General features: G+C 48.5%; 62 protein-coding genes and 1 other RNA gene (2 of these 63 only partly in view). 40 read left to right on the top strand and 23 right to left on the bottom strand.

All coding sequences use genetic code 11. The features are described 5' to 3' along the window. Both K6J72_RS01575 and K6J72_RS01570 read right to left on the bottom strand, forming a co-directional pair. Window positions 1-917 carry the beginning of a fumarate reductase flavoprotein subunit gene (locus K6J72_RS01575; RefSeq protein ID WP_221280038.1) on the bottom strand. The gene continues 1147 nt to the left of window position 1, outside the view, so the window shows 917 of its 2064 coding nt (coding positions 1-917); it begins with the start codon at window positions 915-917; the stop codon falls past the left edge of the window. Window positions 918-930: 13 nt separating this feature from the next. Next, on the bottom strand, window positions 931-1689 hold the full coding sequence (locus tag K6J72_RS01570) for a fumarate reductase cytochrome b subunit (RefSeq protein WP_221280035.1): 759 nt from the start codon (window positions 1687-1689) through the stop codon (window positions 931-933). 108 nt (window positions 1690-1797) lie between these two features. Between K6J72_RS01570 and K6J72_RS01565 the strand changes: the two genes are divergently transcribed. From K6J72_RS01565 to K6J72_RS01550, 4 genes are read left to right on the top strand one after another with little or no spacing between them, the layout of a single operon-like run. Continuing rightward, window positions 1798-2511, top strand: coding sequence for a triose-phosphate isomerase (locus tag K6J72_RS01565; protein ID WP_221281031.1), 714 nt, complete (start codon window positions 1798-1800; stop codon window positions 2509-2511). Beyond that, complete coding sequence (gene lpxD, locus K6J72_RS01560; RefSeq protein WP_260320626.1) at window positions 2508-3524, top strand: UDP-3-O-(3-hydroxymyristoyl)glucosamine N-acyltransferase; 1017 nt, start codon at window positions 2508-2510, stop codon at window positions 3522-3524. The genes K6J72_RS01565 and lpxD overlap by 4 nt, the downstream gene beginning before the upstream one ends. After that, window positions 3524-4771: an MFS transporter gene (locus tag K6J72_RS01555; RefSeq protein WP_221280033.1), complete on the top strand. Its 1248-nt coding sequence runs from the start codon at window positions 3524-3526 to the stop codon at window positions 4769-4771. Before lpxD ends, K6J72_RS01555 begins: the two co-directional genes overlap by 1 nt. A gap of 12 nt (window positions 4772-4783) precedes the next feature. Continuing rightward, window positions 4784-6340, top strand: a complete 1557-nt coding sequence (locus K6J72_RS01550) for a phospholipase D family protein (protein WP_221280031.1) — start codon at window positions 4784-4786, stop codon at window positions 6338-6340. Between the two features lie 13 nt (window positions 6341-6353). Here K6J72_RS01550 and K6J72_RS08210 read toward each other — a convergent pair whose 3' ends face one another. Together K6J72_RS08210 and K6J72_RS08205 are read right to left on the bottom strand one after the other, a co-directional pair. Beyond that, window positions 6354-6551, bottom strand: a complete 198-nt coding sequence (locus K6J72_RS08210; RefSeq protein ID WP_260320625.1) for a zinc-binding dehydrogenase — start codon at window positions 6549-6551, stop codon at window positions 6354-6356. Window positions 6552-6577: 26 nt separating this feature from the next. Next, window positions 6578-7156: a zinc-binding dehydrogenase gene (locus K6J72_RS08205; RefSeq protein ID WP_260320624.1), complete on the bottom strand. Its 579-nt coding sequence runs from the start codon at window positions 7154-7156 to the stop codon at window positions 6578-6580. 312 nt (window positions 7157-7468) lie between these two features. Between K6J72_RS08205 and K6J72_RS01540 the strand changes: the two genes are divergently transcribed. The 4 genes from K6J72_RS01540 to K6J72_RS01525 all read left to right on the top strand — a co-directional run bounded on the left by K6J72_RS01540 (window position 7469) and on the right by K6J72_RS01525 (window position 9382). Further along, entirely contained in the window at window positions 7469-7831 is a 363-nt protein-coding gene (locus tag K6J72_RS01540; RefSeq protein ID WP_260320623.1) for a winged helix-turn-helix transcriptional regulator, read from the top strand. 31 nt (window positions 7832-7862) lie between these two features. Then, window positions 7863-8183: RNase P RNA component class A (rnpB, locus tag K6J72_RS01535), an RNA gene on the top strand. A gap of 6 nt (window positions 8184-8189) precedes the next feature. Then, window positions 8190-9059, top strand: a complete 870-nt coding sequence (gene rsmH, locus K6J72_RS01530) for a 16S rRNA (cytosine(1402)-N(4))-methyltransferase RsmH (RefSeq protein ID WP_221280029.1) — start codon at window positions 8190-8192, stop codon at window positions 9057-9059. Next, window positions 9059-9382 carry a hypothetical protein gene (locus tag K6J72_RS01525; protein WP_221280027.1) on the top strand — a complete coding sequence of 108 codons (324 nt, stop codon included), beginning with the start codon at window positions 9059-9061 and terminating at the stop codon, window positions 9380-9382. Before rsmH ends, K6J72_RS01525 begins: the two co-directional genes overlap by 1 nt. 3 nt (window positions 9383-9385) lie before the next feature. Here K6J72_RS01525 and K6J72_RS01520 read toward each other — a convergent pair whose 3' ends face one another. From K6J72_RS01520 to sppA, 5 genes are all read right to left on the bottom strand, one after another. Then, window positions 9386-11251, bottom strand: a complete 1866-nt coding sequence (locus K6J72_RS01520; protein ID WP_221280025.1) for a motility associated factor glycosyltransferase family protein — start codon at window positions 11249-11251, stop codon at window positions 9386-9388. Window positions 11252-11256: 5 nt separating this feature from the next. After that, window positions 11257-12684 carry a Do family serine endopeptidase gene (locus K6J72_RS01515; RefSeq protein ID WP_221280023.1) on the bottom strand — a complete coding sequence of 476 codons (1428 nt, stop codon included), beginning with the start codon at window positions 12682-12684 and terminating at the stop codon, window positions 11257-11259. A 48-nt stretch (window positions 12685-12732) separates the two neighbouring features. Continuing rightward, entirely contained in the window at window positions 12733-14097 is a 1365-nt protein-coding gene (locus K6J72_RS01510; protein ID WP_260320683.1) for an amino acid permease, read from the bottom strand. 166 nt (window positions 14098-14263) lie between these two features. Beyond that, window positions 14264-14701: a CopD family copper resistance protein gene (locus K6J72_RS01505; RefSeq protein WP_221280018.1), complete on the bottom strand. Its 438-nt coding sequence runs from the start codon at window positions 14699-14701 to the stop codon at window positions 14264-14266. 50 nt (window positions 14702-14751) lie between these two features. Further along, window positions 14752-15612, bottom strand: a complete 861-nt coding sequence (gene sppA / locus K6J72_RS01500) for a signal peptide peptidase SppA (RefSeq protein WP_221280016.1) — start codon at window positions 15610-15612, stop codon at window positions 14752-14754. A gap of 136 nt (window positions 15613-15748) precedes the next feature. On the opposite strand from sppA, the gene K6J72_RS01495 reads away from it, so the two are divergent. The 3 genes from K6J72_RS01495 (at window position 15749) to K6J72_RS01485 (ending at window position 18842) form a co-directional block, all read left to right on the top strand. Continuing rightward, the gene (locus K6J72_RS01495; protein ID WP_221280014.1) at window positions 15749-15979 is read left to right on the top strand and encodes a hypothetical protein; all 231 of its coding nucleotides are present in this window, start codon (window positions 15749-15751) and stop codon (window positions 15977-15979) included. A 3-nt stretch (window positions 15980-15982) separates the two neighbouring features. After that, window positions 15983-17335 carry an MFS transporter gene (locus K6J72_RS01490; RefSeq protein WP_221280012.1) on the top strand — a complete coding sequence of 451 codons (1353 nt, stop codon included), beginning with the start codon at window positions 15983-15985 and terminating at the stop codon, window positions 17333-17335. Between the two features lie 94 nt (window positions 17336-17429). Then, on the top strand, window positions 17430-18842 hold the full coding sequence (locus tag K6J72_RS01485; protein WP_221280010.1) for a COG3014 family protein: 1413 nt from the start codon (window positions 17430-17432) through the stop codon (window positions 18840-18842). A 122-nt stretch (window positions 18843-18964) separates the two neighbouring features. Here K6J72_RS01485 and K6J72_RS01480 read toward each other — a convergent pair whose 3' ends face one another. The 6 genes from K6J72_RS01480 to K6J72_RS01455 all read right to left on the bottom strand — a co-directional run bounded on the left by K6J72_RS01480 (window position 18965) and on the right by K6J72_RS01455 (window position 23776). After that, entirely contained in the window at window positions 18965-19636 is a 672-nt protein-coding gene (locus K6J72_RS01480; protein ID WP_221280008.1) for a 16S rRNA (uracil(1498)-N(3))-methyltransferase, read from the bottom strand. Then, a complete protein-coding gene (locus K6J72_RS01475; protein ID WP_260320622.1) occupies window positions 19636-20028 on the bottom strand; it encodes a hypothetical protein in 393 nt (130 codons plus the stop codon). The genes K6J72_RS01480 and K6J72_RS01475 overlap by 1 nt, the downstream gene beginning before the upstream one ends. Continuing rightward, window positions 20028-20981: a catalase family peroxidase gene (locus K6J72_RS01470; RefSeq protein ID WP_221281024.1), complete on the bottom strand. Its 954-nt coding sequence runs from the start codon at window positions 20979-20981 to the stop codon at window positions 20028-20030. Before K6J72_RS01470 ends, K6J72_RS01475 begins: the two co-directional genes overlap by 1 nt. A gap of 11 nt (window positions 20982-20992) precedes the next feature. Beyond that, entirely contained in the window at window positions 20993-21736 is a 744-nt protein-coding gene (locus K6J72_RS01465; protein ID WP_260320621.1) for an outer membrane protein, read from the bottom strand. A gap of 105 nt (window positions 21737-21841) precedes the next feature. Further along, entirely contained in the window at window positions 21842-23008 is a 1167-nt protein-coding gene (locus tag K6J72_RS01460) for a TerC/Alx family metal homeostasis membrane protein (RefSeq protein WP_221280004.1), read from the bottom strand. Continuing rightward, window positions 23009-23776, bottom strand: coding sequence for a PP-loop family protein (locus K6J72_RS01455; protein WP_221280002.1), 768 nt, complete (start codon window positions 23774-23776; stop codon window positions 23009-23011). 180 nt (window positions 23777-23956) lie between these two features. Between K6J72_RS01455 and K6J72_RS01450 the strand changes: the two genes are divergently transcribed. Genes K6J72_RS01450 through K6J72_RS01335 form a run of 25 tightly spaced genes read left to right on the top strand, consistent with a single transcriptional unit; the run spans window position 23957 to window position 47288 of the window. After that, entirely contained in the window at window positions 23957-24349 is a 393-nt protein-coding gene (locus K6J72_RS01450) for an NAD(P)H-quinone oxidoreductase subunit 3 (RefSeq protein WP_221280000.1), read from the top strand. Beyond that, window positions 24331-24840 carry a NuoB/complex I 20 kDa subunit family protein gene (locus K6J72_RS01445; protein WP_053940615.1) on the top strand — a complete coding sequence of 170 codons (510 nt, stop codon included), beginning with the start codon at window positions 24331-24333 and terminating at the stop codon, window positions 24838-24840. The genes K6J72_RS01450 and K6J72_RS01445 overlap by 19 nt, the downstream gene beginning before the upstream one ends. Window positions 24841-24849: 9 nt before the next feature. After that, window positions 24850-25647, top strand: a complete 798-nt coding sequence (locus tag K6J72_RS01440; RefSeq protein ID WP_221279997.1) for an NADH-quinone oxidoreductase subunit C — start codon at window positions 24850-24852, stop codon at window positions 25645-25647. Continuing rightward, complete coding sequence (gene nuoD / locus K6J72_RS01435) at window positions 25647-26876, top strand: NADH dehydrogenase (quinone) subunit D (RefSeq protein ID WP_221279996.1); 1230 nt, start codon at window positions 25647-25649, stop codon at window positions 26874-26876. Before K6J72_RS01440 ends, nuoD begins: the two co-directional genes overlap by 1 nt. Continuing rightward, entirely contained in the window at window positions 26873-27112 is a 240-nt protein-coding gene (locus tag K6J72_RS01430) for an NADH-ubiquinone oxidoreductase subunit E family protein (RefSeq protein ID WP_221279994.1), read from the top strand. The genes nuoD and K6J72_RS01430 overlap by 4 nt, the downstream gene beginning before the upstream one ends. Before the next feature lie 3 nt (window positions 27113-27115). After that, window positions 27116-29509, top strand: coding sequence for an NADH-quinone oxidoreductase subunit G (locus K6J72_RS01425; RefSeq protein ID WP_221279992.1), 2394 nt, complete (start codon window positions 27116-27118; stop codon window positions 29507-29509). Further along, window positions 29506-30498: an NADH-quinone oxidoreductase subunit NuoH gene (gene nuoH / locus K6J72_RS01420; protein ID WP_221279990.1), complete on the top strand. Its 993-nt coding sequence runs from the start codon at window positions 29506-29508 to the stop codon at window positions 30496-30498. The genes K6J72_RS01425 and nuoH overlap by 4 nt, the downstream gene beginning before the upstream one ends. Window positions 30499-30507: 9 nt before the next feature. Continuing rightward, on the top strand, window positions 30508-31164 hold the full coding sequence (nuoI, locus tag K6J72_RS01415) for an NADH-quinone oxidoreductase subunit NuoI (protein ID WP_221279988.1): 657 nt from the start codon (window positions 30508-30510) through the stop codon (window positions 31162-31164). Then, a complete protein-coding gene (locus tag K6J72_RS01410) occupies window positions 31157-31669 on the top strand; it encodes an NADH-quinone oxidoreductase subunit J (RefSeq protein ID WP_221279986.1) in 513 nt (170 codons plus the stop codon). The genes nuoI and K6J72_RS01410 overlap by 8 nt, the downstream gene beginning before the upstream one ends. Continuing rightward, on the top strand, window positions 31669-31971 hold the full coding sequence (gene nuoK, locus K6J72_RS01405; protein WP_221279984.1) for an NADH-quinone oxidoreductase subunit NuoK: 303 nt from the start codon (window positions 31669-31671) through the stop codon (window positions 31969-31971). The genes K6J72_RS01410 and nuoK overlap by 1 nt, the downstream gene beginning before the upstream one ends. Before the next feature lie 13 nt (window positions 31972-31984). Then, entirely contained in the window at window positions 31985-33829 is a 1845-nt protein-coding gene (nuoL, locus tag K6J72_RS01400; protein WP_221281019.1) for an NADH-quinone oxidoreductase subunit L, read from the top strand. Window position 33830: 1 nt separating this feature from the next. Further along, a complete protein-coding gene (locus K6J72_RS01395; protein WP_221279982.1) occupies window positions 33831-35333 on the top strand; it encodes a complex I subunit 4 family protein in 1503 nt (500 codons plus the stop codon). Between the two features lie 9 nt (window positions 35334-35342). Next, window positions 35343-36797, top strand: a complete 1455-nt coding sequence (locus tag K6J72_RS01390) for an NADH-quinone oxidoreductase subunit N (RefSeq protein WP_221279981.1) — start codon at window positions 35343-35345, stop codon at window positions 36795-36797. After that, window positions 36797-39145, top strand: coding sequence for a DUF7494 domain-containing protein (locus tag K6J72_RS01385; RefSeq protein ID WP_260320620.1), 2349 nt, complete (start codon window positions 36797-36799; stop codon window positions 39143-39145). The genes K6J72_RS01390 and K6J72_RS01385 overlap by 1 nt, the downstream gene beginning before the upstream one ends. A 15-nt stretch (window positions 39146-39160) precedes the next feature. Next, on the top strand, window positions 39161-40675 hold the full coding sequence (dnaB, locus tag K6J72_RS01380; protein WP_221279977.1) for a replicative DNA helicase: 1515 nt from the start codon (window positions 39161-39163) through the stop codon (window positions 40673-40675). Continuing rightward, window positions 40659-41915: a ComEC/Rec2 family competence protein gene (locus tag K6J72_RS01375; RefSeq protein WP_221279975.1), complete on the top strand. Its 1257-nt coding sequence runs from the start codon at window positions 40659-40661 to the stop codon at window positions 41913-41915. The genes dnaB and K6J72_RS01375 overlap by 17 nt, the downstream gene beginning before the upstream one ends. Window positions 41916-41952: 37 nt before the next feature. After that, complete coding sequence (locus K6J72_RS01370; RefSeq protein ID WP_221279973.1) at window positions 41953-42573, top strand: UbiA family prenyltransferase; 621 nt, start codon at window positions 41953-41955, stop codon at window positions 42571-42573. A gap of 8 nt (window positions 42574-42581) precedes the next feature. Next, on the top strand, window positions 42582-42752 hold the full coding sequence (locus K6J72_RS01365; RefSeq protein WP_221279971.1) for a hypothetical protein: 171 nt from the start codon (window positions 42582-42584) through the stop codon (window positions 42750-42752). Window positions 42753-42763: 11 nt separating this feature from the next. Beyond that, a complete protein-coding gene (locus K6J72_RS01360; protein WP_260320619.1) occupies window positions 42764-43243 on the top strand; it encodes a hypothetical protein in 480 nt (159 codons plus the stop codon). Beyond that, window positions 43213-43353 carry a hypothetical protein gene (locus K6J72_RS08200; protein ID WP_260320618.1) on the top strand — a complete coding sequence of 47 codons (141 nt, stop codon included), beginning with the start codon at window positions 43213-43215 and terminating at the stop codon, window positions 43351-43353. The genes K6J72_RS01360 and K6J72_RS08200 overlap by 31 nt, the downstream gene beginning before the upstream one ends. Next, the gene (locus tag K6J72_RS01355; protein WP_221279970.1) at window positions 43337-43858 is read left to right on the top strand and encodes a helix-turn-helix domain-containing protein; all 522 of its coding nucleotides are present in this window, start codon (window positions 43337-43339) and stop codon (window positions 43856-43858) included. Before K6J72_RS08200 ends, K6J72_RS01355 begins: the two co-directional genes overlap by 17 nt. After that, on the top strand, window positions 43858-44652 hold the full coding sequence (locus K6J72_RS01350; protein WP_260320617.1) for a phosphatidylserine decarboxylase: 795 nt from the start codon (window positions 43858-43860) through the stop codon (window positions 44650-44652). The genes K6J72_RS01355 and K6J72_RS01350 overlap by 1 nt, the downstream gene beginning before the upstream one ends. Next, entirely contained in the window at window positions 44645-45628 is a 984-nt protein-coding gene (gene nadA, locus K6J72_RS01345; protein WP_221279968.1) for a quinolinate synthase NadA, read from the top strand. Before K6J72_RS01350 ends, nadA begins: the two co-directional genes overlap by 8 nt. Window positions 45629-45633: 5 nt before the next feature. Then, window positions 45634-46449, top strand: coding sequence for a carboxylating nicotinate-nucleotide diphosphorylase (nadC, locus tag K6J72_RS01340; RefSeq protein WP_221281017.1), 816 nt, complete (start codon window positions 45634-45636; stop codon window positions 46447-46449). Then, window positions 46449-47288 (top strand): thiamine-phosphate kinase, encoded by an 840-nt coding sequence (locus K6J72_RS01335; protein WP_221279966.1) that lies wholly within the window; start codon window positions 46449-46451, stop codon window positions 47286-47288. The genes nadC and K6J72_RS01335 overlap by 1 nt, the downstream gene beginning before the upstream one ends. Here the strand turns inward: K6J72_RS01335 and K6J72_RS01330 are convergent. The 5 genes from K6J72_RS01330 to K6J72_RS01310 form a co-directional block, all read right to left on the bottom strand. Next, window positions 47269-47655: a hypothetical protein gene (locus K6J72_RS01330; RefSeq protein WP_221279964.1), complete on the bottom strand. Its 387-nt coding sequence runs from the start codon at window positions 47653-47655 to the stop codon at window positions 47269-47271. The two genes, K6J72_RS01335 and K6J72_RS01330, sit on opposite strands and share 20 nt — an antisense overlap. Beyond that, the gene (locus tag K6J72_RS01325) at window positions 47655-47927 is read right to left on the bottom strand and encodes an AtpZ/AtpI family protein (protein ID WP_260320616.1); all 273 of its coding nucleotides are present in this window, start codon (window positions 47925-47927) and stop codon (window positions 47655-47657) included. Before K6J72_RS01325 ends, K6J72_RS01330 begins: the two co-directional genes overlap by 1 nt. After that, a complete protein-coding gene (gene hemL / locus K6J72_RS01320; RefSeq protein ID WP_221279962.1) occupies window positions 47905-49218 on the bottom strand; it encodes a glutamate-1-semialdehyde 2,1-aminomutase in 1314 nt (437 codons plus the stop codon). Before hemL ends, K6J72_RS01325 begins: the two co-directional genes overlap by 23 nt. 6 nt (window positions 49219-49224) lie before the next feature. Further along, on the bottom strand, window positions 49225-49779 hold the full coding sequence (locus K6J72_RS01315; protein WP_221279960.1) for a YceI family protein: 555 nt from the start codon (window positions 49777-49779) through the stop codon (window positions 49225-49227). 337 nt (window positions 49780-50116) lie between these two features. Next, window positions 50117-50425 carry a hypothetical protein gene (locus K6J72_RS01310; RefSeq protein WP_221281237.1) on the bottom strand — a complete coding sequence of 103 codons (309 nt, stop codon included), beginning with the start codon at window positions 50423-50425 and terminating at the stop codon, window positions 50117-50119. Window positions 50426-50678: 253 nt separating this feature from the next. On the opposite strand from K6J72_RS01310, the gene K6J72_RS01305 reads away from it, so the two are divergent. Then, window positions 50679-51101 carry a hypothetical protein gene (locus tag K6J72_RS01305; RefSeq protein WP_221279958.1) on the top strand — a complete coding sequence of 141 codons (423 nt, stop codon included), beginning with the start codon at window positions 50679-50681 and terminating at the stop codon, window positions 51099-51101. Window positions 51102-51136: 35 nt separating this feature from the next. Here the strand turns inward: K6J72_RS01305 and K6J72_RS01300 are convergent, their stop codons facing one another. From K6J72_RS01300 to K6J72_RS01290, 3 genes are all read right to left on the bottom strand, one after another. After that, window positions 51137-52186 (bottom strand): NAD(P)-dependent alcohol dehydrogenase, encoded by a 1050-nt coding sequence (locus K6J72_RS01300; RefSeq protein ID WP_221279956.1) that lies wholly within the window; start codon window positions 52184-52186, stop codon window positions 51137-51139. Between the two features lie 171 nt (window positions 52187-52357). Further along, window positions 52358-53233 carry an alpha/beta hydrolase gene (locus K6J72_RS01295; protein WP_260320615.1) on the bottom strand — a complete coding sequence of 292 codons (876 nt, stop codon included), beginning with the start codon at window positions 53231-53233 and terminating at the stop codon, window positions 52358-52360. A gap of 418 nt (window positions 53234-53651) precedes the next feature. Beyond that, on the bottom strand, window positions 53652-54182 hold the full coding sequence (locus tag K6J72_RS01290) for a hypothetical protein (RefSeq protein WP_221279954.1): 531 nt from the start codon (window positions 54180-54182) through the stop codon (window positions 53652-53654). Between the two features lie 427 nt (window positions 54183-54609). Between K6J72_RS01290 and K6J72_RS08195 the strand changes: the two genes are divergently transcribed. The 3 genes in view from K6J72_RS08195 to K6J72_RS08185 are tightly spaced (at most 7 nt apart) and all read left to right on the top strand, a layout consistent with a single transcriptional unit that may run on beyond the window. Then, the gene (locus tag K6J72_RS08195) at window positions 54610-55236 is read left to right on the top strand and encodes a tetratricopeptide repeat protein (RefSeq protein ID WP_260320614.1); all 627 of its coding nucleotides are present in this window, start codon (window positions 54610-54612) and stop codon (window positions 55234-55236) included. Window positions 55237-55243: 7 nt separating this feature from the next. After that, window positions 55244-55612: a tetratricopeptide repeat protein gene (locus tag K6J72_RS08190; protein ID WP_260320613.1), complete on the top strand. Its 369-nt coding sequence runs from the start codon at window positions 55244-55246 to the stop codon at window positions 55610-55612. Next, window positions 55609-55720, top strand: partial view of a hypothetical protein gene (locus K6J72_RS08185; RefSeq protein ID WP_260320612.1) — the start only. The gene runs 386 nt beyond the window's last position; only the first 112 of its 498 coding nucleotides appear in the window; its start codon is at window positions 55609-55611; its stop codon lies off the right edge, out of view. The genes K6J72_RS08190 and K6J72_RS08185 overlap by 4 nt, the downstream gene beginning before the upstream one ends.

Genomic DNA, 55720 nt, shown 5'->3' with positions numbered 1-55720 from the left:
CGACTCACCACATCGCGGCTGGCAAGCTCCTTTTTCTCAGGCTCGTAAGCGGGCATGAAACGCCGGCCGAATTTATCCCTTAAAATCCCCCCATCGCCTCTGCACCCCTCGGTCATCAAAATCCCGCTAGGCACTAAAGCAGTGGGGTGGAATTGCACCGCCTCCATGTTGCCTAGTTTTGCCACACCCGTTTCTAAAGCGGTGGCGATGCCCACACCATCGCAAATCACGGCGTTGGTGGTGTGCTTATACACCCGCCCATAACCGCCCGTGGCTAAGAGTGTACCTTTAGAAACATACCCCACAATCTCGCCGGTGATTAAATCGCGCACCACCGCTCCATAGCACTTGCCCCCGTGGTGGATCAGGGCGATCATCTCTTTGCGATCCTCGATTTTAACCTTGTGGTGCAGGGCTTCATTCGCCACGGCATAAAGCATGGTGTGCCCTGTCGCGTCTGCCGTAAAGCAAGTGCGCCATTTTTTTGTCCCCCCAAAGTCGCGGCTTAGGATATAGCCATGCCGATCCTCTCTCTCGGTGATTGTTACATGCTCGCCATTGATCACCGCAGGCCTGTCGCCCTTTTTAATGCGGGTCCAGGGCACGCCCCAGTTGGCAAGCTCTCTAATTGCTTTGGGGGCGGTTGTAACAAACATGCGCGCCACTTGTTGATCGCACCCCCAGTCGCTCCCTTTGACTGTGTCTAAAAAGTGCAAATCCTCATTGTCGCCCTCGCTCATTTTGGCATTGCCAAGGCTGGCTTGCATCCCCCCCTGGGCGGCTGCCGAGTGGCTGCGCCTGACGGGCACTAAAGAGAGCACAATCACATCCAAACCCACTTGGCGGCAGGCAATGCTGGCTCTTAGTCCGGCCAACCCCCCGCCCACAACCAATGCATCGCAATAAACTACTTTCATTGTTATCCTTCTATTAGTGGAGTTGTTCGTCCGCGTTCACGGCTTGCTGCATGCTAGAAATCTGCGCTTTTTGCATGATCCCGTGTTTGACATAAGAGCCATAGGTGAGCAGACCCAACACAATGAAAAACACGCTCATGCCCCATTTGATTTTGCGTAGTTGATCGATCCCCATGTCTTTAAACCACCCCCATTTAATGGCGAGGCGGTAAAGCCCGATCGAGCCGTGCAACTCCACCGCGATCAACAAGAAAATATAGAGCAACCAAAAATGCTGGCTCACAAAGCGGTAGGACGAAGCGTGTGGCCCTATGCTGTGCGGAGCAGTGAGCATCACAAACAAGTGGATGCTGGCTAAAAAGAACATCGCAAAACCTGTACCCACTTGCACCATCCATAGGCTGGTGTCGCCATGTTTCATCAAGTGTTTATGGGTTTGGAAGATTTTATACTGCCTGTAATTGATGGGGAATTTGCGCAGGGCTAAAAAGGCGTGGGCGACCAAAATGATGATGACCGCTGCCGCCACCGCGCTCACAATCGCTGGCTCGCCCGCTTTGATGAACAAACTGCCCTCAAAGAATTTTGTTACAGCATACATCGCCTTGTCGCTGATCAAAATGCTACTGACAAAAAACATGTGCGCGATCATAAATAAGGCTAAAATAAGCCCTGTTGCGCTCTGTAAAAAGTCCAGCTTAGCGTACATCCCGCTCTTTTTGCGCTCCGCTCCCACGCCATAATAGCCCTCAATGATTTCCTCATTTTGCATCCAAAACTCCTAAGTTTAGTCCGATTCAAAAATGATAGCAAAATTATGGTAACTTTTTAGCGATTTTTGCCATGTTTTGCTAAGATATGGGAAATTTTGGAGTACCTCGTGAAATTCGTGTTGGCTAATTTTAAATCCTACGCGCTTCATCTATTGCCCTATTTGGAGCATTTGCAAAAAAATCTGTCCCAAGAATTAGTCCCCTACCTCACTCTTTTTGTCCCCTTGCTTGAGCTTGGGGTGTGTAAATCCGCTGGTGTGGCTTTGGGCGCGCAAAATGCCTACCCTGCCAAGCAAGGGGCTTTCACAGGAGAGATCACCTTGCACGCCCTGCAAGAGCTAGGGATTAGCTCCATTCTCATCGGGCATAGTGAAAGGCGTTTGTTGCTGGGCGAAGAGCCTAAGTTTTGCCTAGAGAAGTTTAACTTCTTTAAAGAGCATGGCTTTCAAATTGTCTTTTGTATCGGCGAGTCTTTAGCCACGCGTAATTTGGGGCAAAATGCCGTGTTAGATTACTTGCTCGGGCAACTTGAAGGGCTGGATTTAAGCTACCCTAAGCTCATTTTAGCCTACGAGCCGATTTGGGCAATCGGCACGGGAGTGAGCGCACAAATGGATGAGATCGCCAGCACCATCGGGGGGCTAAAGCAAGCCCTGAAATCCCGTGTAAAAATCGTCTATGGGGGGAGTGTGCAAGTGAGTAACGCCGATTCCATTTTAAGCCTACAAGAAGTCGATGGCGTGTTGGTGGGCAAAGCGTGCCTAGAACCACGAGCCTTATTAGACATCATCAACATCAGCCACACAAAGGAGTTTTCATGACCTTTAATGCCTTGAAGGAAACCTACTCAATAGATGCCGCGTTGCCGCCTAATTTTAAGGATTTTGAGATTGTCGGGGTCGCCCCCTTAGAGCTAGCCACGCCTAACCACTTGAGTTATGTGGATCAAAAGTCCTATTTAAAGAAACTCAAAGACACCAAAGCAGGGGGCGTGTTTATCCGTGCCGAATATGCCAGCAAGGTCCCCACCCATAGCCAAGCCATCATCACGCCAAACCCCCATTTAGCCTTTGCCAAAATCTCGCAGGCCTTTAAGGTGGATATGTTCAAAACCCCCAGCACCAAGACCCCCCCAAATTTGGGCGCAAATGTAACCCTAATGCCCCATGTCGTGGTGGGTGAGGGGGTGGAGATTGGGGACAACAGCATCATCATGGCCAATGTAGTGCTAGGCGATGGGGTGAAAATTGGCAAGAATTGCAAAATTTACCCCAATGTTACCATTTATCAAAACACGCAAATTGGCAATGAGGTGATCATCCACGCCAATAGCGTGATCGGCAGCGATGGCTTTGGTTATGCGCACACCGAGCTGGGGGCACACATCAAAATCGAGCACACGGGCATCGTGCAGATCGATGACTTTGTGGAGATCGGGGCAAACACCACGATCGATCGGGCGGTCTTTGGCATCACCCACATCAAACAGGGCGTGAAAATCGATAACCTCGTGCAAGTGGGGCATAACTGTGTGCTGGGTGAGCATTCGATCATTGTGTCGCAAGTGGGGCTGTCTGGCTCTACGACCATGGGGCGCAATGTGGTTTTGGGCGGACAGGTGGGTACAGGGGGGCATATGCACATTGGGGAATTTACCCAAATCGGGGGCAAAGGGGCGGTGGGTAAGGACTTGCCCCCGCACACCAACTATGCAGGGGCGATCCCGGCAATGGAAATCCACGAGTGGCACCACTTCTTAGCCACGCTTAGGCGTTTTGCCAAAAAGCAAAAACCGAGTTTGATCGACAAAGCTAAGGGTTTGTGGAAACGCTAATGGCACAGAGCAAAAAAATCCGCTCCGTCATTGCGGCGGCAAGTGGCAATCTAGTAGAATGGTTTGACTTTTATATCTACGCCTTCAGCGCAACCTACTTCGCCCACTCTTTCAGCGAGTCAAACAACCCCATCATCCAACAAATCCAAGTCTTTGGGATTTTTGCAGTCGGCTTTTTCATGCGCCCTTTGGGTTCGTGGATTTTTGGCTCTCTGGCCGATAAAGTTGGGCGTAAAAAGTCCATGATCATGTCCGTGGTCTTGATGTCCATCGGCTCTTTTATGATCGCCGCACTGCCGACTAAAGAAACCGTGGGAGATATGGCAATTTTGTTTTTATTGCTTGCGCGCATGGTGCAGGGGCTTAGTGTGGGCGGGGAGTATGGCATCGTGGCGACCTATTTATCCGAGCTTAGCTCTAAAGGCAATCGGGGCTTTTACAGCTCTTTTCAATACAGTACCCTGATTGGGGGGCAGTTTTTGGCGGTGGCGAGTATTGGCATCTTGATGATGTTTTTTAGCCTAGAGCAGGTGAGTGCCTTTGCATGGCGGATTTTATTTGTGCTAGGGGGGCTTTTGGCTCTAGGCTCTTTGGTGGCACGGCGTTTAATGGATGAGAGTTCTAGCGAGTTAGAAGAGCATCAAGATCGGGGGACTTTAAAGGCACTCTTGCCCCACTTTAAAACTTGTTTCATTGTGTTTGTCATCAGTGCGGGCGGATCGCTTGCCTTTTATACGATCACTACCTACGCCAAAACCTACCTAGAAAATGCGGGCATGGCAAAAGTGGTGGTTAATGATGTTTTTGTCTTTGCGCTTTTAATCCTCATGCTCATCCAGCCCCTCTTTGGCTATATCGGGGATAAAATCAGCCATAGGCGGGCGGTCATCACCTTTACAATCCTTGCCTTCTTTGGCATTGCTCCGCTCTTTAGGGTCATGTCCATGCATGCCCACAACACCACCATTGCTTTCTTAGCCGTGCTCGCCCTCTTTTTGATCCTTAGTTTTTACACTTCGGTTTCGGGGATTTTTAAGGCCGCGCTCTTCCCCGAGCATGTGCGTGCGCTTGGTACGGGTTTTAGCTTTGCACTGGGCAATGCAATTTTTGGCGGATCTACCCCCTATGTGGCGTTGCAATTCAAGCACGCCAACCTTGAAAACGGCTTCTTTGTCTATGTTGCCGTGATGATGGCGTGTATGTTCGTTGCCGCCATGTGCTTGCCTAAAAAACCTGTGTTGGATTGATTAAGGGCTTTGTTGCAACGCTTTTTTTGCATTTGTTTGCTTTTATGCCCGCTGTTTTTCAGCGGTTGCCTTGCCACCATCGCCAAGAAACGCCCCGATCACATCCACATTTTAGAAAGCTACCAACCCCTAAGCACCCCGCTAGGGCGGGTTTATGCCCCCACACTCGCAAAAGACCTCAAGCGGAGTTTGGGCTTTATTTTACAAGATGGGGATAAAGCTTTGTTGCAACGAATCGCCTTAATCCGTCTAGCCACGCACAACATAGACATCCAAACCTACCTATACAAAAACGACATCTCTGCACGGGTGATGATGTTTGAGCTTTACAAGGCGGCCAATCGGGGGGTGAAGGTGCGCCTTTTGATCGACGACAATGGGCTAGACTCGGACATGTCCGACATCATCATGCTAAACACCCACCCCAACATTGATGTCAAAATTTTTAATCCCTATCGAGTCCGCAACAAGGGCTTGCGCTACCTAGAGATGATGGCTAGTTATGATCGCATTAAAAAGCGCATGCACAATAAATTGTTCATTGTAGATAATGTGGCTTTAGTGATTGGGGGGCGCAACATCGCGGATGTCTATTTTGACAACGATTTAGACGAGAACTTTTTGGACACAGATGCGCTGTTTTTAGGGGCGGTGAGCTTGAAAGCCAAACAAAGTTTTTTAGAGTATTGGAACTTCAAGGGCGCGATCCCCGCTAATTTACTGCCCAGCCATAGAAAACTAAAAAGATACGCCAAAACCTATGAAAAAAGCCTGTCAAAACTCTTGCTAAACGACCAAAGCACCTACGATAAAGAAGTACAAGCCTTTATCCAAAAATTCTTAAACAGACAAAACAAGGCTTACTTAGGACACGCCGTTTTCATCGCCGATCGCCCCGAAAAAATCTACGCCCTAAACCCCAAATCCCCTATCAACCACGCCCTACAAGAGATTTTAAAGCGCACCACAAACTCGCTCTACATTGCTTCATCTTATTTGATCCCCGGTCCTGCCCTGCTAAAAACTTTTATCCAAAAAATGGACGAAGGGCTAGAGCTCAGCATTTTGACAAATTCGCTCGCCTCCACCGATGCGATTGTGGTGTATGGAGCGTGGGAGCGCTACGCTAAAAAATTAGTCAAGGCGGGGGCGAATGTCTATGAAACCAAAAGCGACTTGTCCCGCTACATCAAATACACCCGCAAGGGGGTACGCTTTAAAATCAAGGGGCGGTTTAAAAACTCATTGCATAGCAAAACCTTGATTTTTGACAGCCAAAAAACTTGGATCGGCAGCTTTAATTTAGATGCCCGTTCGGCGCAAATCAACACCGAGTCTGTGGTGGTCTTTGACAACCCCGCCTTTGCACTCTACTTGCAACACCGTATGCAAGAGCAAATGCACGATAGCTGGCATTTGATCTTAGAAAAACACGCCTTGCATTCTAAATTGATATGGGAGGGGGTGGAGGATGGACAGGTGGTACGCTATAACAAGCCCCCGGACACTTCACCTTTTTTGCGTTTCATTAAGAATTGGTCTAAGATTCTGCCCGAGAGTGAACTTTAAAGGCGCAAACCTCTTAAATCCTAACCAGCACCTTGCCAATTTGTGTGCCCTGCTCCATGTAGTCGTGGGCTTTGGCAATGTCTTTAAAATCAAAAATGCAATCAATCTCGGGGCGCAATTTACGGCTGGCTAGGGCTTCATAAACATAAGATTTTGCCCTCTCTAATCTCGTGGGGTTTGTGGTGAGCTCAAACAACTGATATCCCCGCAATGTGAGCCTTTTAAAAAGCATGTCGGCTACAGGGACGGGCTGTCGTCTGGCTTGAGCGCGCCGTAAAGATTGTAATAGGCATCATCAGCCATCGCTTTAACAAGGGTGTTTGCCACTGGACCACCCACAGGGTCAAATACAAGATTGACACCCCGTCCGTTTGTGATCTCCTTTAAACGGGCGCTTAGATCATCTTCTTGTGTGGCGAGCACAAAATCCGCGCCTTTCTCCACTAAAATATCCCCTTTGGTGTGTGAGCGTGTGAGGGTGATGGTGCTTGCCCCGAGCATTTTGGCAAATTGGATCGCCGCCAAGCCCACACTGCTCGTGGCAGCTCCTAAGACCACAAAATCCCCCGCCTTGACTTGGTACAACTCAACGAACGCACCATAGACCGTAACAAACGCCATCCAGCTTGCCGCCGCCTCTTCAAAAGAAAGATTTTTGGGGTGTTTGACAACTGAGTGGGCGGGCAAATTTGCCACCTCAGCGTAAGTGCCATACTGGGTGAGCAAAAAGCTGGGGATCACACTCACCACATCGCCCACTTGAATGCCTACAACATCTGCACCTACGGCACGCACCACGCCCGCCCGCCCCCTCATAACCTAATTTGGAGGGGAATTGTGGCTTGTAAATATAACGCCCCCGCCGATACATGATTTCAGCGCGGTTTAAACCCAGCACCTTAAAGGCAATTTGTACCTCGTTTGCGCTGGGAGCGGGTACATCTACATCGACGATTTCCAACACATCCGAATCGCCCACGCGGTTAATTTGGACTTGTTTACTCATTTAAAACTCCTAAAATTTTTATGGGTTGCGGATTGTACCCGAATTACAATATTTTTACAAGTATAAAGTTTTTCTTCTTAGTTAGTATATTTTTGCTATAATTACGCTATTTAGGAGTGTCTATGCAAGATTTAAATTTACCAAAAGACCAAAACATCTACCAGACAGAGTGTCCCATTTTGCGTGCCATGCAAATTCTAGGGCAAAAATGGAAGCTACCCATTTTGTGGTACATCGCCGATGCCCCCAACCAAACACTCCGTTACAATGAATTGCAAAGAAAGGTCGTGGGCATCACGGCAACGATGTTGACAAAGTGTTTGCGTGAGCTAGAAGCCGATAAGATCATCATTAGAAAACACACCCCCACAATCCCCCCAACAGTGGAGTACTCGCTGCATGAAAATGGCAAAACCTTACTCCCTGCGCTCAACGCGCTGTATCAGTGGGCAGTAACGCTCGAACAAGAACCGCCACTTTCATAAACATTAAGCTAATTTTAGCTACAATGCCAGCTTGCATGGGCGGTGGTTGCTTTGGGTCAAACCAAAGAGGAAAGTCCGAGCTACTTAAGACGAGATTCCATTTAACGGATGGCTAGCGCAAGCTAAGGGAAAGTGCCACAGAAAATAACCGCTCTTTAGGAGTAAGGGTGAAAAGGTGGGGTAAGAGCCCACCGCGCCCCAAGCAATTGGGGTCGGCCTAGGCAAACCCAATCTGTAGCAAGAAGTGTATGGTAAAGTCTTTGATGAGGCACTTCGCAAGAGGTGGGTTGTAAAACCCATCCAAGATAAATAACCACCCTCGACAGAACTCGGCTTATGCCCATGCTTAAAGGATTACATGCACCAAAGCGTTTTATTAGAAGAGGTTGTCGCTCTTTTTCAGCCTTTAAGTCAAAAGCCCCAACCTGTTTTAATCGATTGCACTTTGGGTTTGGGCGGACACAGCCTGGCCCTGTTGCAAGCCTACCCCAACTTACACATTGTGGGCATTGATAGGGACAAGAGTGCCCAGGCCCTAGCCCTTGACAAACTCGCCCCCTATGTCAAGCGTTTCACCCATAAGCAGGGCAACTTCGCCCAAGTTTTACCCACCTTGCCCCCCCCCGATGGGATTTTGGCGGATTTGGGGGTGAGCTCTTTACAACTTGACAACCCCCATCGGGGCTTTGGGTTTCACTCGCTGTGTTTAGACATGCGTATGGACTTAGAGCAAAATTTGGATGCTTTTAAGGTGGTGAATGGCTATAGCTTGTATGAGCTCGAGCGGGTGTTGCAGGCGGGCGAAGTGCGTGAGTGTAAAAAGATCGCTTCTCTCATCGTGCAGCAACGCCACAAACAGCCCTTTAGTAGTGCCCAAGATTTGGCAAATTTTTTAGCCAAACACACCCATAGGGGCAAGTTACACCCCGCCACTCTAATTTTTCAGGCGATTCGCATGGAAGTGAATGGCGAAATGCAAAACCTGCAAGCCTTTTTAGAGTATGCGAAAACCCTGTCAGACACGCTTGTTTGTGTCATCTCATTCCACTCTTTAGAAGACAGGCAAGTCAAGCACGCTTTTAAAGAATGCGCCACAAGCAGCGCGCTTGGCAAAACTTACGGGGAGTTGCTGACTAAAAAGCCCATCACCCCCAGCCAGCAAGAAGTGCGCCAAAACCCCCGTGCAAGGAGCGCAAAAATGCGGGCTTTCCACTTCAAGGCTTTGTGATGGTGTCCTCCAAACCCCTAGAACCTGAGAGCGAAGAACGCCGGCTACGCGCCACAGACAAAGAGAGAGAAGCCCTATTTGCTGACAATAAAGAGGAGCAACAAGGTTTGTCCCCCCTCAACTTAGGCGGTGTGTTCATCATCTTTTTGATCACCTTGTTTGTCTTTGCGCCTAAAATCTATCTCAGCAACAACATTTACTACCTCAGCCGTTCGATCCAAAAACTCCAAAGCCAAGAAGAGCTCTTGCAAGAAGAAAAACACCGCTTGGGCTTAGAGCTAGAAAAACAACGCTACAAATACAACATTGAAAACATGCCCTAGGTTTTAACACCCCAAATTCTCTTCATAAGCGGTGTGCATGGACTCCAAAGTGTCTAAAATGATCCCTTTGGCTTTGGCGCAAAAGACAGGCAAGTCGGCTTGCTTTAAAGGCAAGCACGCGACGAGCAGGTGCAAGCACAGATGGGCGAGCGAGCCTTCAAACAAAATCCCCACAAAGGGGTTTTCTTGTGTAGTTGTTACACTCAAAGCGTTGATTTGATCCACTAAGGCGTAAAGCTCTTTTTTGGTAACAATGGGTGTGTTTAAAAGCTCTGTTAACGCCCTTTTAAAGGCGTTTAAACCCTCCTTTTGTGGGCTGATTTTAAGGGGCTTGAAGGCACTCTTGATGCGCCTAATCGCCCTGTCCTTCTTGCCCCCTGTCAGTTTTAAATCTTGCGCTTGTAAGGGCATGGTGTTCTCTATAAACGCCCCGCTAGAGAGGTTATAGACTTGGTTTTGTCGGTGTTTAAACAACTGCCCCATTTGCTCTGCTGAGAGCAAAAACAAGCCATCGCTAAAGACCTTTGTGTCGCCAAAATTCGCGCGCACTTCTAGGCTGTCCGTGGGGATTTGTGGACTTTCGTCGCCATAGTAAGAGCCCTTAGCGTGCTTTGTCTGCCCCTCAATGTAGCCACAATCCAGCCCACATAAGATCAAAGTGTGGCTAAATAGGCTTGCCAAAGCGACCCCGGCATTGCCGACAAAGGGCGCGCTAAACTCCACGCTTAAATGGGGGGCAAGGCATCCGCTACAACTGCCTCCACGCATAAACACATAGGCTTCTTTGGCGCAAGCTAAAGCCCTAGGGTTTAGCATATTGCCACAGATTAGAGGCGTGTCGCCCAGCGGTGCATTGACCAAAACTTCCCTTAAGTAGTCGATGCGCTCAATCTCAATTTGAAAATCCACAGCCACCCCAGCCTTTTTCAGCACCCCTAAAGCCGTACCACAACTAAAGACGACCATTTTATCGGCGTTTTCTTTTAAAAAGGGGAGCAAACCATCTAAACTAGGGCCATTGCCGACCACGCAAATGGGTAAGTCTATGGCTTTTAGGTATTTGGGCTGAAAAATGGGAGGGTTTGTTTTGAGATTTTCTAAAGTGTTGGCTAAGCCTAGCATTTCGTCTTCAAAACTCCCCCAGCCTCTAAGTGCCCTTCTTTTAACTCTGCGGAAATTTTGGGCTTGGGCTTTGGTGCTGTCGTTTTTATAGGGGTCAAATTCTAAATGCAAGAAACTATGGGTGATTTTCTTAGCTAAAAAGACATGTTGCCATAAAGTGGAGGGTATTGCGCCTAAGCTTAGCACACACGCACTCGGAGGGGTGGCTTTAAACAACCGGGCATAATCCACAAAATAACAGCTGATGCGCCACAAGTCGGGGTGTTCTTCGTACAGATACAGAGCGTGGAAAAACGCCCCCTGCTCTAAAAGCAATGCCAAGCACAGCCCCCCAGCTAAACCATAAAAAAGCGTGGGGGGGTAGAAGTTTAAGCCCAAACGGTAAGTGTTAGAAGTGGAGCTTAAGGCTAACAGAGCTTGGCAACCTTCATTAGTGAGGGGCAAGGACTCAAGGGGGCTTAGGGGGGTGATTTGGTTATCATCTAAGTGCCATTTAGGGTTAGTCAGTGGGGACTTCGCCCACTCTTTGGCAGCGTTAAACATTTGGTGTTGCCCCTCAACACAAGCAAAGAGCAAAGAGCCATCGCTAAGATTGATGACATTGACCCCACCCGTGTCGCTGAGTAAGTTATAAAGCGTGGGGGGGGCAAGGAGTTTAGCGTGTAACTTAGGCAGACGGGCTTTAAAAAACTCTAGGTTTTTTGCAAAACACGCCCCCATCCGTTCCTCTGCGATCAACCCCTCCATTGGGGCTATTTCGCCACGATTTGTTTATATCCTCGGTTGGGGTCAAAGACCAAAAAGCGTTTGGGGACATTTCTGTAACGACTCAAAGCGTGGTTAAAGTCCTCAATGCTTTTCACACTGATATTTTCAATTTGCATGATGACATCGCCCGCTCTAAAGCCCAAATCTTGCGCTTTGGAGTTGTCTTTCACCTCTTGCACCAAAACCCCATGGATTTCTTCGGGGATACGGGCTTCTTTGCGTAGTTTGGGGGTTAGGGTTTCTACTTTAAGGCCGCTCAGTTGTCCGTGTGCACCCTCGTGTGCTGTGCTGGTTTCTTTTCTATTGGGGTTTTTGCGTTCGGTCAAAACTAGACTTGTGGTGTATTCTTTTTTGTTGCGCATATACTTAATAGTAACCCGTTGGTTGGGCGACATAGATCCGATCAGATTACGCAACTCGGCAGAGTTTTTTACCTTTTTGCCATTGACTTGCATGATCAAGTCCCAAATCATCAAGCCCGCTTTTTTGGCAGGGGAATCTTTTTCAATGCTGATCACCACCGCCCCCTCTTGCCCGTTGTAGCTGGATTGCAACTCGGAGCTCACATCTTGGATGCCCACGCCCAGATAACCTCTGTGGATGGTACCGGTTTTGATGAGCTGGACGGCGATGTGTTGCACGGTATTAGAGGGGATCGCAAAGCCCACGCCGTGGTTGCCCCCTGTGCGCGATAGAATTGCCGTGTTGATCCCCACAAGGCCGCCTCTGCTATCGATCAAAGCCCCCCCCGAGTTGCCCGGGTTGATGGCGGCATCTGTTTGGATGAAGTTTTCGTAGTTGTTGATCCCAATGCTTGTTTTGTTGAGTGCTGAGACGATCCCTTGAGTCACGGTTTCGCCCACACCAAAGGGGTTTCCGATCGCAAAGACCAAATCCCCGACCATTAAATCCCCGCTGTCGGCAAATTGGATGGTGGGTAGATTGTCTTTATTGATTTTAATCACCGCCAAATCGCTGTCTGCGTCTTTGCCCACTAAGGTCGCCACGAATTCTTTATTGCTCCCGGGGATCGTTACAGAGATTTTATCCGCCCCGTCAATGACATGGTTATTCGTAACAATGTAACCATCTTTAGAGATGATGACCCCACTGCCCAATGCCCGCTCAACCCTGTCTTTGGGCACAGAATTATACAGATCACCAAAGAATTGCTGGAAAAAGGGGTCGTTGAACAGCCCCCCACCCATAAAATTACTTTTGATTTTCTTTTGGGTGGAGATGTTTACCACCGCCTTGGTCGCCTCTTTCACAGAGTTGTGGAAAGAGTAGATCGTGCTACTCCCGTTGTGATCCGCTCCCACACGGTTTTTCACTGCGGGCATGGTCTGTATGTTGATCGACCCTGCCCCTAGACTCACGGCTAAAGCCACACTTAATGCTATAAACCTCATCGCTGTCCTTTAAAACAAGTATTTCTGTTTAGTATAGCTAAACTTTGTTTAAGCCCCCCATTTGCCCTTAGTGAGGTAGTAGCCCAAATAACATAAAAGGGTGTAGCCAATGGTTAAATACGCCCCAATGCGCTGCTCTGGGTCCATATACGCCCCCACAATCCCCACAAGCGACCCGCTGATGCCAACCAGCTGGATCAAGGGCAAGAAGGGGGCGCGGTAGGGCAAGTCGTCTAAAGATTTGCCCGAGGCCACAAACTGCTTTCTAAAATTGTACTGCGCCACGCTCACACTGATCCACACAATGATCACACTAAAACTGATGATGTTGATGAGCGATTCGATGATTTTCTCAGGGGCGTAGGCTTGGGTGAGCATGCCAAGAAGCGTAAAACCCATGGACAGATACATCGCGTAAACGGGGGTGCCTCGTTTGTTGAGCTTGGCAAAAATGGGGGGGAACATCTTTTTTTGTGCCAAACCATAGACCATGCGGCTGGAAGCATAGACTCCCGAGTTGGCGGTGGATAAAATTGCCGTGATGATCACAAAGTTCATCACATCGGCGGCATAGGGGATGCCCGTGCCCACAAAGGGCAGGGGAATGCGCTCTAAAGTCGCCACAAAGGGGCTTTGGGCGATGCTAGAGTCTGTCATGGGCAAAAACACAGAGATCACGATCACCGAGCCTAAAAAGAAAAACACAATGCGCCACAAGGTTGCCTTGATGGCTTTGGGCATCGCCACACTTGGGTTTGTTGCTTCCCCTGCTGCCACGCCCACAATCTCCGTGCCCGTGTAGGCAAAGATCACCGCCAAGATCACCCCAAAAACCCCCATCGCCCCCTTGGGGAAAAACCCTGTCTCTAGCCCCAATTTTGGGTTTGCGTGCACCATGTAAAAATTCGCCCACACCGAGCTAAAGCCGTGTAGGTGGATTTGGTAAACAATCCCCACCACGCCTAAAATGATGAAGATAAACACAGCAAACACTTTAATGGAGGCAAGGAAAAACTCCCCTTCGGCAAAAATTTTCACCGAAAAAGCATTGAGCAAGAAAATCAACACAATACAGCCCATCACAAAGTAATAGACAGGCACATGGGGAAACCATCTTTGCATTAAAAGCCCCACGGCGATGTACTCCACTGCGACCGTGATGACCCAGCCCACCCAGTACATCCAAAAGACCATATACCCCGTGGCTGGCCCGATGAAGCGGCTGGCGTAATCGCCAAAGCTGCCCGTAGTGGGGTACACACTTGCCAACTCGCCCAAAGACAAAATGATCGCATACACGATCACCCCGCCCACCATGTAGGCGATTAAAGTCCCTAAAGGCCCGGCGTTGGCGATGTTACCTCCCGTGCCCACAAACAACCCCGTGCCGATCGTCCCCCCTAGGGCGATCATCAACAACTGGCGTAACTTAATGCCCCGTTCTAAATGTCCGTTTTCCACAAGCTTCCTTTCGCCCCCTCTTTAAACGCCGCCCACGCCGTTTAAAGCCGCCTCAAGAAGGAATGCCACACCTCAAGTTTTAAATAATGCGGGGGTAGAGCCGTGTAAAGAGGGCACATCAGGCGTACCACATCAGTTTGGCACATATAATGATGAGCGCACCTAGAATCAACGCTGTGGGGTGGATGATATTTCCAATGGGATTTCTTTTGTTTAAAAATTTGCAAGTTAAAGCAATCCCCACCATGGCAAAAATCCCACACGCAAAGCAAATTTTTAACATCAAAACCTTTTGAAAGGGGGTTTCAAAGTAGCCCTTATCTCCCCCGATGTATTGACTCACCATCATCCCCCCCGTGATCAAAAGCAACAACACACAAATGGGCATGATTTTCACTGCCCGCTGGCCGATTCCCTGCTCTGCCTTGTTGGCGATCTCATCTCCATAAAGCTTTTTGACATTGGGCAAAATCAGAACATCAAAGAACAAATAGCCGATGAAAATCACGGCACAGCACAAATGGACAACGAGAGCATAAGGGTAAAGCGCAGCCATAGGCAACCTTTGGACATGTATTCAAAACCCCCATTATAGCCTAAGTTTGGCTAATGTAGCCATGCACCCAAATACCGCCCCAAAACCTGCGTGCTGGATTGCAAGAGTTTATCCATTAACCGATCCAAGCGGTCTTTTTGGAGCCAAATGGGGGTTTTAACATGGCTTAGGGTTTGCAGGGCTTTAATGGCTTGGTTGTAAGTGCCTATGTGGTCGATCAAGTGCAAATCTAGGGCTTCTTTGGCGTTAAAAATTTTGCCCTCGGCAAAATCGGGGGCGTGGGTGGGGTCTAGCTTGCGGGCTTTGGCCACATCGCCCACAAACATTTTATATTCTTGATCGAGCAGGCGGTCTAGGTATTGCTTTTCTTTATCCGTCCACGCCCGTGTGAAAGTCCCCACCTCTTTATACGCCCCCTTGGCTAATCCTTGAGATTTAATGCCCACTTTATCCATGAGGGCTTGGATATCCACACCGCTAAAGATCACCCCGATCGAGCCCACCAGCGCGCCCCGATTGGTATAAATCGCATCCGCTGCCATGCCAGCGTAGTAGCTCCCACTTGCCATCACACCTTGCACATAAGCCACTACAGGCATTTTCTTTCTAAGCTCGGCAATGGTGTCGTTTAGCTCCACACTTGCACTGATGCTCCCCCCGGGCGAGTCGATGAGTAAAAGCACGCCCTTAATGCTCGGGTTTGCCAGCACTTGTTGCACTTGTGCGCGCAAGGTTTCGCTTTCAAAAATGGGTCCATAGAGGTAGACTTTGGCTAAATTGGGTGTAGGGCCTTGTGTGCCCTCTTTGCCCACCAACACAAACAGCACGATTAAAAGCAACACAATCGCTTTAAAATAACGGGTGATGAAATCTAAAGGGGTGGTGAAAACCTTTGCCAACTTGGCAAGCATGACAAACTCCAAAAAAGGGATCGAAAGGCTTATTATGTTGAAAAAACCTTAAGCCCGTTTAAAAAAGGGGTTTTTGGCGTTTGCATCATGCTTACTTAAATGAAAATGTGTTATAAACCTAGCAAAAAGAAAAGCGATGGCGTGCAAGTTTTGCCCCAAAGTGAAGCGGGGTGATTTATTGTTTATTGTCGTAGCGGGTTTAGCGTTTTATGGAGTTTACACCTACCAAATGCGTCAAGTCCAACAAGCGCAAGAAGAAAAGCGCGCACAAGATTTTAAGAAATTGCAAGAGTCTTGCGTGTTGCACCACGACAAACAGGCATGCCGCGAAGTTTTTAAGCCCGGCTCTGTCCAGCCGCAAAGGTAGCCCATGTTGCAAAAAATTCTTCCCCTTGTGTTTGTGTCTTCCTTGCGTTTTTTAGGGCTATTCATCGTTTTGCCCGTGATCTCTTTGTATGCCGTGAGTTTCAAGGCCTCAGCGGCGATGATGGGCCTGGCGGTGGGGGGGGCGTATCTCACCCAAATTTTATGCCAAACCCCGATCGGGATTTTGAGCGACAAATACAGCCGTAAAAAGGTCGTGCTGTGGTCTTTAGGAGTCTTCACGGCGGGCTCGTTTTTGTGCTTTTTTGCCCACAACATCCACACCCTTGTGGTGGGGCGCTTGGTGCAGGGCATGGGGGCGATGGGGGGGGTGCTTAGCGCGATGATCGCCGACCTTGTGGAGGAAGAAAAACGCACACATGCGATGGCGATGATGGGGGCGGGGATATTCTTTAGCTTTACGGCGGCGATGGTGATCGGCCCTAGTATAGGCATGCACTTTGGGGTGCAATGGCTCTTTATGCTCACCGCCCTCTTAAGCTTAGCCTCCATGTTCTTGATGGTGTTTAAAGTCCCCGAAGCGCCTAAGATTGTCTATACCCTTAAAGAAAAGCCCAGACTGCTAGATGCGCTCAAAAACAAGGATATTTTCATCATCAATAGTTGCTCTTTCTTTGAAAAATGCCTGATGACTTTGATTTTTGTGCTCATCCCCCTAGCCCTTGTGCATGAGTTTAAAATGGATAAGGGGGTGCTTTGGAAAATCTACACAGCGGGGGCGTTCTTAGGCATGGTGAGCATGGCCCCTGCGGCGATCATTGCCGAGAAGTTCCACAAGGCCAAGGGCGTGCTTTTAAGTGGGGTGTTCTTGTTCTTGCTCGCTTATGCGTGTTTGGCATATGCCGATCGGCATTTAGATTCGCCCACCACTTGGCTTTTTATCGGTGGGGTCATGTGCTTTTTTGCCGGCTTTGGCACGCTTGAGCCGATCATGCAATCTTTGGCGAGCAAGTTTGCCAAAGTGCACCAACGGGGATTGGTGCTTGGCATGTTTGTAACTTATGGCTATGTGGGTTCATTTGTGGGGGGGATGCTAGGGGGTATGGGTTACACTTATCTTGGCGTGGAGAAAGTGGCGATCCTCGTGGTCGTGGTCTGTGTGCTCTGGCTAGGGCTTGTGAGCCTGCTTAGCAATCCTAGCCGCCAAAAAAATGTCTATTTCCCCCTAGATGCCTTCGATCGCCAGAAGTTTAAAGCCATTGAGGCGCAAGTGGGGATTTTAGAGTGGTACATCAATGAGAGCCAAAACACAATCATCGTGAAATACGATGCTTCGCAAATCCAAGAAGAGCAGATCATAGAAATGTCTGTAGCGTTTAGAAAAGCCATGGAGGATTAATATTTTACAGATAGGGGCGTGTCCATTTTTAAAGTTTTGTCAAGTTTCATTGAAGTAAAATCAAGCCTCATTTTGCGTTAAAAGGTTGCATGGCATGCGTGAAAGTCATTTGCCCAAGTTAGTCGGTCTTTGCAGTGTTTCTGTGGCAGGGTTGATCTTAGCCGGGTGTGCGCACACCACAAGCCGCACAGAGCTCAATCAGTTCCAACACGCCTATTATTCCAAAAACCACCAACGAGCCGACCAAGTGTCTAAGAGCGCTCTAGCCGAGGATAAAAAACAAAAAGACGCGCCCTTGTGGAATCTGGAAAATGGGGTGAACGCCTTCATGATGGACAAATATAAAGATTCTTTAGTCACTTTAGACAAGGCGAACAAGACCTTCGACACCAATTTTAAAAACATGGAAAAAGCTGTAGATAAAGTCGGGGCAGCCACTTATGGTTCAGCGATGAATGTCCCCTATGAAGGGCATATGTACGAGTGGGTTCTCACCAACTACTACATGGCCCTAGATTATGCTTTCTTAGGCGACAAACAAGATGCAAGGGTGGAGTTTAACCGCACCATCGACAGAGAGCGCCGCATTAAAGATGTCTACAATAAGGAGCTCGCTAAAGCTGAGGCTGAGTTCCAAAAAGCCAAACAAAAAAACGCCTCTATGGCAAACAAGATGGTTGCTGGCATGTCGAGTTTGGATAGCGAGCTTAAAAGCAAGTTTTCAAATTTAGAGCAATTTAGCGCGTATAATGGTTTTGTCAATCCCCTTGTCAATTATGTGGGTGGCTTGTTCTTTGCCAACAACGGGGACAAGGGCAAGGCTATGGATGAATTGAAGGAAGTCTATGGGGTGAGCCACAATGAAATCGTGGGCGAGGATTTAAAAAACCTCATGCACCACAGCCACGAAAAGTACACATGGGTGATTGTAGAAGATGGCATGCAGCCCACTTTGCAAGAATATAAAATCCCCTCCATCAACTTTGCCCTCCCCACCATCCAAGACGGGCGGTCTTTCCACGATAGCTTTAAAATCGTGGCAAATGGCAAGAGTGAAAACATGGGCGTGTTGTCTAACTTTGCCATCATTTTCCAAAAAGAATACCAAGCCACCCTTCCCGCCATTAAAAACAGAGCCATCGCTTCTGCAATCTTAAAAACCGGCACCGAGGCGGCTCTTAAAACAGCCGGTGAGTATGCACCCGGATACGGAGGGTTGGCTGCCAGTCTAGGGGGCTCTATTTTGCATGCAACCAACAAAGCCAGCACCGCCGCAGACACTAGAAGTTCTAATGTGTTCCCCAACACCGTGTATTTAGGGCGGGTGGACAACAAAAGCCACAAATTCAGCATCCAAATTGACAACTTGCATAAAGACTTCACCCTTGCGCCTTGTAATGGCAAAGCCGCCGCGCCCGGGCAAATTTGCAGCGACACCAACAACATTGTCTTTGTCCGCACTTTCCCTAGTCCCAAAGAGTTGAATGTAAGAGCACTTTCCCTCTAGGCTTTAGGTCCGTGGCTCGTTTTGGGCCACAAACCTCTCTAATCTTTAGTTTGTCTGTTTTTTAGCTTACGGCTTCTCGTGGGCTTTAGCTTAAGGCTTAATGCTTAAGGCTTAAGGTAGCGCTAAACAGTGCCCAAAGCAGCGCTAAAAAGCGCTGCTCCCTCACTCGTCAACACCAAGTGAGAAGGGCTAAAGATTTTTCTATTTTTAAACAGCTCCCGTTCACTGGGGCTAAAGCCCCCTTCAGGCCCGATGAGGATTCCTTGTTGGGCGTTTAAGCCTCCAGCCTCTCCGTTTAAGTCTAAAACCCCCGCCTCTGGGTAACTCTCTAGCGCGCTTTTTAAATCTTTGAGCACCTCCAGGGGCATTAAGTCGCTGCGCCCGCACTGCTCACAAGAGGCGATTAAAATTCTTGTAAATCTCTCTAGCTTGTTTTTGTCTAGCCGCTCGTTTCTTTGGCTAAACTCTGCCATAAAAAAGCTGATCTTAAGCACCCCCATTTGGTTTAAATAGGGCAACACTTTTTCAATGTTTTTTGCGTTGATGTGCGCCCAAATTAAATGCGCGCCTTTTTGAGAGCAGCTTGGCTTTTCTTGTGTGGCAGCCAACTCCAAAGTGGCGCGGTGCTTTTGCACGCTTAGGGGTTTGTAAAAATACAAATTGTCGTCTTTGAGATTGCGCAAAGGCAGGGGCTCTGTGGCTTGGGTGCGGCGGCTAAGATAAATATGCTTATAAGCTTGATCCTCTAAATTAAGAGTGGGCGCGCCCGCCTGTGGATGGTAAAGGAAGCGCATTAAAGAAATAAAGCAAGGCACAAGAGCAAGTTTAACCCATACAAACCCTTACACCATTTAATGTAAGCAAGCATTAAAGGTTCTTTAGTGCGGGCAATTTTGAGCTTACGCACCCGCCACACCTCGCCCCCACACACAACCGCCAACACAAACCCCATCAGCCCCACTTTCCAAGAGAAGTCAAAGTGTTGCATCGCTAAGAGAAACACCCCGCTGAAAAACGCCATCGCTGCCCACATGAACACCATAGGCATCATAAAATAGAGCTTTTTGTTTAAGGAAGCGTAGTTTTTAGCCAGCCACAAAAAGGCAAGGTTTAAGAGAAACAGCACGGGACCTAGCGCCATTAAAAAGACATGGAAGCTAAGCGCATTTTGCCAAGCCAATCCCATCATTGCCGCTTAGAAAAGGTGATCGAATACACTTCGTTGCGCAGGTTAAAGAGCGGGTCTTTGGGCGGTTCTACTCCACTGGGCAACATACTTGGCATAAACACTTCGCCATTGCACCCATGCCCCTTGTAGGTTTCCACCTTAAGTTGCCCGATGGTGATTTCCTCGTGCTTGCCATACCATAACTTGGTCGTGTCGTTGGTGGGGTCGTTTTTATTGGCGAGCTCTAAAACCATGTTGTAGACAATGGGAGCTTGGGCGACTTTTTCTTTAAAATCCTTTTCTAAAAAGTCGTTACCCACGCGCTTGAGTTCAGCGTGGGTTAGGTTATGCACCCCTGCCACAGGCACAAAGCTAAAGCGAGCGGGCAAGAAACGCTGCGTGTTTTTGTCCTTGAAGTAAAAAGTGTGCGTGGAGTAGTAGCGGGTGTTGGCAACACTCTTGCTCACCCCCATGCTTGCCATATAGTGGGCAAAGTTCCTAAAGCTTTCCACTCCTTCAGTAACTTTTTTAATTTTGGCTTGATCGACATGCCCGTTTTTGGGGATTTGCATTTCTAAGAATTTGCCAAACTCTTCGGGCGTACGGGCGAAGTTAATCGCTGCATTTGTCATCACGATCACCCAATCGCTGTCTTTACCAATCCTAAGTGCCATGCCCCGCGATTTGGACTTATCGCTGGCGTGTGGGTTGCCCCCGCCAAGAGAGTAGCGTACTTCTGTGGGGATGCTTTTTTGTTCTAAAAGGGGGATGTCTAGCCTAGAGTCCTCATTAGGCACAAAGACCCCGCTTGCGCAAAAGCCCTTGGTGTGGTTGATTTTCTTATGCGGATTTTTAGCATCGCCATTGAGTTGGTAAAACAAGTCGGCGATCTTTTGCGCATCGTAGACTTCCCTAGCGTGGGTGAAAGAGAACAAGATCAAGGGTAAGAACAGCGAGCGGACAAGTTTCAACACCACTCCCCTTAAAAGTTGTAAACATAGTTGGCGTATAAGTCAATCACCCGTCTAAAAGAGTAGGTTTCATTGTAGCCCCTGAAAGCCTCTGTGTAGTAGGGGGTGTTGACAGCGGGAACTCTAAAGCCCACCTCTACGCCATTGTGCGCCCCGAAGTTTGCCCTCACCCCAAAGTTAAACATCCACTGCACAAAAGTAGGGGAATAGGTCGCATTGGGGTTACCGATGGATTGTTTGAGGTAATAATTGTTCGTGCTCACACAAATACCCCCCGCCCCCACTTCCGTGAGGCACACATCATTAGCCTTGCCCGCACCTACAGCCCAGCTGGCCCCCACAGCCATGCCCACAAACGCCCCAATCTCCGTGCCCTTGTTGTGGAAGAATGTCCAAAGCGCATCGATGCCCACGCCATAAAAGAAATTGCCCACGGGCCCTTGCATGGGATATCTATACCCTGCTTTTTGCGAAAAGCCCCCACCTTGCAAACTGATGAGCCCATAGTAGCGCACGCCCCAATGCCTTTTTTTGCCAAAGAATTGCTTGTAACCGCCCACGAAATCCACCCCACCCATGTTGGCAGAAAAGGGACTCTTCGCGGTCCAATTAGGGGTGCGTTGCGCCCAAGACCCTGCTGCGTGGGCGTAATCCACTCCCGCTTGCACATACCAACCATCCTTGGCTGCCTCTAAGGGCAAACAACTAAAAAGAGCCCCCAAACCCAGCATTTGATAAACCATTTTTCTAAACACGCAAACCCCTTATTCGTGGAATAGAAACACTATTTTAGCAAAATTTAGCCCCATTGGCTCTACTTTATGCCACTAAGCCCCCATTTTCTAGTTCTAGGGGTATGGCTATTTTTGCGCCCCCTCGAGTCTGCTGACTCGATCCTCTAGCTCTTGGAGTTTATGCTCGCAGTTGTCTAGCCTTGCGTTTGTGAAGTCTGCCACCCTTTGTTTGGGTGTTCCTGTGCTTGGCTCTTTAAACTCTTTAGGGTTGTTTGACTCACCCTCTTCCTTGCCTTTAAGCAAGCTTAACACCACGCCCCCACCTAAAACGCCCAACACAATGTAAAGGCTAATGGTGGGGCTGATGTCTACGCCCACGCCAAACAGGTGGTCGGTGGCGGCCAAAATGAGCTTTAAGCTGATGAACGCCAAAACGAGAATCACGCTTTTTTCTAGGTGGATCAAATGCCCTTTAAGCACCTCGAGCACGAAGTATAAACTCCTAAGTCCCAAAATGGCAAACATCATGGCACTATAGATGATTAGGGGTTCTTTACTCACGGCGATCACGGCAGGCACGCTGTCAAAGGCAAACATCACATCGCTCAGTTCAATCACTGCTAGGCATAAAAATAAAGGTGTGGCGATCAGCTTTGCCTTAGCAAAGGCTTGTTGGTGGTGCAGTGCGCTTGCCTCTTGCCCCTTTAAATCGCGCTCTAAACCGCTCAATTGCTCTTTTTTGATGAAAAAGTCATGCCCAACTAGCCTAGGGTAGACGGGGAAGAATTTATAAACAAGGCGGTAGGCTAAATGCTTGGAGTAGTCCTCTTCCCCCTCCTCCTCTTCCCTCTCTTGGTTTTTCACCATCACCACACAGCTATAGCCCACCAGCAAGCCAAAGATGATTTCTACATAGGCGGACAGGTGCATCAACCCACTGCCGACCAACACAAAAATGAGCCTAAAGACGATCGCCCCGATGATCCCATAGTAAAGCACTCTATGGCGGTAAATCTCAGGCACTTTAAACCACGCAAAAATCGCCATCATGACAAAAAGATTATCCACGGATAGGGCTTTTTCAAGCACATACCCCGTCAAGAAAAGCGACATGCTCACCGCACCGTCATGCCAATACAAATAACCGGCAAAGAGCAAAGCCATGGCGACCCAAAAGAGCGACCAGCCCACCGCACTTTTTAGCCCCATCACAGAATCGTGGCTATGCGCCTTAAAGTCAATGAAAAGAGCCAGTGCCATGAAAAGCAAGAAAACGATTAAATCTAGTCCCATTCACGCCCCCTGTGCATCTAAAAAGTTGTGATCGCTAAAGCTGCTCGCGTGCAGATTGCAAAAGGCGTTTTTGAGTGAAGTGAAAAGGCGTGGGTTGTTTTGCTCCATTTCTCTTAAAAAGTTTTTGGTGGCAAGCCTTGCAATGGGGGGCTTGTCGGAGTCTGGTTGTTTAGCCGGGCAGTTACAATCAGGAGCGGTGGGGATGTTTTGAGATTTGACAAAATCGATGCTTTGGCGCTCTCTTATATGGATCAAAGGACGGATCACAAATAACCCATTTTCGGCTTTGTAAATGGGGGGCATGCTACGCAAACTCCCGTTGTAGGTGAAGTTCATAAAAAAGCTCTCGGCTGCATCGTCTAAATGGTGGGCGATGGCAAGTTTATTAAAGCCATTTTCTAAAGCGTGGTTATAAAGCACGCCACGGCGCATGCGCGAGCAAAAACTGCAATAAGAGCTTTGCTCCCGGCGTTTCTCTCTAATCGTTTGGGCGATGTTGGTGTGTAGGATTTCATGGGGGATGTTTTGCTCTTGGCAGAGTTTAGTTAGCCACGCCAAATCTTCATTCAGCCCATAATGCACGGTGGCGGCTTTGAAACTGAATTTAAAAGGGGCGTGGGCTTGCATGCGCGCTAAGATGCAAGAGAGCAGAATCGAATCCTTGCCCCCACTCAGGCCCACAAGGACTCTATCGCCTTCGCCTATGAGATTGTAAGCGGCGTTTGTGCGCCCCACGACATTTAAGATTTTTTTGCTGATTTCATACATGGTCTGTCCCTAGCAATGGTTTGCACCGCAATAATAATAATATGGGGCAAGAAAGGGGCATTATAGCACAAAACGACACACTTACCTACCTTTACAACCTTGCCAAAAGTTAGGATTAATGAAATTATGCTTTAATACTTTGTCATCTATACTTTGTCATCTTGTTGGATTGGAGCGAGCGTGGGCGTAGAGAGTGTAGCAGAACACCCCTACTTCGGGGTGTTTATTTTGTTGGTCTTTAGTTTTCTCGTCTTTAATTGGACTTTGCGGATACAAAGGTTTATCAGCCGCAAATTGGCACGCAAGCAAAACGAGAAGTTAAAGCTCGCCGCCTATGAGTGTGGCCCGCTCGCCTTAAAGCAACAAAACCGCTTGAGCCACCAGTTTTATGCGATGGCGGTGCTCTTCATTCTCTTTGATGTGGAGATCGTCTTCATGTTCCCTTGGGCTTTGGATTTTAAAGAGTTGGGCCTTTTTGGCTTTTTTGAAATGGCAAGCTTTATTGGCTTGCTGGTCGTGGGCTTTGTCTATGCCCTAAAAAGAGGAGCGTTAGAATGGCACAGCATGCAGTGAGTTATTTAAAAAATGGGGGGTTGCCCATTGCCTTGACGACTTTAGACCGCCTATTAAACTGGGGGCGCAGCAACTCGCTATGGCCCCTCACTTATGGGCTGGCGTGTTGCGCGATTGAGATGATGGCAACGGGCGGCTCGCGTTTTGACTTTGACCGCTTTGGCACGATCTTTAGAGCATCGCCTAGACAATCGGATGTGATGATCATCGCCGGCACGCTCACCAAAAAGCACGCCGAATTTACCCGCCGTCTTTACGACCAAATGCCCGAGCCTAAATGGGTGATCTCGATGGGCTCTTGTGCCAACACGGGGGGGATGTTTAACACTTACGCCACGGTGCAGGGGGTGGATCGGGTGATCCCTGTGGATATTTACTTGCCCGGGTGTGCGCCCCGCCCTGAAACCTTGCAATACGCTTTAATGGTGCTGCAAGATAAAATCCGCCGCCAAAAAGCCCTGCCCGAAAACAACCAAAAACGCTTGATTTAGAGGCCCAACATGGTTAGAAAACAACGCCCCAATGCCAATGTCCAAAAGCAAGTCCACTACTCCGATCGCTTCTATGTCGTGCCCCAAACGCCTAAAACCCCCATTGTGGGCTCGCCCTATGAGGTGATTTACAACCATTTAAGCTACCACCACAAGGTGTTAGAGAGCTTCATTGAGCTAGGCACAGCGGTGTTTGTGATTGAAGTTAGCGAAGTGGCAAAGGTGGCCCAAAGGCTAAAGAATCTAGGCTATGAAACTTTGAGCGAAATGAGCGCGATCGACTTTTTAGAAAAAAGAGGGGAGTTTGAGCTGTTTTATCAGTTTCTAGCCTACTTGCCCGGGTATGCCACTAAACGCCGGGTGCGTTTAAAAGCGGTGCTCAAAAAGGGCGACAACCCCCCCACTTTAAGCCACCTTTTTAAGTCCGCCCTATGGAGCGAGAGGGAGGCTTACGACATGCTTGGCATTGTCTTTGAGGGGCATCAACACCTCAAGCGGATTTTAATGCCCGATGATTGGGTGGGACATCCGCTTTTAAAATCCTATCCGCTCAAAGGCGATGAACACGCCGCGTGGTATGAGGTGGATAAGATTTTTGGCAAAGAGTATCGCGAAATCATAGGCCCCGAGCAAAGGGATAGTGCAAGGGTGGATGAAAAAGACACCTTTAATTTCTCTAAGATCGGGCATGAACAGGCTAAGGGCTTGCCCCTAGAGGACAACGCCCAAAAATACAGCTTTGAAAAATCCCTTTTTGTCAAGGATTTACACAGCAAAGATCCCACCGAGTTAAAAGAGCGTCCCTAATGGCACAGATTTTTACCAAACTCAAACCACAATTTGAAAATGTCCTGTTTGAAAGGGACGACAAACAAATGGTGATCAATTTTGGACCACAACACCCCTCTTCACACGGGCAGTTGCGTTTGATTTTAGAGCTCGATGGGGAGAAAATCACCAAAGCCACACCTGAGATCGGCTACTTGCATCGAGGCTGTGAAAAGCTGGGCGAAAACATGACCTACAACGAATACATGCCCACCACAGACCGCCTAGACTACACTTCTTCCACGAGCAACAACTACGCCTTCGCCCACGCGGTAGAAACTTTATTAGGCGTGCAAATTCCCAGACGCGCTCAGGTGATCCGCACTTTGCTTTTAGAGCTCAATAGAGTCATTTCCCATGTCTTCTTTTTAAGTGTGCATGCGCTGGATGTGGGGGCGATGTCGGTGTTCTTGTATTGCTTTAAAACCCGGGAGTATGGGCTAGATTTGATGGAGGATTATTGCGGGGCAAGGCTCACACACAACGCCATCCGCATCGGGGGCGTGCCTTTAGACTTGCCCCCTAACTGGCTCGAGGGGCTAAAAGCCTTCATTAAAGAAGTGAGGGGAATGCATAAACTCATAAGTGGGCTGCTGGATAGCAACCGCATTTGGAAAGCCCGTTTGGAGAATGTCGGCACAATTACACAAGAGCAAGCCAAATCGTGGGGAGCAAGTGGGATCATGCTAAGAGGCACTGGGATCGCCTATGATGTCCGCAAGGAAGAGCCTTATGAGCTTTACCCTGAGTTAGATTTTGATATACCCGTAGGCAATTACGGCGACAGCTACGACCGCTACCAACTCTACATGCTAGAGATTGAAGAGTCCTTGCGTATTTTAGAGCAGTTAATCCCCATGCATGCCCCCACAGACCCCGCCATTATGGCACACGCCCCGCAGTATTTCAGTGCCCCCAAAGAGGACATCATGACCCAAAACTACGCTTTGATGCAACATTTCGTGTTGGTGACTCAAGGCATGCGTCCGCCAAGGGGCGAGGTGTATGCCCCCACAGAGTCGCCCAAGGGCGAGTTGGGCTTTTTTATCCACTCACAGGGCGAGCCCTACCCTTATCGCTTAAAAATCCGTGCCCCGAGCTTTTTTCATATAGGCTCGATGCAAGACATTTTAGTGGGGCAGTATTTGGCAGATGCCGTAACAATCATCGGCTCAAGCAATGCGGTTTTTGGGGAGGTGGATCGGTGAAACGCTTTGATTTGAGGCATTTAAGAGATGAGCCTAATGAGGCGGTGATTAGCCGCATGGGGGCGATTTTAGATGAGAGTGTGCGCCCCGGGGAGGTGGCAATTTTCATGTTTGAAGTGGTGGATTTTGACATTGTGGAGCAGAGCGCAGAGGCGATCAAAGAGAGGGGGGATATTTTGATGAACTCTTTGCGTTTTAATCGGGTGGATTGGACTTTAGTGGTGAAAAGGGCTTAACGCATGCCAAGCATAGAGATAGATGGGCAAAAGGTAGAATTTAGCGAGGGGCAGACCATTTTAGAAGCGGCAAGAAGTGCCGGGGTGTATATCCCCGCCATTTGCTATTTAAGTGGTTGCTCCCCCACGGTGGCTTGCAAAATGTGTATGGTGGAGGTGGAGGGCAAGAGGGTGTATGCGTGCAACACCAAACCCAAAGCCAACACCAAAGTCGCCACGAAGACCGCTGCCTTAGTAGCTGAGAGGCAAATGATCATGCAGACCTATGATGTCAATCACCCCCTAGAGTGTGGGGTGTGCGATAAAAGCGGGGAGTGTGAGTTGCAAGACATGACACACCGCACTTTAGTTGATCGGCAACCTTTCAGCGTCAGAGACAATCTCAAGCCCTTCGCCTTTTGGGCGCAAGCGTCCTATGACCCGAATTTATGCATCATGTGCGAGCGGTGCGTAACGACTTGCAGCGACAATATCGGCGATAGCAATTTGAAGGCGAGCAAGGCAAGCCTACACGCCCCCGACAAATTCAAAGAGAGCATGCCCAAAGACCCCTTTAGCGTTTGGAGTCGCAAACAAAAGGGCATGATCGCCTTTGTGGGCGACACCCCTTGTTATGATTGTGGGGAGTGCATCGCTGTGTGCCCGGTGGGCGCGATTGTCTATAAGGACTTTAGCTATAAAGCCAATGCGTGGGAGCTAAAACACATCGATTCGACTTGCATGCATTGTGCGGCAGGGTGTTTATTAGATTATCAAGTGCGCCACTTTGACACACTAGGCGAAGAGCAAAAAATCTTTAGAGTCGGCAACGACTTTTACCACAACCCCATTTGTGGGGCGGGGCGTTTTGCCTTTGATTTAAAAGCATCCACAAAGGGCAGCAGCAACATAGAGCAAGCCGTGCAAAAGCTCAAAGAGGCAAAGGCGGTGTATGTCGGGGGAGATTTAAGCAATGAAGAGGCTTATTTGCTCGAGCAAATGCGTCAAACTTGTGGCTTCAAACTCCATAACAGCAAACTTTACGCCTACCAAGAGTTTTTAAAGACTTTTAGCCCCACGCCCCACGATTTAAAGGATTTAAAAAGCTCTAGCTGTGTGCTAAGTTTGGGCTCAAGGCTAAAAAATGAAAACCCCCTACTCAAATACGCCCTAGCCAATGTTTTAAAGGTGAATAAAGGCACGAGTTTGATCTACGCCCACCCCCTAGAGGACATGGCGATAGAAAAAATGAGCCGTAGCGTGGTGCCCGTGTGCCATGCTGTAGGGGCTGAAGAGATCATTTTAGGGGCGTTTTTGATGGCTTTGGGCGTGGAGAGCCCGAGTTTAGAGAGTTTAAAGGCAAGTGCCCTTGTCGAGCCTGAGCCTGAGCCTGCAGAAAGTGCAGAGGGTGCAGAAAACGCAGAGGGCGAGGCAACAGCAGAGCCTAAAAAAGCCGAGCAAAAGCCCCCCGTCTATGCCATGCTAGAAAATGCCAAATGTGATAGCCCCACTTTTGAGAAAATTAAAGGTTTGGTTGAAAAAGCCCCTAGCATCGCTCTTTTAATCGGGCCCGAGATTTACACCCACCCAAAAGCCCACAACATTGCCTTAATGTTGCAAGAGGCAAGCAAGCTAGACAAACTCAAAATCTTTTTAATCCCCCCAAGTGCCAATGCTTTAGGCATTGTGTCGCTTTGCACTTTAGAAAAAGACAGCCACGCAAGCCCCAGCGTAGGGGTGCGGACTAAAGGGGATTTTGTGCTTGATAGCGATTGTGTGGATCAAAACGGACAAGTGCAAAATCAAGTAGATTTTATTTTACCCAGCTTCTCACAAATGGAGGCAAGCATGGTCAATTTGGAGGGGCGGGTGCTTGCTTTACGCCCCGCTTTAGCCTATGAGGGGCTAGACTTTGCCGACATCGCCCAGCACTTTGGCTTTTATGGCGAAACTTTAGCCGAATACACCCAAGAATTGCCCCAAGACAAGGGCTTTTTGGGCGTGGCGTATGACGATTTGACAAATTTTTACGCCAATGACAAGAGCAACCACAGGGGCTATAAACTTCAAAGCACCCCTAGCCAAGCTACAGAATCAAGCCAGCCCATAACCCCCATTGAGAGTGCCCCCGAGCTTAACGCCTATTTGCAATTTGCCGAAACGCAGTTTAACACCCACACCATTAAGAGCCAAAACCTACAACTCAAAGAGGGCATTTACACTTCTAAGGCGCATTTAGAGAGTTTGGGACTTGTTGAGGGGACGACAATCCGTTTAAGCAAAGAGGGGCGCACACTCACGGGCAAGATTTACATAGACCACAGCCTAAAAAGGGGCGTGTTTATGGCAAGCCCCAGCCTAGACACGGGGGGGGTATTTGCTAGCCCCTTTGAAACCTTAGAATGGGAGCGTGCATGAGTGCCGAGATTGTAGAAACCCTGATTAAAATTCTGGTGGTGGTTTTGGTCTTTTCCGGGCTAGGGGCGTTTGGGACTTATTTAGAACGAAAAGTCTTGGCTTATTTTCAAAGGCGTTTAGGCCCTACTTATGTCGGTCCTTTTGGGCTCTTGCAAGTGATCGCCGATGCGATCAAACTTTTCACTAAAGAGGATGTGATCCCCCAGAACGCTAACCACTTGATCTTCTCCATTGCTCCGGTGATCGCGATGGTGAGTGCCTTTGTGAGCATGGCACCCATCCCCTTCTTCGGCGATTTTCAAATCTTTGGGCACACGATCAAACCTATTATCTCGGACATCAATGTCGGGTTGTTGTTTTTCTTAGCGGTGGGCTCGGCGAGCATTTACGCCCCCCTTTTAGCCGGGCTCGCCTCTAATAGCAAGTATTCTTTAATCGGGGCGGCAAGGGCGACTATCCAGCTTTTAAGCTTTGAAGTGGTGAGCACCCTAACGATCTTAGCCCCCATCATGGTGGTGGGCTCTTTGTCTTTGGTGGAAATCAACCAATACCAAGAGGGGGGCATGCTCCATTGGCTGGTGTTTAAACAACCCTTAGCCTTCTTTTTGTTCTTGATCTCTAGTTATGCTGAGTTGAACCGCACCCCCTTTGACTTGCTCGAGCATGAGGCGGAGATTGTCGCCGGGTTTTGCACAGAGTATAGTGGCTTGCGCTGGGGCATGTTTTTCTTAGCCGAATACGCCCATTTGTTTGCCTTTTGTTTTGTGATTTCTTTGATTTTCTTTGGGGGTTACAATGCGTGGGGCTTTATCCCGGGCGGCATTGCGATCTTAATCAAAGTCTGTTTCTTTGTGTTTTTATCCATGTGGGCGCGCGCAACCTTCCCCCATGTGCGCCCCGATCAACTCATGCGCATGTGTTGGAAAATCATGCTCCCTTTAGCCCTAGTCAATATCCTAATCACCGGGCTAGTACTTTTACTTTTTTAAGGAGGTGTTGTGGGACAAAAGTATAAATGGCTCGACCCTAAAAAGCCTAGCCCCAAACTCTTAGACACACTCAAAACGAGCTTTGGTTTAGAGCTTTTTAAGGGCTTAGGGCTGACCATTAAAGAGTTTTTTAGCAAAGAAGTTACCATACACTACCCGATGGAGGTGTTGCCCTTAAGCCCTAGATATAGAGCCGTGCACCACTTGCAAAGGTTGCTAGAGTCGGGCAATGAACGCTGTATCGGCTGTGGGCTGTGTGAAAAGATTTGCACGAGTAATTGCATTAGGATCATCACGCACAAGGCCGAGGATGAGCGCAAATACATAGACAGCTACACCATTAACTTAGGGCGGTGCATTTATTGCGGGCTGTGTGCTGAGGTGTGCCCCGAGCTTGCCATTGTGATGGGGCAACGCTTTGAAAACAGCAGTGTGCAACGCTCCCAATTTGGGGGCAAAGCAGAGTTTCTCACAGACATACAAAGCGCAAAAGACCACAGCCATCAAGAGTTTATGGGCTTTGGTGCGCCTAGTGTGGATGCAAACACGCGCTTAGCCCAAACCCCCCTAGATTACGCCACTAAAGAAGAGAAAGAAGAGCCTAAAGAAGCCAAAGAGGCGAAAGAGGGGGCAGAAAACAAAGAGGGGGGCAAAGACCATGCTTGAAACCCTTGCCTTTTATTTCTTCGCCGCCTTGACTTTAGGCATGGCGTTCGTGGTGGTTACGACCACGAACATTTTGTATGCCATGACCTCTCTAGCCGCGGCGATGGTCTTTGTGTCCGCCTTTTTCTTTCTCTTAGATGCCGAGTTTTTGGGCGTGGTGCAAATTTTGGTCTATGTGGGGGCAGTGGTGGTCATGTACGCCTTTGGCATGATGTTTTTGAATGCCTCACAAGAGGTACAAGAGAGGGCACATGCCCCTAAAGTCCCCGCCCTCTTAGCCATTGCTTTAGCAGTGGTCTTGGTCGCCTTGCTTGGCGCGCCTTTCATCGCCCATTACGCCCACAACTTGCAAGAGAGTTTAAACCCCGATTTAGACACTTCCAACACAAAGTTGATCGGCTTTGTGTTGTTTACAAAATACTTAGTCGCCTTTGAAGTGGGGGCGTTCATGCTCTTGGTCGCCTTAGTCGGGGCGATGGCGAGCGCATTTAAGAAGGAGAATTGATGCTTACTCTGGCCCATTACTTGGTCTTTGCGGCTCTGCTCTTTAGCGTGGGGCTGTTTGGCATTCTGCGGCGCAAGAACATTTTAATGCTTTTTTTCTCTACAGAAATCATGCTCAATGCCATCAATGTCGCCTTTGTGGCGATCGCCCACTCTTTAAAAAACATTGACGGGCAGGTGTTCGCCTTATTTATGATCGCCGTAGCAGCGGCGGAGGTGGCCATAGGGTTAGGGCTTGTGATTTTGTGGCACAGAAAACACAAAAGCCTAGACATCGACACTCTAGTGCGCATGAAGGGCTAGCATGGAGGCTGGCATGTATGCGTCTGTGGTGTTAGCGGCGGTTTTGCTCTTGCCCTTGTTGGGGGCACTTTATGCCGGGCTTTTTGGCACCTGCCAAAAAAGTTTGCAAGTGGGCATCGTCAATTCTAGCCTACTCGGGTTGTCTTTTCTAGGGGCTTTGTATCTCTTAAATTTAAGTTTGCACAACCAAAGCGTGCAAGCGGTGCTCTTTGATTGGATGGCACTTGGGGGCTTTAGTGTCAAGTTCTCCTTTGGACTCGATTCGATCAGTGCCGTCATGATTGTGGTGGTAACGCTCGTGTCCTTTTTGGTGCATGTCTATTCCATTGGCTACATGCTCCATGACAAGGGCTATAACCGCTACTTTAGCTATCTCTCTGGCTTTGTCTTTTCTATGCTTGTCTTAGTCCTTAGCGACAATTTCTTAGGGCTGTTTGTGGGCTGGGAGGGCGTGGGGCTTTGCTCTTACCTGCTCATTGGCTTTTGGTATCACAAAGAGAGTGCCAACAATGCCTCCATTGAAGCCTTTGTGATGAACCGCATTGCGGATTTAGGCATGCTCATGGGGATTTTACTGGTGTATTGGACTTTTGGCTCAGTGCAATACTCTGTAGTCTTTGCCAACATTGCCAACGCTGACTCTCATCTTCTCTTTTGCATCGGGCTCTTGCTCTTTGTGGGGGCAGTGGGCAAGAGCGCACAATTCCCCCTGCATACATGGCTGGCCAACGCGATGGAGGGGCCCACGCCCGTATCCGCTTTGATCCACGCCGCCACAATGGTTACGGCCGGGGTGTATTTGGTGATTCGAGCGCACCCACTCTATAGCGCATTGCCCGGTCTTGGCTATGCCATTGCGTGCTTAGGGGCGTTTGTGGCGTTGTTTGGGGCAAGCATGGCCTTAGTCAATAAAGACCTAAAACGCGTTGTGGCGTACTCCACCCTTTCACAGCTAGGTTATATGTTCGTGGGCGCAGGGCTTGGGGCTTATTGGATCGCCCTTTTCCACCTTTTCACCCACGCCTTTTTTAAGGCTTTACTCTTCTTAGGGGCGGGCAATGTCATGCACGCCATGCACGATGAGTTAGACATTAGCAAAATGGGCGGGCTACTTAAACCGCTCAAAACCACCGCCATTTTGATGGGGCTAGCGTCTTTAGCCTTGTGTGGGCTCTATCCCTTTGCGGGCTTTTTCTCTAAGGATAAAATCCTAGAAGTCGCCTTTGCCACAGGACACCATGGGCTGTTTTTAGCTTTACTCATAGGCGCACTCTTTACAGCGTTTTATAGTTTTAGACTTTTGATGTTGGTTTTCTTTGCCCCCAAAGTGCACAGCATCGATCACCCCCACGAGGCCTCTAGCTTTATGCTGTGGGCGATGCTGCCCCTAGCCATTTTGGCCGTAGTGGCAGGCTTTTTTGAGCATGGATTTTTCCATTTTGTATCCAAAGCGATTAGCGTGCCTTCTTTTGCAGAGTACTCTGTGCCTAAATTGCTTTTATTAGCTCTTACCACAATCGGGGTTTTGCTTTCCATTGCCTATGCCGTGCAAAAATATAAAAAAGGCTTTGGCAACAAAGAGGGTGGGTTTTTCTACCGCTTGTTGTTGAATCAATACTATATCCCCACCCTATATGGTACACTCTCTCGGGTGTTTTTAAAGTTTGCTTTTTGGGTGTGGCGCAAAATTGAAGTGCGGATGCTCGATGTCTTTGTAGACACCATCGCTAAAATCCCCACTCTACTCGGGCAAATGTTAACCCCTTTGCAAAGCGGCAATTTGAGCTCGGCATTGCGTTTAATGACTTTTGGGGTCGTGGTGATTATCTTTGTAACAATGCTAAGTTTTTGGAGTTAATATGGATGCACTTTTGCCCCACCACTTTTTGAGCGTGTTGATCTTTTTTCCGCTTGTAGCGTGCCTGCCCCTATTTGGGCTTAGCGAAAAGCACGCCAAACCCTATGGAGTCTTGGTAAGCGCCATTGAGCTCGCCCTTGTTGTGGGGCTCTGGGTGTTGTTTGACAAGGATACAGGGGTGATGCAATTTGAAGAGTTTGCCGACCTTGTCAAACAAGCGGGGATCAACTACCATGTAGGCGTGGATGGGATTTCTTTAACCCTACTCGTTTTAACCGCCTTTATTTTATTCCTGCTCGCCTTGTATGTCAGCAAGCACATTAAAGACATGCTCATTTGTATCTTGCTCTTAGAGGGGATTTTAATGGGGGTTTTCACTTCCTTAAATCTCATTTTCTTTTATGTTTTTTGGGAGGTGTCGCTCTTGCCCGTGCTTTACATGATTGGGCGTTATGGTGTGGGGCCAAAAGTCTATTCAGGGCTTAAATTCTTCCTTTACACCTTTTTGGCTTCACTTTTCATGCTCTTAGCGATTTTATACTATGCCCATGCATGCAGCCTTGCGCTTGAAACCCCCTTTAACTTTGATTTAGAGACCTTCAACAGCGTGGTTTTGCCCCCCCAAGTGCGTTTGTGGGTGTTCATCGCCTTCTTTGTGGGCATTGCCGTGAAAATCCCCATTTTTCCCCTCCACAACTGGCTGCCCCACGCCTATGGCAACGCCCCCGTCATTGGCTCAGCGGTGCTCTCCGCCCTGCTTTTAAAAATGGGGACTTACGCCATGGTGCGTTTCTTGCTGCCCTTATTCCCTAATGTGATCTTGCATTACTTTTTGCCTTTAAGCGTTTTAGCCCTTTTAATGGTGCTTTATGGCGGGCTTCTAGCTTGCGCACAAAAGGAGATGAAAAGATTGATCGCTTACAGCTCCATGTCGCACATGGGCGTGGCGGTGTTGGGACTGTATGCGTTCAATGTAGAGGGCGTGGGTGGGGCGGTCTTTACGATGTTTTCGCACGGGCTGGTGAGTGCTGGGCTATTTATTTTAGTGGGGGTGTTGTTTGATCGCTGCAACTCTAGTAAGATTGTCGCCTTTAAGGGCGTGGCGCATTTGATGCCAACTTACGCAGCGTTTTTTATGGTGTTGCTCTTGGCGAATGTAGGCATGCCCCTTACAAGCGGTTTTGTGGGCGAGTTTTTAAGCCTGCTGGGCTTTTTTAAAAGCTCTCCGTTTATGGCGTTTTTAGCGGGGACGACCATTATTTTATCCGCCATTTATATGCTGGTGTTGTATAAAAAGGTCTTTTTTGGCGCAGAGCCTTCAGAGTTATACGCCATCAAAAAAGCCAAAGCCCTAAACCCCTTAACTTGTAGCGAAAAAAGTGTGTTGGCTCTTTTGGTGGCGGCGGTGTTGTTCTTGGGGATTTATCCTAAACCGCTTTTGTCGCCCATTGAACAAAGCGTGCAAGTGCTCTTAGAAAGCCTACAGGGGCGCATCAATGCCTAAGGAAGAACAATGAATCCCTTGATCTCATCTCTCATGCCCGAGTTAGACTTGCAAGTGTTAATGCCCCTGTTTATGAGCGTGGGGGGCGGGGTTTTCTTATTGCTTTTAAATGTCGGCAAGGGCTTTTCTAAGTCTTTGAGCGTGGCGATCGCCGGGTTGATCCTTGCCTTTAGCGTGCTGTGGATTGCCTTTTACAACCCCTCCACAGATGGGGCGGGCGACTTTTTGACCGATGGCGCGTCTTTGAGCGGGCAGCTTTTCATCGCCCTAGCAAGTTTGCTCTTATTGCTCCTAGCGTTAAGCAAAGAGAAGTTTAGCGAGTTTGAGACTCCCGAGTTTTACCCCTTGTATCTTTTCATGGTTGGGGGGTTCACCCTCATGGTGTCTACCGACCATTTGCTTTTAATCCTGCTCGGTTTGGAGAGCGCGTCTTTAGTCATGTGCGTGCTGATGGCGCTAAGTTACAAAAGTACCGGCATAGAGGCGGCGATCAAATACTTCAGCTTGAGCGTTTTAGCGGGGGTGTTCTTTGTGCTAGGCGTGGCTTTGCTCTACCTACTCACGGGGCATTTGGACTTGAGCAGCGTGGGCGATGGTTTGAGGAGTGTGTTTTTCCACCACGAGCCTAGAGCGTTGCCCTTGTTTTTCATTGCCCTAGCGTGCATGCTAGGGGCGCTTGGTTTTAAGGTGTCGCTGGTGCCCTTCCACACTTGGATGCCAGACATTTACGAGGGCAACAATCCCGTTTTGGCCGGCTTCATCTCCATTGTGCCTAAAATGGCGGGGTTGGTGGTGCTCTTGCGGGTGCTTTACGCCTTCTTAAACACCGAGTCCTTTGTCATCGACAACCTTTACACGGCTTTAATTGCGCTCACGATCACGATCCCCAATGCGATGGCGCTCTTGCAAAAAGATGTCAAGCGCATGATGGCCTACAGCTCGATTTCACACACGGGTTTTGCTTTGGCATGCGTGGTGGATGGCGCAGGGGCGTTGTTTAGCTATTGGCTTTTATTTTTGATCACCAACATTGGGGCGTTTGCAATTTTATGGATGGTTGCAAACCAACAAGACGCACAGCAAAACAGCTACGCCTACCCTTATGAGCGCTTCAATGGGCTCGTCCAAACCAAACCCCTTTTGGCCATGCTAAGCGCAATTTTCTTATGCTCTCTTGCCGGTATTCCGCCTTTTTCCATGTTTTGGGGCAAGGTGATGGTGTTAGAGCAGGTGATTAGCCAACACCAGGTGTTTTTGCCCATCGTGATGGTGTTAAACAGCGCCGTGAGCGCGGTGTATTACTTGCGCCTGCTTGTGGCGATGTTCTTTAAAACCCCAAGCGCCAACCCCCCCAGCGCCACGAATGCCACGCCCCCCCTTTATGCCGTCAGCACGGCGGTGGCGTTTTTGTGCGTGTTCTCTGTTTTTGTGTTGCGCATTTATTTAAACTCTAACCAAGCTTAATGTTGTTGCGCCTATTTGTTCTATTCTTTGCCTCTTTGCCCTTTTTAAACGGCCTTGATTTAAGCGTTACAAAGGGGAGGGAGAAAGAAGTGGACTTCTCAACCCTAACACTCACAGACGAAAAACCCTTTGCCTGTGTCTACAAAACTTACCCCGCCGAAGAGATCATCTGCACAATCGACTCCACTCCGAAAGTGGGTTTCATGCCCTTTAAAACAGACTTCTTTGAGGTGTCCTATGAAATCAAGAATTTTATTTTTCATCTGCACATCAAGCCCAAATTTCAAGAGGCCTTGTTTGCACTCCCCTATGATTATAAACAAAGCATCCCCATCCAAAAACTCAAACTCAAAAACTCTAAAGTCTGGCAAGTCGTGGGTTTTCATCACAAGATTCCCTTCCTCACTCCCAAAGACTACAATGCGCCCAGCAATGAGGGGTTGAACTTCCCCATCCTCATAGAGGGGGCGCAAACGCCCATCATCCAAGAGCTAGATGTGGACAACAAGCCTTTGACCTACACTAAGGGGCAAGACTTAGAGGAATATTTGGGCTTGAAACAGCTCATTAAAAATGGCTACTATTTGGAGGCTCTAGAGGCTATTGCGCGTATTTTTAGGCTCTACCCCCGCACCATTTTTAAAAAAGACTTGTATTTTTACGAGATTATCGCTTTGAGCAAACTCAAAAAAAGACAGGAACTCACGATCCAAGTCGCCTCCCAGTGGCTCAAATTCTATCCCTCAGACCCACAAGTGCCCTATGTGCTCTACATGCTCGGCAACACCTACAGCCAAATCAACTACACTGCCCAAGCCACAGAGAAGTATAACCGCATCATGGATGAATACCCCAACAACCGCTACGCCTCTTTAGCCCAAATGCACCTAGCCGAGCAAGCCGCCAATGGCGGGGATCGCTCTGGGGCATCCACGCTGTTTCAAAAAGCCTACAGCACAGCTAAGGACATTGAGAGTGCGAGTCAAATCGCCTTCAACTGGGGGCTGTTTGACCTCAACGGTGGGGGCAAGAACGCTACATTGATCTTGAACAAAATCATTTATGGCAACCCGGAGTACTTCATGCAACATCCTGTCAAATCCTACGAATTGCTCGTTGCCCTAAAAACACATTCCTTCTTTGACCCTGCGATCAAGATCGCGACCTTGCTCTCCCACCAAGACAACGACAAAACCATCCAAGAAAAAGCCGCCTTTGAGCTGGGCTTGCTCTATGCCAAAAACAACCAACCTAATGAAGCCCACTTCGCCAATTTAGAGTATTTGGACAATTACACAAATATGATCCACATCACCTTAGTGAAGTCTAGGGACGAACAAGTCTTGTTTGCCATGCACGGAGATTATAGAGAAAAGCTAAACCGCTACAACCAAGTGTTAAAAGATTATCCCAAGACCTCCAAAGAGTACCAAAAAGCCCTAGAATATAAAGCCGAATTGCTCTTAGATCGCCACTATTATGCGCAAGTTTTGGAACTCAACCTCCCACACAATTCCCCCGCCATGCGAGAAGCCTTATTGCAACAAGGACACTTAGCACTCAAGGAAGCCGATTGCAAGAGCTTTAACACCTATTTAGTCCGCATGGAAAAGATCGATCCCCACGCCTTTGACGATGAAGAACAAGTTGAAGCCTTTGATTGTTTGTATGACAGCGCCCTTTACAATAAGGCGGGCATATTCTCTACCTCAGCCTTAAAAGACAAGCCCATGAACAAGTTACCTTGGCTTTACAGACAAGGGCGCAATCTTTACGCATTAAACGACTTTGCCAACTCACTGCTGGCGGCTAAAGACGCTTTGGCTTTAGCCTCTCTTTCCAAAGAATCCACTTATTACGACATTGCCTTCACCGTGTTTTTAGACTATATGAAAACCAATAACCCGCAAGAGGCCTTTAAAGTTTATAACCAACTCCAAAAAGAGTTTAAAGAAGATGAGCGCATGATCGAGGTTTACGCCTTACTCTTGCAAAGTGAGCAACGGGGCAAGAACAACCCCACCACTTTAGAGCTCTACGCTAAAAACTTGATTGCTCTGCAAAAGCACTATGAGAACAACAGCTACACCCCCTACGCCCAAAATGAGCTCATCAGTGCCCTAAGTCGTGAGGGTAAAATTGAGGAGGCCCTAAAACAAAGCGATGCCTTACTTGCCCTACAAATTGCCCCCAAAGAGCGCCAACGGGCCCTTTACAACAAGGCAACACTCCTGCGCCAAAAAGGCGACAAAGGAGGGGCGAAGAAAACCTTCCAAACTTGTGTGGCTATCAAGGATTCTTCCCCATGGAAGGATTTATGCCAACAAGCCCTAGAATTATTTAAATAGGTCGATCAACAACCCATGCTAGACACTTCACCCATAGACGATAGTTTGATTTTAATGGAGAGGGCGGTGCTCTCTGCCCTGTTAGACAGCCGACAATTTGAGGACTTCTCTAGCCAGCTTAAGGGCGAGGATTTTTCTAGCCCTGCCCACGAAAAACTCTTTGAGTATTGCAGACAGCTGCACGCCGAGCAAAAGCCCATCAGTGCCATGTTTTTAGAAAAAAAGGCACAGGGCAACCCACAAGTCTTAGATGCTTTGGCTTTGGTGATGCAGACAAACCCCCTGGCGGATTTAGCAAGTTTTATCCGCACCATTAAAGAGGCTTCAACCAAACGCCATCTAATGCGCCTAGCCTTGCAAATCCGTGAGCTGTGCCAACAAGACCGCCCCACCGCCGACATCCTAGATAGCATTGAGCGCAGTGTCTACCAGATCTCTTTAGACAATGTCCAAACGGGCTTTAAGGACATGCAAAAGGTATTGAAAGACACCCTGAAAATGATTGCAGATGCAAAGGCTCGGGGCAACGAGAGGTTAATCGGGCTGGACACAGGGTTTTTAAAGCTCAACGAGCTTACAGGGGGGTTTTTGCCCGGTGATCTCATCATCATCGGGGCGCGCCCGAGCATGGGCAAAACCAGCTTAGTGTTAAACTTTGCCAAAACCACTTTAAACCACAACCAGGGCGTGGCGATTTTTAGCGTGGAAATGGGGGCAGAGCAACTCATGATGCGCATGCTCTCTTGTTACACGAATTTACACCTACACAACATCAAAATAGGCAATTTGGGCGAGGACGAGTGGGAGAGGCTCACCAAACACACACAACAAATCTACGACAAACCCCTTTACATAGACGATGCAGGGCTTCTTAATATCCGCCAAGCCCGCTCCAAATTGCGTAAACTCAAACACGAACACCCCGAAATCGCTTTGGCAATCATTGACTATTTGCAACTCATGGAGGGCGAGGGGGAGGACTCACGCCACGAGCAAATCACTAAAATCAGCCGAGGGTTGAAGACTTTGGCTAGGGAGTTAAACATCCCCATCATCGCTTTATCACAACTCAACCGCTCCCTAGAGAGCAGAGAGGACAAACGCCCGATTTTATCCGACCTTAAAGAGAGTGGATCGATCGAACAGGATGCCGATCAGGTGCTGTTTCTCTACCGCGATGCGGTGTATAAGCACAGAGAACACAACGACCGCGTGGCCAAACTGCGTAAAGAGGGCAAGGAGGAGGAGGCCAAGAATTTAGAGAAAAAATTTAATGAATTGCAAGACAGCTTGCGCCACGACAAAGAACAAGCCGAAATCATTTTGGCCAAGAACCGCAATGGGGGGATCGGCACGGTGAAAGTGTATTTTGATAAAATTTACACCCGCTTTAGCGACATCCCCAAAGAGGGCGAAGAGATACAAGGCGATCACACACCCACAGCGATCAACATGGGCGATAGCGTGCCAAGCAACTTTAGCATGCCAAATCCCCTTGTGGGCGGAGGGGGCGATGATTGCCCCTTCTAACCACCCCATCCCCCTCCTGCAAAGCCCGCAAGAAAAGGCGGTTGTTCTCGCCTTTTTGCTCGCCTTGTGTGCCCTTTCGTTTGCCCTAAAACACCACGAATACAAGGCCTTTTTGGGCAAGAAGCCCCTGGAATTGCACGCCCAGGTGTTGTTGCAATACCCCAAAAACGGCCATTTTGTGTTGAAACTCAAAGACACACACAACAACAGCTTTTACATCATAAGCAAAGAGGACATCAAGGACTTGACCCACCACTTCGTACGGGCATGGGGCAAAATGGGGCGTTGCTCGTTTTGGCAATTTCTAAAATCTTGTTATTTTTACACCTTTAAGCTATCCATCAGCCCAAAGAGCGACCCCACAACCCCGTGGCGGAGCTTCATCAATGCACAGCACACAAGCCCGCTTATGGCAAACTTCTACCGCACTTTATTTTTAGCCGACCCTTTGGACCAACGCTTAAGGCAAGTGCTCATCGGCTTTGGGGTGAGCCCTTTAATTGCCATCAGTGGGTTTCATTTGGGTCTGCTGAGCGCCTTTTTCTTTCACCTACTAAGTCCCCCTTATCGATTCTTGCAACAACGCTACTTCCCCTACAGAAACCGCTACTTTGACTTAATGGCGGTGGTGTTGGTGGCCCTCTTGGGGTATTTGATTCTGCTCCATTTTCAGCCCGCTTTTTTAAGGGCATATGTCATGGCTCTTGGGGGCTTTGTGTTGGTCTATGGAGGGTTGGAGCTACTAAGCTTTTGGCTCTTGGGATTAAGCGCGCTCTTGTGTCTTGCCATGTCCGCTAATTTGGTGCGCTCGGCCGGGTTTTGGTTGTCTGTGGGCGGGGTGTTTTATATCTTTTTATTCATTAAACACATGCCTAAAATGCCTGCGTGGCTCTACGCCCTGCTTTTTAATGCCGGCATTTTCACTTTAATGTTGCCGCTAGTGCATTTTTTCTTTACCCCCTTTGGGGCGACACAACTGAGTGGCATTTTACTCTCTTTTGTCTTTGTGGTGTTTTTCCCTCTAGTGCTTGGCTTGCACACCCTACATTTAGGCGGACTACTAGACCCCTACTTGCTCCCCCTAGTGCACCTGCCCCTGCATTTAAAGAGTTTTTCCACCCCCCCTTGGTTTTTATGCGCCTATGTGGGTTTGTCGCTTTTAGCTGTGCGCTTTCTTTGGGCGTGGGTGGGCGTGGGCGTGGTGGGGGTGGGGCTGCTTGGCTATCTGTTGATTTTGTAATTTTATGTTAAAATAGAGGCTTTTAAAGAGGTCTTCGATGGTAGAAAAACTCAAGCTTTTAGGGTATCTGGTGGCGATTGAGCACACCATATTTTCGGGCATGTTTATTTTAATCGCCCTTGTGGTGGCGGGCTTGCAGACGCATTTGGGCTTGCTGCAGGGCGTGCAAACCTTGTTGCTCTCGGCGTTGGCTCTGCTTTTTGCGCGCAATTTTGCGATGGGCTTTAACCGCTTGGCAGACCGCAAATTTGACATGAAAACGAGCGCACCAAAAGTCGCCCAAGCGTGGATGGGCGCATTTCGCTCACAACTCTGCAGGTGTTCTGTGTGGCGAATGCGCTGGGCTTTGTGGGTGTCAGCTATGCCATCAATGCCCTCGCTTTTAAACTCTCTTGGCCCTTTGGCGATTTTAGCCGGGTATTCTTACATGAAACGCTTTAGCTATTTGGCGCACTTGGTACTAGGCGTGTGCTTGGGGCTTGCGCCCATTGCGGGCGTGGTGGCGGTGCTTGGCGCGATCCCCCTTTGGAGTTTGTGGCTGGCATTTGGGGTGGCGTTTTGGGTGGCGGGCTTTGACTTGCTCTATTCCTTGCAAGACATGGAGTTTGACAGAAAAGAGGGGCTTTACTCTGTGCCGGCAATCTTTGGCGAGGGGTAACTCTGTGGGTGTCTAGGGCGTGCCACGCTTTAGCCGTGCTGTTTTGGGCTCTTTTTGCGAAAAGCGCACACTTAGGGGCTGTGGCGTGGCTGGGCGTGGGAGCGTGTCTTATGATTTTAGTTTACGAGCAGTGGTTGGTGTTGAAAGACTTTAAGAACATTCCCAAAGCGTTTTTGTAACAAATGGGTATTTGGGGTGGTGTTTTTGGGCTTTATCATCGTGGATAGAGGCTTGGCTTGGATTTAGGGGCATTAAGCAGGTTTGCACGGCAAAGGGCTTTTACACCCGCCTTGTGGCGGTGGCTTTGCCCCTAGAGTTTGCCCTCTTGAAGCCCGAACACGAACACGAGTATTTACAACTAGGGCAGGGTGAGGGAGGTTTTAGTGCCCCCTGGGAGGTCTTTTACGGCAAGGATCGCGAGGACATCATTTTTAAAGCCCTGAGCGACATTTACCAAAAGCTCAACCACATTGAGCAGTATTTGCACGAGCAAAACAGGGTGTATGTGCACCTAGAGGGGACGGGGGTGATCGGCGTTTTAGGGCATGGGATTTTAGGCGTGAGGGGGAGTTTGTTGAGGGGGAGCTGTATTACATGCGCACTAAACTACCCAAAACCCCCTATAAAAGGCTGGGCTTTGTGGCGAAAGCCTTTGCGCCCACGCTTCTGAGTGTGGAGCGCATGCACGCGGGCGACATCAAGGATTGGGACAGCCACATTGCCCAAAGCGAATTAGAAAGTTTAAATGACAGAAAGGCTATGCATGGACTTGAGTTTTAACGAAGTGCTGTGGATTGTGGGGGGGGCTATTGTATTGGTGTTTGTGTGTTTGGTCGCCTACAGCCACCTAAAAGACAAAGAGTTTGCGAGCAAAACCAAGCAACTTGAAAAAGCCCTAGACACCATCAACCAAGAGATCTACAAAATCCGCAAGTGGATTCAAGAAAACGAAATGCAAGCCGAGTTCAACGCGTCTAACATCAGTGCCAATGTTAAAAACGAGGTCAACACCAACCTCAACACCAACCTAACCAACCTTTACACCCACTTGCAAGAAATCCAAGACACCATGCACAAAGACAGGGACTATTTGGAGGAAAAAATCATCGTTTTAGAGAATAAATTTAAAGAGTTGGGGCATTTCACCCCGGGCAGTGATGACATAGACGAAAAACGCGTGATACAGCTCTTTCAAGAGGGGCACAGCATCGACTCCATCGCCAAAGAGTTGAGGATTAGCAAGGGGCAAATTGAGTTTGTCTTAAAATTAGCGGATTTGCAATAGTGGCACAGAGCAACACCCTCTCAAAACTCTTTGGCAAGTTCGCAAGGTGTGCCTTCATCCCCCCCGTGCAAAGGTTGATAAACTTTGTCTATGTACGCCTTTTTAAGATTGATTTAAACGGCTTTGCCCCCTTAAAACTACCCCACCCTAAACGCCCTCTTCACAAGAGCCCTAGTAACCCCCGCCCGATTGACCCAAACCCCGCCACTCTCATCGCTCCTTGCGATGGCATCATCACCGCTTGTGGAGCTATAGAGCACAACCTAGCCCTGCAAATCAAGGGCATGAGCTATCGGGTCAATGAGCTCCTAGGCAAAGGGGAGAAATTAGACAACTACAGCTACTTTAACTTCTACCTATCACCCAAAGATTACCACCGCTTCCACGCCTCTTGTGATCTGGAAGTGATCGAGGTGCGCCACTTTTGCGGGGAACTCTTGCCCGTAAACACCCCTGCCTTAAAAAAGCACCAAAAGCTTTTCATCCGCAACGAGCGGGTGGTGGTGGTGGCTAAAAACTTGCAGGGGCAGGTTTTATACTTCGTGGCGGTGGGGGCCCTGAATGTGGGACAGATTGTGCTAAATTTTGATCCGCTCATACGCACCAACGCCCAAATTCGGTCCAAGCCCAAAATTTACACCTACGACCCTCCCATCGCCTTACAAAAAGGTGAGGAATTAGGGCGTTTTGAAATGGGCTCTACCATTGTACTCTTTGTGCCAAATGTGGCGTTGAACACGAGTGTGGGGCAAAAGGTGCTTTTCTCCACGCCCATAGGAGTGCTGCATGCGTAGCGCACAAATCAAGCAACTTTTAACAGACCTAGACGCTCTTTTAGTGGCGCATTTTTACCAAAAAGACAGCATAGTCGCGCTTGCCGACATCACGGGCGATAGCTTAGAGCTGGCTAAAAAAGCAAGTGCGAGCCCTAAAAATTTAGTGGTCTTTTGCGGGGTGGGCTTTATGGGGGAGAGTTTGAAAATCCTAGCCCCCCAAAAGGAAGTCATCATGCCTAAGCTGGCGTGTTGCTCTATGGCAAAAATGCTAGAGGGGGCGGACTTTGACAAAAGCCTAGAAACCTTACAAAGCTTAGGCATTGATCATGTCCTCCCCATCACCTACATCAACTCCAGCGCGCGCATCAAGGCGAAGGTGGGCAAGGCGGGGGGCTTTGTTTGCACGAGTGCCAACGCCTTTAAGATTTTCAAGCACGCCTTGCAAAGCAAGCAAAAAATCTTTTTCTTGCCCGATCGCTGTTTGGGGGTGAACTTAGCCCGCATGCACGGGCTAAAAAGCGCTACTTTAGAGTTAGATAGCCCAGACACCATTAAAGAGGCTGCGGTCATTTGTTACAACGGCTTTTGCGCCGTGCACCAACTTTTTAAGCCTAGCGATGTAGAATTTTTCCGCCAAAAATACCCAAATATTTTAATCGCTGTGCACCCTGAGTGCGCCCCAGAGGTGGTGGAGTTGGCCGACTTTGTGGGCTCTACAAGCCAAATCATTCAATTCGTGCAAAACTTGCCCTTAGAACAGAAAGTGGCGGTCGGCACAGAGATCAATTTAGTCAAACGGCTGCGCCCCAAAAACACCTTTGTGCTCTCCAGCAGTGTGCCCGAATGCCCGACCATGAACGAAACCACCCTGGAGGACTTATTTGGCGTGCTGAAAGCCTATAAAAACCACAGCCCCTACAACAAGATTAGCGTTGAACCCGAAGTGGCCAAGTGGGCGAAGGTTGCCCTAGATAAAATGATGGAGTTGTCCTAATGGATTTGCAGATACGGGCGTTTTTAGAGGATTGTTTGGCGGAGGACTTGGGAGCGGGGGATTTGTTCGCCCGCTTGGTGGGGGCTAAAGAGGTGAAAGCTTGCGTGCTTTCTAAAGATAGTGGGGTGTTCTCAGGGCAAATTTACGCCACAGAGCTTTTAGAAATGCTGGGGCTTAAATATGCGTGGAAAATTGCGGACAAAGAGAGCTTTAGCCCTAAGCAAACTTTATTAGAAGTGGAGGGGGATTGGCGGCTGCTTTTACAAATTGAAAGGGTACTTTTAAACATCTTGCAACACAGCAGTGGCATCGCCACCAAGACCGCGAGCTTCGTGCGCCTTGTCAAAGACCACCCCATCAGTCTATTAGACACCCGCAAAACCCGTCCGCTTTTAAGGGTGTTTGAAAAGTACTCGGTGAGAAATGGGGGGGCTAAAAACCACCGCCTCGGGCTTGACGATGCTCTGATGGTGAAAGACACGCATTTGGCCCACATCGGCAACCTGCAAGCCTTCATCGCCAAAGCCCGCCAAGAAATCCCGTGGACGGCTAAAATTGAGATTGAGGCGAGCAATGTCAAAATGGCACTAGAGGCCATGCAAGCGGGGGCAGACATTGTCATGTGCGATAACATGGACATTGAGAGCATAAAAGAAGTCGTGGCCGAGCGCAATAAAAACTACCCTTTGGTGCTCTTAGAGGCAAGCGGAAACATCACAGAAGAAAGCGTGCAAGCCTACGCTAAAAGTGGGGTCAATGCCATTAGCAGCGGGGCGTTGATACACCAAGCGGTGTGGGTGGACTTTAGCTTCCGCATTTAGTGGACTTGGAGCAAACCTTCTTAAACGCCCTAGCCCAAAGCGGGGTGGTGTGGGGTTTGGGCGATGATGGGGTGTTGCTAGACACGCCTAAAGCCCTTTACATGCTGGATTTATTCAGTGAGGGGGTGCATTTTAAGAGGGAGTGGCTAAGTATGCGCCAAATCGGTTACAAAGCCATGTGCGTGAACATCTCCGACTCCATCGCAATGGCAGCTTGCCCTAAGTACGCCTTGCTGGGCATACAACTACCCAAAGGGTGCAATTTAGCAGAGATGAGGCAATTAGTCGCAGGGATTGCCAAAGCTTGCCAAGAATTTAAGATTAAAATTGTGGGGGGGGACACCACACTAGGCAGGGATTTGAGTTTAAGTGTTGCCCTCATTGCCAAAAGCCACAAACCTTTAGAACGCACCAAAATGCGCCCCAAAGATTTATTAGTGCATACGGGCACACTTGGGCAAAGCTACAAGGACTTAGGGACCCTACTTAGAGGGGGTAAAGTGTCGCCCAAGTCCAAATTCATCCGCCCACAGCTCAAAAACTTGCTAGGCTTTATTTCAAGCGTACGCCCCTTCGTGCACGCTGGACTAGACATTTCAGACGGACTGCTCGCTGAGTGCAACCGCTTATCAAAGCTCAACAAACTTGCGTGCAAGCTTGACAATCCCAGAAACAAAACCTATCTAAGCGGGGAAGAGTATGAATTGCTTTTAAGCGTCCCCCCAAAACATAAACTAGCTTTGATGAGGCGTGCTAAGCAACACCGCACTAAGTTAAACTTCGTGGGGGTGGTAAGGCGGGGGATTTCACGCTACCGCCCTAAGATTTGGCACGCCTAAGGGCTTGTAGGCCCACCACGCCCACCAAGCACGCCCCAAGCCCCACAAAGTAAGCCACAGGCACGAGCAGTTTAAGGTTCAACAAGCCAAATAACCCACCTAAAAACACCCCGTAGGCGAGGATTTTTAGCCACCCCACAGAGATTTGCAGCCCCAAACCAAAGGCAAAGAACTTAGAAGGCATGGGTTCTTTAGCTGTTTGCAATTTGTTTTTCAGCTGTTTGAAACCGGCTAGCAAAATCAATAAAAAACTCAAAAACCCCACCTCAAAACTCAGCACCCCAAGCCCTTGAAAACGCCAAAGCACCCCCAAAGCACACAGCACATTAAAGCCAAGTAAGAGCAAGGCACACAGATACGAACACATCAGGCGAGGGGTTTGTATTTGGGGTCATTAGCCAGCTCGTCTAGCTCTTTTTTGGTCTGTTTGTAGGCTTTATAGACATTTAAGATCGCTGCCCCCACGCCCCAAGCAACGCCTAGCCAAAAGAGCCACACAATGCCCGTTAACTTCACCAAGCCATAACCCACCCCAATGCCAAGCAAGATGGCCACGACTATGGAAATGCCAAGACTCAAGGCATTTGCCCCCTCCACCACGGGCTTGAATTTGGGTTTAGGCTCCATGTTGGATCTCATAAAAACTCGCTTGTGCCTTGCCTAAACAGGCTTCAATGATAGAGCTTTCCATCGGGCTACAGATGAAGCTCGTTTCAAAGGCGGAGGCGGGCAAATACACGCCTTTTTGCAACATTTTTTGGTGAAACTGCGCATAAAGAGCGGTGTTAGACTGCCTCGCGTCTTCAAAGTTTTGCACTTCCTTGTCGCTGAAGAAAAACCCAAACATGCTCCCCCTAACACAAGTTTGCAGGGCAAAGCCACAAGAGTGGGCGATTTCTTTCAAGCCTTTGCAAAATTGATTGGCAAGCCCCTCTAAGCGTTCATACAGCTTAGGCTGTCTGTTGATTTTCTCCAAAGCCACAATACCTGCAGCTACGGCGACAGGGTTACCGCTTAAGGTCCCCGCCTGATACACCCCGCCCACGGGGGCGAGCAAGTCCATAATGTCCGCCCGCCCGCCAAAGCACGCTAGGGGTAGCCCACCGCCAATGACCTTGCCAAAGGTAACCAAGTCGGGGACAAGGTGGTGCAAGCCCTGCGACCCGCTGGCACTTGCCCTAAACCCGCTCATCACTTCATCAAAGATCAACACCGCCCCGTTTTTTTGGCAAATCTCTTGCAAGCCTTGCAAAAACTCTAGTTTAGCCGGGATCAGCCCCATGTTACCGGCAATCGGCTCAATGATCACACAGCCCACATTGCCCGCCTTAAAGCACGCCTTGACCGAATCTAAGTCATTGTAGCGGGCGACTAAAGTGTGCTTGCTAAAGTCGTGGGGAACACCTAAAGAAGAGGGGTTGCCAAAGGTAGCACACCCACTGCCCGCACTCACCAGCAAGCTGTCGCTGTGTCCGTGGTAACAGCCCTCAAACTTTAAAATGTCGTCCTTACCGCTGAATGCCCTAGCTAGGCGGATAGCACTCATCGTGGCTTCCGTCCCACTGCTCACTAGGCGCACTTTCTCCACGCCCTCATAGCGCGCCACAATCTTTTTGGCCAAAGTGGTTTCTAACTCCGTGGGTGCACCAAAGCTTAAACCCCTTTGCAGGGTGTTGATGACCCGCTCCTCAATCTCTGGATCGGCATGCCCAAAGAGCAAGGGTCCCCAACTTTGTACGAAATCTACATAGGTATTGCCGTCCACATCAAAGAGCGCATACCCCCGCCCCTTAAAGATGAAGGGGGGCACGCCCCCGACATTTTTAAACGCCCGCACGGGGGAGTTCACCCCCCCCACAATCACCTGCTTGGCTTCGTTAAAATCGTTGATGCTGTGTAAGAGCGGGTGCTCTAACTCTTTTTTTGTCATCTGTACCTATTCTTTAACGGGGGCTTTAAAGCTGATCTCTACTTGCGACCAAGTGAGTTTTTCGTGTTGCACACTGCATTTTTTGGCAAGTTCAGCAAACTCTTTTTGCAAACCAAATTCTAAAATGTCGAGCACGCCCGTAGCGACCAATTCTTTGTTTTCAATTTTATAGCTCATGGGCACTTTTACGCTTTTGCCGTTCATGCGCACACTGGCTAAAATCGTGCCTTGTTTGTCGCCAACCACGACATTTCTAAAAATGACTTTGAGGGTTTTGTCTTTAAAGAGATCAAAAAACGCTTCTTTAACATTTTTGGTTTTGGTTGAATCGTGCAGATTTAGCTGATCGGCATTGATCGTAGCGCTCGCCTTATCCAAAATGTGGGCGATGGTCGAAGTGTCCTTGCCAAATTTATAGATCACATGGTCAAAAGTCCCCTTCACGCCCGCCTTGTGCGCCGTTTTAAACGCCGTAAACTCCATGCTCGCCTTGCTTGTATCTAGGCTTGCCGCATGCATTAAACCATAAGCCAAAAACACACCGATTGCTAATTTTTTCATTATCTCTCCTTAAAAATTTAGACCCACCCATGATAACATGAAAACAAGATTTTTAAAGGGCTTTAGCAAGGGGCTTATCACGGGGGTGCTTTTAAGTGGTGCAAAAATACACGAAGGCGAGGGTTTAGCCTAGTTTTCCACTTCAAAGCGGGGGCTAGGCAAGTCAAGGCGGGGTTAGCTCTAAAAGCTTAAGGCATCACAAACTTGAAGAGGTTTAGTCTCTACCTAGCAAGGAGGCTTAAGGGGCTTGTCAGGGTGTTGCGCCACACACGCCACAGCGCACCGATACACCCCGCTTTTAGCCCTCAATGTCAGCAAGCGTCACGCCCACTTTAGCCTAATTGGTCTTGGGGCGTGCGTAGCCTTCCACTTTTACGCATTTTTGTCCCAAGAGCCACCAAAACCAAGGCCAAATCTCTTTTTTGACCGTTACATTAATCAACTCACCTCCTTTCGCCCCCACTGCTGCGGCGTAGTTATTCGCCTGATTTTGCACTTGCTGCAAGGCTTGCTGTTTCAAATCATCAACAGGACCATAAGGCCAAGTAAAACTATCGCAAGCATACCCAAAGACCTGATTCACATGTCCTGTCATGGGTTGGTTGGGGTTAATGCTTGCAATCTTAGTGGTGCAACCTGCAAGCAAGAGGGCGACTATCGCCCCCCCCCCAGTTTCATAAATAAAGAACGACTACGCACAAAAACTCCTTAAAAATGAAATAGACCCCTACATCGGCTAGAAATTATTTTTTTGAAGTAGATTTTTTAAACTTGTGGCAAACAAAGTAAAATTTTTTCATAAAAACGCCCGCACACCCCAACCATTTACTTGTCTTGCCGATCCTCGTTGTTTGTATTGTGCTAGACTTTAATAAAATCAATGCCAGAAGGACAGAATTATGCCAAGTGCAAGTCTTTATGTGAAAAACCGCATCCGGGGTAAGATTTCTTTACACGAAAGGGGACAGGGGCGCTGGCGGGTACATTTTGAGGCAAAAGATGTCGTGATTCAAGCCAAATGCACCCAGCTAGAAGTGGAAAATTGCCAAATCGATGACGACATCACCATCATTTTAAAGGTGTTAGAGGTGTTGATCCCAAGCTTCACACAGCGCATCACTTTAGACCCTATGGCGTTTACGGGGCGGATTTTAACCATGAAACGCGACCCCAAAGAGGAACACATGGTGCGCGTAGAGGTGGCGGTGAGCGATTGCAGTGTGGATTTTGTGTTGGACCAGGGGCACATTGAGCTGTACCGCTTTAGCGATGGCAAGGAACTTGTGCTCTTTTGTAAGCCCGAGCATGTAACGATTTACTAACCCCCCCTAAAAGCCCCCAAGAGGGCGAGCACAACCTAAAACGACCTTTTCATGTCAATGACATGGCGGAACTTAGCGTTGGAATGGGTGAGGTCATGATACACTCTGTCGATGTCTTTGCCCGTAACCAGCTCAATTTCGGGGTAAATGTTGTGTAGAATCGAAAAATCTAGCATTTCTTGGGTTTCCTTAATCCCCCCGATTAAAGAGCCGTAGACCTTTTTATTGGCGTGCCACACAAAGTTAGCGGCACTGAGGGTGATGGGGTTGTCCCTTGGGGGCAAGCCCACAATGGCAAACTCACCCCCATAGGCAAGCACATCCAAGTAGTCTGCCATGTTGTAGGGGGTGGGGATGGTGGAGATGATGAGATCTAAATTTGCCCCTTTTGCGTCTTTGACATCGCTGTAATAGTGTTTTGCGCCCATGCTAAGTGCCATTTCCCTTTTGGCGTTGCTGCGCCCGATCACGCTCACCTCTGCACCCATCGCTAGAGCGTATTTTAAGCCCATGTGCCCCAACCCGCCAAAGCCCGCGATGCCCACTTTTGAGCCTGCTTTGATGTTAGAGAATTTTAGGGGCGAGTAAGTGGTGATGCCGGCACAAAGCAGGGGGGCGATTTTCTCTAGAGGGGCATCGTGGGGGACACGGATGATGTAGTCTTCGTCCACCACAATGCAATTTGAATAACCCCCCATGTGGGGTTCATCGTTGTGGAAGTGATCCTTGCAATCGTAGGTGAACACCGCTTTTTTGCAAAATTGTTCGTGGTGATCGTGGCAAGGGGTGCACTCTTTGCAAGAGTTGACAAAACAACCCACGCCCACTTTATCCCCGACTTTGAATTTGCGCGCCTGTGCGCCCACTTCTTGAACGACCCCTGCAATTTCGTGTCCGGGGATCATGGGATAAATGCCATCATGCCACTCGCTGTAGGCAGAGTGGATGTCGCTGTGGCAAATCCCGCAATAGTGGATGTCAATCAAAACATCTTTTTCGCCTAAAGCGTGGCGGGTGAAGTGGTGCTCGGCAAATTTGCCGTCTTTAGAATGAATCGCAAAACCTTTAGCTTCGATGCGTTGCATGTTTATCCTTTAAAATATGATAAAAAACTTCACCCAAAAAATTGAACTTGTATGAAGCAAATCACAACATCTTTTGGGCATTCCATATTATAAAACCTGACACTTAGTGTCTGTCAAGGGGTTTAGGTTAAAACTTGATCAGATTGTCAACTTGTCAACCTGAAAAAACTTTCAATGCAAAGGGGCTAAATTTAGCTTTTTCAAAAATGCAAACACTAAGGCTAAGTTTTTGGTGTTTTCAAAAGCAGGTCCGCCATGCCCAGCCCCGCGTAATTGGACATAAATCACCTTATCTTTACCCAGCACATTTTGCAGAGCCTTTGCAAAAAGCACGCTCTGCTGTGTGGGCACAATGGGGTCTTTAGAGCCGTTCATGATAAAAAAGGGGGGTGTGTTTTTAGAGATGTAGCTGGTGGGGTTGGCAAACTCCACTAGATAAGGGATTTTGGTGATCGCAACACCCATGTATAGGGACTCTGCGGAGTTGGGAGCATTGACGGGGTGTTTTCTGTGGGATGGTTGCCCGCCCTGTTTGAATTGTGCGTCCATCACTTTAAAATCTATGGGGCCATAAAAATCCACGACCGCCTGCACCTGACTTGTTTGGTTGGCATCACCCATTGTCAAGTCTTCTAGCTCGGGGTGGAGTGCCGTTGTGCCTAACATAGAAGCTAAATTACCCCCAGCAGAATCTCCCCATGCGATGATTTTATCGGGGTCTAGGTGGTATTGCTTGGCGTGGGCTTTAATGAAGCGCACGGCGGCTTTGAGATCATAAATGGCAGCGGGGAATGTGGCTTCTTTGGAAAGGCGGTAATTGGTGCTCACCACAGCGTAGCCATACTTTAGGGCGTGCATTTGGGGATTAACCTCTCCTGTGGCTTTGTCTCCAAAGGCAAACCCACCCCCATGGATAGCGAAGATCACAGGGTAGGGGGCTTTGCCCACTTTAGGCAAGTAAATGTCTAACTTTTGGGCTTTTGACTTTGTGGCGTAAGCGATGTCTAGGTATTTTTGGCGGGCATCTTGCGTGTGGATGGGGTGCATTTTGCCCCTTAAGGGGGGTGGCATTTCATCTATAACATTTTGTGTATTATCTAGGTCTTTTGCAAGGGTAAGCGTGGCCAACACCATTAATCCAAAGACTTGCCCCGTCTTGATAGGTGTGGGGTGTAGATGTCGTCCTCTTTTGTGAAGTCTAGGGCGTGTAGGGTTTGTACTCGTGTCTTTGGTGATCATGGTGTGCCTTTAGCTAAAAACGACATTGTAGCGGATTTTTGGGGGTTTTAAGAAAATCTAGGGGATTTAGAGTGTCTTAATGCCTAAGCCAAGAGAGCCTTGAGTCCCTCCTCAAGACAATGAAGTTTTGAAGAGTTTTTCCCCATTACTCCTGATCTTGAGTAGATACCGAGCGCAAGAGATCGATGTGTGTGGATAGGTCTTTGGCAACATGTTGTTTAACACCTCATTTTATATCCCCACCATCTTTCAAAAACTCTTCTTTAGGCACCGCATTCAAGACTTTCACTAACTCTACAAAGTCGTATAAAAAATTTTCTTGGAGTTGTTTGAAATTCCGGTATTCGTTGTCATGTTTAGTGTCGTACTCACCATTCTTAAAAATCTTAAATAATGTTCTGAAAGCTACACATTCTTCCGGTGTATATGGGCTGTTAGCACATCCAATGCGTAAATAAAAAGTGTGGATTTTCCAGCCGTAGCCTAGCCAAATATAAATTCCCGCTCTTTGTTTAAGTGAGAGACCATTGACATACTCATCGCCCAAAATGTCTTGACGCGTAAAACAAATCGCTGGCCAATCCCGCTGGTAGAAACTGACATAGCTTGTATAGTTAAGATTTAAATTTTCTAGCCACCGATCCCATCCTTCTTTAAGGGGCTTAAAAATGAGGTTACGGGATGTCTGCCGATTTTTCTTCTCTGTATCCGCATGTTCAATTTCTACAAATCTTTGCAACAACTCTTTTTGTCCCATAGCAAAGCCTTTAACTAAAGAATGAGAAACTATTTTAACAAAAATCCTAAGACTAGTAGAAAAAGTCGAGAGATTTTAAAAGTGTCTCTTTAACACCTAAGCAAGAGAGCCTTGAGCCTTGTCCTTAAGACAACGAAGTCTTAAAGGGTTTCTCTAAGAAAGGAGGTGATCCAACCGCAAGTTCACCTATTAAGCTATTCTTAAGCTATTCTTTAATTTTCTTACTTTAGAATCGCCTTTATTTCTATAAAAAAGGATCGCCATGTCTAACTTCGCTAGTTTTGTGCGGGGGGGGTAACTCTCTCTAATTCTCTTGCTTTTTTAGCCCTCATTCTTGGGGGCTCTTATGAAAATCTTTAAATCATGTCCTATTGTGCTGGGTGGGTGTTTATTAGCCCCTATGCTAAGTGGGTGCTTGGGGGGGTTGTTGGGGAATTCACAACCCCAAGAAACGCCCAATCAAATTTTGCAAAAAAAACGCCAAGAGAGAGAGCAAGCTAGGGAGGCTGAGGGGGCTAAACAACGACAGACACGAGCACGCATGTCGCGATTTGGAGTTGAGCCGCCCACAGAAAGGACAGCAGAGGCTCTTTTAAAATACGCCATCCAAGTCTATCAAAACATGATTAAAAATGATTGGCGTGATCCCATGGGTTCTTTGCATAGTCCGCTAGACATTCTAAATCTATTTGAGGATGCTGCCAAAGCAGGCAGTGCGGAGGCGTATCGCTATATGGGGATGATGTATCTTGGTGGACACAATCGCGTAGGGCAAAGCTATAAACAAGCACTAGAGTACTTCCAAATTGCTGTAGAAAAGGGGAGCGTGGAGGCTCTTGTGAATTTAGGGCAAATGTATTTACTTGGTCCAGGAGGTTCGTGGGGAGGAGGGGGTGTGCCTAAAGACTCTGCTAAAGCGATAGAATACTTTCAAAAGGCGGCAAGTAAGGGGAGTGCACTAGGTTACTTTGAAGCGGCCACAATGTATTTAAACGGGCAGGGTGTTCCTAAAAATTTAGCTAAAGCTAGAGAATACTTCCAAAAGGCGGGCTGATAAGGGTTTGCCTGTAGCTCTTAATGTCGTGGGTAAAATGTATGCCAATGCCCAAGGTGTCCCCAAAGACCTAGCCAAAGCTAGAGAATACTTCCAAAAGGCGGCTGATGGGAAAGATGGCAATGCTTGTGCTTATTTGGGAGAGATGTATCTTAATGGAGAGGGTGTGGCTAAAGACTATAAAAAAGCCTTAGAGTATCTTGAAGGTGGGAGGGGCGCAACAGATAAGGGGGTGGCTGGTAGGGCTTATTGGAATTTAGCGACCATCTATGCAAAGGGCTTAGGGGTGCTGGTAGATAAAAACCAGGCTACAGAATACAGCAAACAAGCTTGCGATGAAGGCTATGAGCAAGCCTGCACGCTTTTAAGCAAATGAACAACGGGAGCCAAGAGATGAAAAAAGACTACCTAGACATTGTCCTAGCCGTGCTCAAAGAGGCAAAAGCCCCCGTGTCCATCCATGCGCTTTATAGCAGGGCACAGG

The organism is Helicobacter sp. NHP19-003 (genome assembly GCF_019703305.1).
Taxonomy (GTDB): Bacteria; Campylobacterota; Campylobacteria; order Campylobacterales; family Helicobacteraceae; genus Helicobacter; species Helicobacter gastrocanis.
This window is presented reverse-complemented; position numbering and strand designations above follow the sequence as displayed.

What these genes read in the sequence shown, in the direction of transcription:
- K6J72_RS01480 (WP_221280008.1), bottom strand. Translation starts at nt 19,636, where the DNA reads ATGCGCTTCCTTTACCATCCACAGGCGGGCGCGCCCACTCTTAATTTA.
- sppA (WP_221280016.1), bottom strand. Translation starts at nt 15,612, where the DNA reads ATGCTTGCCAAGTTGGCAAAGGTTTTCACCACCCCTTTAGATTTCATC.
- K6J72_RS01540 (WP_260320623.1), top strand. Translation starts at nt 7,469, where the DNA reads ATGCAAGATTTAAATTTACCAAAAGACCAAAACATCTACCAGACAGAG.
- K6J72_RS01555 (WP_221280033.1), top strand. Translation starts at nt 3,524, where the DNA reads ATGGCACAGAGCAAAAAAATCCGCTCCGTCATTGCGGCGGCAAGTGGC.
- nuoH (WP_221279990.1), top strand. Translation starts at nt 29,506, where the DNA reads ATGAGTGCCGAGATTGTAGAAACCCTGATTAAAATTCTGGTGGTGGTT.
- K6J72_RS01330 (WP_221279964.1), bottom strand. Translation starts at nt 47,655, where the DNA reads ATGTGTTCGTATCTGTGTGCCTTGCTCTTACTTGGCTTTAATGTGCTG.
- K6J72_RS08205 (WP_260320624.1), bottom strand. Translation starts at nt 7,156, where the DNA reads ATGAGGGGGCGGGCGGGCGTGGTGCGTGCCGTAGGTGCAGATGTTGTA.
- lpxD (WP_260320626.1), top strand. Translation starts at nt 2,508, where the DNA reads ATGACCTTTAATGCCTTGAAGGAAACCTACTCAATAGATGCCGCGTTG.
- K6J72_RS01370 (WP_221279973.1), top strand. Translation starts at nt 41,953, where the DNA reads ATGGTAGAAAAACTCAAGCTTTTAGGGTATCTGGTGGCGATTGAGCAC.
- K6J72_RS01440 (WP_221279997.1), top strand. Translation starts at nt 24,850, where the DNA reads ATGGTTAGAAAACAACGCCCCAATGCCAATGTCCAAAAGCAAGTCCAC.
- rsmH (WP_221280029.1), top strand. Translation starts at nt 8,190, where the DNA reads ATGCACCAAAGCGTTTTATTAGAAGAGGTTGTCGCTCTTTTTCAGCCT.
- K6J72_RS01490 (WP_221280012.1), top strand. Translation starts at nt 15,983, where the DNA reads ATGTTGCAAAAAATTCTTCCCCTTGTGTTTGTGTCTTCCTTGCGTTTT.
- nadA (WP_221279968.1), top strand. Translation starts at nt 44,645, where the DNA reads ATGCGTAGCGCACAAATCAAGCAACTTTTAACAGACCTAGACGCTCTT.
- K6J72_RS01410 (WP_221279986.1), top strand. Translation starts at nt 31,157, where the DNA reads ATGCTTGAAACCCTTGCCTTTTATTTCTTCGCCGCCTTGACTTTAGGC.
- K6J72_RS01520 (WP_221280025.1), bottom strand. Translation starts at nt 11,251, where the DNA reads ATGGAGGGGTTGATCGCAGAGGAACGGATGGGGGCGTGTTTTGCAAAA.
- K6J72_RS01445 (WP_053940615.1), top strand. Translation starts at nt 24,331, where the DNA reads ATGGCACAGCATGCAGTGAGTTATTTAAAAAATGGGGGGTTGCCCATT.
- nuoK (WP_221279984.1), top strand. Translation starts at nt 31,669, where the DNA reads ATGCTTACTCTGGCCCATTACTTGGTCTTTGCGGCTCTGCTCTTTAGC.
- hemL (WP_221279962.1), bottom strand. Translation starts at nt 49,218, where the DNA reads ATGACAAAAAAAGAGTTAGAGCACCCGCTCTTACACAGCATCAACGAT.
- K6J72_RS01295 (WP_260320615.1), bottom strand. Translation starts at nt 53,233, where the DNA reads ATGCACCCCATCCACACGCAAGATGCCCGCCAAAAATACCTAGACATC.
- K6J72_RS01455 (WP_221280002.1), bottom strand. Translation starts at nt 23,776, where the DNA reads ATGTATGAAATCAGCAAAAAAATCTTAAATGTCGTGGGGCGCACAAAC.
- K6J72_RS01290 (WP_221279954.1), bottom strand. Translation starts at nt 54,182, where the DNA reads ATGGGACAAAAAGAGTTGTTGCAAAGATTTGTAGAAATTGAACATGCG.
- K6J72_RS01390 (WP_221279981.1), top strand. Translation starts at nt 35,343, where the DNA reads ATGAATCCCTTGATCTCATCTCTCATGCCCGAGTTAGACTTGCAAGTG.
- K6J72_RS01570 (WP_221280035.1), bottom strand. Translation starts at nt 1,689, where the DNA reads ATGCAAAATGAGGAAATCATTGAGGGCTATTATGGCGTGGGAGCGGAG.
- K6J72_RS01375 (WP_221279975.1), top strand. Translation starts at nt 40,659, where the DNA reads ATGATTGCCCCTTCTAACCACCCCATCCCCCTCCTGCAAAGCCCGCAA.
- K6J72_RS01395 (WP_221279982.1), top strand. Translation starts at nt 33,831, where the DNA reads ATGGATGCACTTTTGCCCCACCACTTTTTGAGCGTGTTGATCTTTTTT.
- nuoL (WP_221281019.1), top strand. Translation starts at nt 31,985, where the DNA reads ATGTATGCGTCTGTGGTGTTAGCGGCGGTTTTGCTCTTGCCCTTGTTG.
- K6J72_RS01495 (WP_221280014.1), top strand. Translation starts at nt 15,749, where the DNA reads ATGGCGTGCAAGTTTTGCCCCAAAGTGAAGCGGGGTGATTTATTGTTT.
- K6J72_RS01300 (WP_221279956.1), bottom strand. Translation starts at nt 52,186, where the DNA reads ATGCAACGCATCGAAGCTAAAGGTTTTGCGATTCATTCTAAAGACGGC.
- K6J72_RS01515 (WP_221280023.1), bottom strand. Translation starts at nt 12,684, where the DNA reads ATGAGGTTTATAGCATTAAGTGTGGCTTTAGCCGTGAGTCTAGGGGCA.
- K6J72_RS01510 (WP_260320683.1), bottom strand. Translation starts at nt 14,097, where the DNA reads ATGATCGCCCTAGGGGGGACGATCGGCACGGGGTTGTTTGTGGGCACG.
- K6J72_RS01315 (WP_221279960.1), bottom strand. Translation starts at nt 49,779, where the DNA reads ATGAAAAAATTAGCAATCGGTGTGTTTTTGGCTTATGGTTTAATGCAT.
- K6J72_RS01385 (WP_260320620.1), top strand. Translation starts at nt 36,797, where the DNA reads ATGTTGTTGCGCCTATTTGTTCTATTCTTTGCCTCTTTGCCCTTTTTA.
- K6J72_RS01525 (WP_221280027.1), top strand. Translation starts at nt 9,059, where the DNA reads ATGGTGTCCTCCAAACCCCTAGAACCTGAGAGCGAAGAACGCCGGCTA.
- K6J72_RS01505 (WP_221280018.1), bottom strand. Translation starts at nt 14,701, where the DNA reads ATGGCTGCGCTTTACCCTTATGCTCTCGTTGTCCATTTGTGCTGTGCC.
- K6J72_RS01325 (WP_260320616.1), bottom strand. Translation starts at nt 47,927, where the DNA reads ATGAGATCCAACATGGAGCCTAAACCCAAATTCAAGCCCGTGGTGGAG.
- nuoD (WP_221279996.1), top strand. Translation starts at nt 25,647, where the DNA reads ATGGCACAGATTTTTACCAAACTCAAACCACAATTTGAAAATGTCCTG.
- K6J72_RS01475 (WP_260320622.1), bottom strand. Translation starts at nt 20,028, where the DNA reads ATGGGATTGGCTTGGCAAAATGCGCTTAGCTTCCATGTCTTTTTAATG.
- K6J72_RS01305 (WP_221279958.1), top strand. Translation starts at nt 50,679, where the DNA reads ATGCCAAGTGCAAGTCTTTATGTGAAAAACCGCATCCGGGGTAAGATT.
- K6J72_RS01355 (WP_221279970.1), top strand. Translation starts at nt 43,337, where the DNA reads ATGGACTTGAGTTTTAACGAAGTGCTGTGGATTGTGGGGGGGGCTATT.
- K6J72_RS01460 (WP_221280004.1), bottom strand. Translation starts at nt 23,008, where the DNA reads ATGGGACTAGATTTAATCGTTTTCTTGCTTTTCATGGCACTGGCTCTT.
- K6J72_RS01485 (WP_221280010.1), top strand. Translation starts at nt 17,430, where the DNA reads ATGCGTGAAAGTCATTTGCCCAAGTTAGTCGGTCTTTGCAGTGTTTCT.
- dnaB (WP_221279977.1), top strand. Translation starts at nt 39,161, where the DNA reads ATGCTAGACACTTCACCCATAGACGATAGTTTGATTTTAATGGAGAGG.
- K6J72_RS01425 (WP_221279992.1), top strand. Translation starts at nt 27,116, where the DNA reads ATGCCAAGCATAGAGATAGATGGGCAAAAGGTAGAATTTAGCGAGGGG.